Source organism: Deinococcus metalli, from assembly GCF_014201805.1.
Lineage (GTDB): Bacteria > Deinococcota > Deinococci > Deinococcales > Deinococcaceae > Deinococcus > Deinococcus metalli.
The window spans coordinates 112644-167966 of sequence record NZ_JACHFK010000006.1 but is presented as its reverse complement, the minus strand read 5'-3'; the positions used below and the strand labels follow the sequence as shown (position 1 = coordinate 167966).

Genomic DNA, 55323 nt, shown 5'->3' with positions numbered 1-55323 from the left:
TCCATGATCACGGCGGCGGTGTCTTCGGTGACCGCTGCGCGCAGTTCCTCGATATTGCCGTAGGTCACGAAGTCCACGTTCTTGTTGTCCACGGCGTCGCCGAAGGGCTCGCGGTACTTCGGCTCCCACGTGAAGGCCAGCGCGCCCAGGCTGCGGCCCGAGAAGCCGCGCCGGAACGACACGAACCGCTTACGGCCGGTGCCCGTGATGGCAAACTTCTTGGCGGCCTCCATCGCCTCGGTGCCGCTGTTGCACAGGAACACGCGGTCGAGGCCCTGCGGCAGCGCGGCCACGAGTTCGGCCAGGAACTCGGCGCGCTTGTCGTTCGGCAGGGTCTGCGGCATCACGGTCAGGCGCTCGGCCTGCTCCTTGATGGCCCGCACCACGTCGGGGTGGCTGTGCCCGATGTTCGCCACGCCGTAGCCGGCGACGCAGTCGATGTACGACCGGCCGGTCTCGTCCCACACGGTGGCGGCCAGGCCGCGGGTCATGACGACGTGGTGCTTGTTGTACACGCCGCTGTCGTACTTCAGTTCGGCGTCCAGCCACTTGCTCTGCGTTGTTGCGTCTGAGGTTGTCATAGCAAAGCCCTCCTCGGGTCGTGCGCTCAGTGTAGGCGCTGGGGTTGTGGGCGTCATGGCCGGTGTCCAGCCCGCCCGATCTCAGGTCGGGACGGCCGCGCGGGGCTGGCGGGGCGGCGCGTTGATCAGGCCCAGACCCGCGAGCACCACGATGACTCCGGCCAGCGACACCACGCCGACGGGTTCTCCGGCCAGCGCGCCCCAGCCCAGGCCCCACACCGGCAGCGCGTACGTGACGGCCGTGAGCTGTGTGGGCGACACGCGCGCGAGCAGGCCGTAGTACAGCAGGTACGCCAGGCCACTGCCCGCCACGCCGAGCACGACCACCGACAGCACCGCGCGCGACGTGAGTGCGGCCGGGTGCGGGCCGGCCAGCGCGACGGGCAGCAGGATCAGCGCGCTCAGACCGAGTTGCGTGGTCGCCAGCCCCACCGGATCGCAGCCCGCCAGCGTGCGCCCCGCGATGGTCGTGGCGACCGCGTAGCCCGCGCTGGCGATCAGCAGCACGCTCACGCCCAGCACGGTGGCGTGTCCGCCTCCCATTCCACCGGATACGGTCAGGGCCACCCCGCCCAGGCCCAGCAGCACGCCCGCCGCCACCCAGCCGCGCAGCCGCGACTCGCGCAGGCCCAGGCCGATCAGCAGCGCGAACAGCGGCGTGGTCGCGTTGATGATGGCCGCGACGCTGCTGCTCACGGTCTGCTCGCCCCACGCGAAGAACGTCCACGGCAACACGTTGTTGAACAGCGCCACCAGCAGCAGCGGTTTCCACAGCCGCAGCGGCGGCAGCGAGCGGCCGCCCAGCCGCAGCGCGGCGATCAGCACGGTCGCCCCGCACACCGAGCGCAGCAGCGCCACCCACACGGGCGGGAACACCTCGCCCGAGTAGCGGATCAGCAGGAACGACACGCCCCAGAACGCGGACAGCAGGACCATCTGAAACGCGTCCTTGCGGGTCATGCGGTCATTCCAGTTCCGGTCCACCGGTAGTCCATCTGCCGGGCGGTGCGCTCGGCCAGGTCACGCGAGTGCAGGCGCTCGACGAGGTGCAGCGTGAGATCGATGCCGGCACTGATGCCGCCGGAGGTGAGCACGTCTCCCCCGTCCACCCAGGACACGTCCGGGATGACCGTCAGCGCGGGGAACTGCCGGGCGAGGTCCGCCTGGTCCTCCCAGTGGGTCGTGACGCGGCGGCCGTCCAGCAGCCCCGCCTGCGCGAGCACGAAGGCGCCGGTGCAGATCGAGGCGGTGAGTTCCGCGCTGGCCGCCTGTGCCCTGACCCACGCGACCACCTGCGGATCGCCCTGCACGGCGTCCACCACGCCGCCCGGCACCAGCAGCACGTCCAGCGGCGGGTGCGCCGTCAGCGTGGCCTGCGGCAGCACCCGCAGCCCGCCCCGCGCGGATACAGGCTGGAGATCGCGGGCGATCAGCACCGGCGCGAAGGGGGCGTCCTCGCCATTCCGCACGGCCAGGCGCGACGCGACGCTGAGCACCTCGAAAGGCCCCCCAAGGTCAAGCACCTCAATGTCGTCGAAGATCAGGATGCCGACGGTGCGGGTCACGCCGGACCTGCGGCCAGGGCCTTGCTGAAGTGGTGGGCGCTGATGTTGAGGCCGTGAGCGTGGTACAGCCGGTGGGCGGCGCGGCGGTCCTCGCCCGTGCCGGAGTCGAGGTGCAGCGCCGCACAGCCAGAGCGCCGGGCCTCGTCGTCCAGCCACGCCAGCAGCGCTCCGGCGTGTCCTCGGCCACAGGCGTCCGGCACGGTGCTGAGGTCGTCCACGAACAGCACGCGGCCCTGCCACAGCGTCGTGAGGACTCGCCAGCCCGCGACGGCGGCGGCCTCCGGGCGGCCCGGCTCGAAGGCGCCGGTCAGGCAGTAGCCCTCGGGCGCCGCGGCGCGCAGGTGCGCCTGCAATGCCGCGGCGCTCACGGTCGCGGGCGAGGCCGGCCGCAGCTCGCGCAGCGCGGGCAGGGCCAGCGCGGCGTCCTCGGGGAGCAGGAATCGGATGGAGCGGAGCTCGGGCATGGTCGTACACTAGCCGCATGGTGGCCCCCCGCACAGCTCCACTGCCGGCACCCTTCAGCAGTCCACTTCGGGGCGGCCGGGCGGACGACCTGCCCTTCCCCGTGACGCTGAGGAGGGGCAGTGGCGGGCCGCTGCACGCGCAGCTCGCGGGGCAACTGCGCGCGGCGGTGCTGTCCGGGGCGCTGCCCGGCGGCTCGGCGCTGCCCGGCACCCGCACCCTGGCGGCCGCGCTGGGCGTGACGCGCGGCGTGGTCGCCGACGCCTACGCCACGCTGGTCGCGGACGGCACGCTGGAGGCCACGGTGGGGCGCGGCACGCTGGTGCCGGTCGGCGCGGCGCAGGGGCCCCAGGTGCCGGGTTCCAGCGGCCCCGCGTGGCTGCCGGCGTTCCACGCGCCTCCCGTGGACGGCCCAGGCCGGAGGGCGGCATCGTCTTCCGGACCGGCGTCACCGCGACCCGCATGCTGGACGCGCGCGCGTGGCGACAGGCGTGGGCGGCGGCGGCCCGCGCCCCGGTGGGGGGCGACTACGGCGACCCGGCCGGCGAGCCGGAGCTGCGCGCGGCGCTGTCGGCCTTCGTGGCGCGGCAGCGCGGGCTGGCGGTGGGCGCGGAGAACGTGGTCGTCACGGCGGGCGCGCTGCACGCCCTGAACGTGATCGTGCGCGCGCTGCTGCCGCCCGGCTCGGCAGCGCTGTTCGAGGAGCCCGGTTACCGCGCTGCCCGGCAGGTGCTGCTGGACGCCGGGCACACGGTCATTCCCGTGCCGGTGGACGACGGCGGCCTGAGCATCGGCCCCGACTCGCCCCCGGCGCGGCTGGCCTACGTGACGCCCAGCCACCAGTTCCCGCTGGGCGGCCGCATGAGCCTGCCCCGGCGGCTGGCGCTGCTGGAGTGGGCACGCCGCCACGACGCCTTGATCGTCGAGGACGACTACGACGGCGAATTCCGCTACGACGCGCCGCCCCTGCCGACCCTGGCCAGCCTGGACGCGGGGGGCGGGCGGGTCCTGTACCTGGGGACGCTCAGCAAGGTGCTCGCTCCGGCCGTCCGCACGGGTTTCCTGACCGCGCCGCCCGCCCTGGTCCCGGCGCTGGTACGGGCGCGGACCCTGCTGGACTTCGGGCATCCGCTGCCGGTGCAGCGGGCGGTGACGTGGCTGCTCGCGGGCGGACACGTGGACCGGCACGTCCGGCGCGCCCGGCGCTGGCACTCGCAGGTGCGCACGGCCCTGACAGAGGAACTGGCGCCGCTGGCTCCGCGCGCCACGCTGGGCGGCATCGAGGCCGGCCTGCACGTCTGCTTGCACCTGCACGGCGACCTGGACGCCCGTGAGGTGGCGGCCCGTCTGGCAGCGCGGGAAGTGCACGCGGTCACGCTGGACACCTACGCCATGCGGCCGGTCACGTCACAGGCGCTGGTGCTGGGCTTCGGCGGCCTGACGGTCGACGAGGCGCGGCGCGGCGCCCGCGTGATCCGGGGGGTGCTGGCCCCCTGAAGGGCGCGGCAACCCGGACGCCGCTGGCCCCGTACTGAGAAGCATGAGGACGAAGACCTTCCACCTCCCCCTCCTCGCTGCGCTGCCCGCCGTGCTCGCCGCGTGCGGGCCGGGCGGGGTGGACACGGCCGGCTACAACCGCTGGTCGTACACGAGTTACCAGCAGTGCCTCGACGCGAACCGCGCGCTGCTCACGCAGGGCCTGTCCAATCCGTGCCAGCGCAGCGGCAGCACGTATTTCGGGCCCTACATCCGGGTCTTCAATGGCAGCCGGCAGTATCTGGGCTACGACGGCAGCGGCAAGACCGTGGCGGGCGGCGTGACCTACGACCCGGTGAGGGGCAGCTACGGCACGTTCCGCGCGCCCGTGTCGCGCGGCGGGTTCCTCGGCTCGTCGCGCAGCGGCAGTTTCGGCGGATGAGGCGGCTGACCTTCGCGCCGCGCCCCGGGTGGGAGGAGCGGCTGCGCGACGTGGGCTTCACGTGGTACGCGGCCACGCCGGAGCACCCCGTGCCGTACTGGGGCGAGGACGTGGCCTACGCCTTCACGCCCGCCGAGATCGAGGTGATCCGCACGGCGTCGCAGGACCTGACTCGGCTGGTGCTGGACGCGACCGGGCACGCCATCGAGACCGGGCGGCTGGCCGAGCTGGGCATCCCCGCGTTCCTGCACGCCGCCGTGCGCGAGTCGTGGGAGCGCGACGACCCGAGCGTCTACATGCGGCTGGACATCGCCTACGACGGGCAGACCGTGACGCTGCTGGAGGTCAACGCCCAGACGCCCACCAGCCTAGTCGAGGCGGCCGTGTGCCAGTGGCAGTGGCTGGACGACCGCCGGGCGCGGGGCGAGCTGCCCGCCGGGGCCGCCCAGTGGAACACCATCCACGAGGGCCTGGGCGAGCAGTGGGCGCACGTGGTCCGGGCGCGCGGCGTGGGCCACGTGCACTTCAGCGCGGCGGAGGTAGACGAGGACATCGCCACCGTCACGTACCTGCGCGATCTGGCCGAGGCCGCCGGCGCGAGCACCACGTACCTGTCCGTGGCTCAGCTCGGCACCAGCCCCGACGCGGACACGCTGCTGGACACCTTCAGCCTGCCCATCCGGCACCTGCTGTGGCTGTGGCCCTTCGAGTTCGCGTGGGACTCGCCGGACGCGGCGTTCCTGGCCAGCACGCGCACCCGCTTCATCGAGCCGCTGTGGAAGGCCGTGACCGGCAGCAAGGGCTTGCTCGCCCTGCTGCACGAACTGAACCCCGGCCATCCGAATCTGCTGCCCGCCACCCTGGCGCCCGGCGCGCTGGGCGGCGACGTCGTGCGCAAACCCCTGTACTCGCGCGAGGGCCAGAACGTGCAGCTGCCCGGCCAGCCCGTCACGGCCGGCGACTACGCCGGACTGCCCGTGGTCGAGCAGGCGTACACCCACCTGCCCACCTTCGATGCCCCGGACGGCCCCCGGTACCCCGTGCTGGGCGTGTGGATCGCCGGCGACGAGGTCTGCGGCCTGGGCATCCGCGAGGGCCGCGGCCGCGTGACGGACAACCGGGCGACCTTCGCGCCCCACGTGATCCTGAAGGAGTGAGGGGCTAACGGTCGACCAGGCGGACGGTCAGACCGTCGGCGCCCTCACCTCCGGCCCTTCACCAGCCACGCGTGCTCCTCGATCCCGGCCGCCTGGTTCGCGGCGCGGGCCATCACGAACAGCAGGTCCGACAGGCGGTTGAGGTACACCTGCACGTCCGCGTTGGCGTCCTCCTCGTGCAGCAGCCGGATGACCTCGCGCTCGGCGCGGCGGGCCACCGTGCGCGCCACGTGCAGGGCGGCGGCGGCGGGCGTGCCGCCGGGATGCACGAAGCCCGTGAAGGGCGGCGCCGCGTCCTGGTAGCGGTCGATCATCGCCTCGACGAAGGCCACGTCCTGCGCGTCCATGCGGGTGATCTTCGCCTCGTAGGGCGTGCCCGTCCGGGTGGCAAGGTCGGCACCGACGTCGAACAGGGCGTTCTGGAGGTACTCCAGGTCCGCGTCGAGGGCCGGGTCCGGCTTGTGGCTGCGGGTGTTGTGCGCCCGCGCCAGCCCGATGGCAGAGTTCAGTTCGTCCACCGTGCCGTACGCCTCGACGCGGATGTTCGCCTTGCTGACCCGGTCGGCGCCGTACAGGCCCGTGGTGCCGCCGTCGCCGGTCTTGGTGTAGAGCTTCATGAAGCACAGCCTAGAGCAGAGAGCGGCGGGCAGAGAGCACCACTTCTCGCTCTCTGCCCGCCGCTCGCCTGCCCGGTGCGCCTTCAGGCCCGTCCGGTCGCCTCCGTCAGCGCCCTCAGTGTGGTCGCCAGGTCGGGCCGCAGGTCCGCAGCGTTGTAGCGCCACGTCCAGTTGTGGTCGCCGGTCGTGCCGGGCAGGTTCATGCGGGACTCGGTGCCCAGGTTGAAGATGTCCTGGAGCGGCACCACGGCCAGGTTCGCGCGGCTCTCGAAGGCGATTCGCGTCAGCAGCGGGGCGAAGGTCTCCTCGGTGGGGTCCGTGCTGGTGTACGTGCGGAAGTTGTGCTTCTCCTGCTCGTCGGCGTGCACCCACCACCCACGGGTGGTGTCGTTGTCGTGCGTGCCGGTGTACACGACCTGGTTCTCGCGCAGGTTGTGCGGCAGGAAATCGTTCACGCTGAAATCGCCGCCGCCGAACGCGAACTGCAGCACGGCCATCCCGGGGAACTCGAAGTCGTCACGCAGCGCCTCGACGTCCGGCGTGATCACGCCCAGGTCCTCGGCGATGATCGGCAGGACACCCAGGGCGGTGCGGACCGCCTCGAACATCTCGTGGCCGGGCGCGGGCACCCAGCGGCCGTGGATGGCGGTTTCCGCGGGGAAGGGCACCTCCCAGTACGCCGCGAAGCCCCGGAAGTGGTCGATGCGGATCACGTCATACAGCTTCAGGCTGCCCACGAAGCGCTCGATCCACCACGCGTAGCCGTCCTCCCGCATGGCGTCCCAGCGGTACAGTGGATTGCCCCACAGCTGCCCGGTCTCGGAGAAGTAGTCCGGCGGCACGCCCGCCACGACGGTCGGCTGGCCCTGTTCGTCGAAGTAGAACTGCGTGCGGTTCGCCCACGCATCGCTGGAGTCCATCGCCACGAAGATCGGGATGTCTCCGACGACCTGGATGCCACGCTCGCGGGCGTAGGCCCGGATGGCATTCCATTGCCGGAAGAACAGGAACTGCGTGAACTTCACGCGGTCGAGCGCCTGCCCCAGGCTGTCGGCGGCAGCCTTCAGGGCCTGCGGGTCACGGTCGCGCACGCCGGGCTCCCACGCGTTCCACGGCAGGCCGCCGTAGGTGCGTTTGAGGGCCATGAACAGCGCGTAGTCGTCCAGCCACGACGCCTCGGCCGCCTTGAAGGCCTCGAATTCCGAGGCGAGTTCGGGCCGGGCAGCCTCGCCGAACGCGAAGTGCGCGAACGCGCGTTCCAGCATCTGGTTGCGCCAGATGAACTGCAGGCCGAAATCCACCTTCCCCGGGTGGAAGTCCGGCACCGCCTGGAAGTCCGCGTCGTGCAGCAGGCCCTCGGCGCGCAGTTCGGCCAGGTCGATCAGGTAGGGGTTCCCGGCGAAGGCGGAAAACGCCTGATAGGGGCTGTCGCCGTATCCTGTGGGCCCCAGCGGCATGACCTGCCAGTACTTCTGCCCGGCGGCCGCGAGCCAGTCGATGAAGGTGCGCGCCTGAGCGCCGAGTTCCCCGATGCCGTAGGGGCCGGGGAGGCTGGTCGGGTGCAGCAGGACGCCGCTGGAACGGGAAATGGTCATGGGGAACCTCCGGGAACGGGGCGATTGGACGCGGACGGTGGAAGTGATTCCAGACAGCCTGAGGATAGTACACACCTCCGGCCCGGTCGCACAGGCGCGGCCAGCGATCAGAAAACCGTGAGAACCGGCGTGCTACACCGAGCCACGTGCCGCGCCCCGTTCACCTCGTCCTGAGCCTGCTGCTGGGCGGCGGGGTCGTCCACGCCCAGCCCGCGACCCCACCGGCGCTGCTGGACGGCCTGCGGCTGTACGTGGCGTCCTTCGAGCCCCTGCCCGGCGAGACCTCGCTGCTGGCCTACGCCCGCCGCGAGACGCTGGAGTGGACGGCCTTCCAGAACCTGTACTCGGTGCAGGTCACGGACGCCCGCGCCGGCACCCTGGACTGGCGGGGGCACTCGGCCACGGGCGGCGCCAGCGTGTTCACCACCCTGCGCGCGGCCACGTACGCAGCAGGGGGCAAATCGCTGCTGGTCGTGAACCGGGAGTGGTGTATGGCCGGCGCGTGCCAGACCCGCACGGCCTTCGGCTGGCTGGACGGTGGCCGCCTGACGGCCGTGAAAGACACGGCGGTCATTCCCCTGATCCGCGACGCGGACTTCTACGCCGGGCCGGTGCCGCCGTGCCTGCGGGGCGTGACGCTGAACGTGAGTTACCTGCCGGCCCGCCAGGGCGGCGCGCTGTCGGTCATGGCTGTCGCGCCGCGCGCCGCGCAGGTGGCGTGCGCCCAGGCGGGCGTGGCGCCGGAAGCCGTGACCCGGCCGCTCACGCTGACATGGGCGCCGGGCGCGGGCAAGTTCCGGAAGGGGTGGTAGCTCAGCGGGTCGCGATCTTCACGCGCTTTTCCAGCTGATCTGTGAACAGCGTCATCACGCTGGTCAGGGCCAGGTACACCAGGGCCACGGTGGTGAGCACCGGGATCGGCTGGAAGCTCTCCGACGACACCCGCGAGCCCGCCAGCGTCAGTTCCAGCAGCGCGATGCTGGACGCCAGCGACGAATCCTTCAGGAGCGCCACCACGTTGTTCACCAGCGGCGGCACCACGATCCGCAGCGCCTGGGGCAGCACCACGGTCCGCATGGTCTGGGCGCCGCTCAGGCCCAGCGAGCGCGCCGCCTCGGTCTGACCGCGCGGAATGGCCAGGATGCCCGCGCGGATCACCTCGGCGTTGTACGCGCCGACGTTCAGCGCCAGGGCGATCACGGCGGACCAGAACTCGTCGAGCTGCACGTTCAGGCCGATGGCGGCCAGCAGGGGCGGCAGGGCGTTGTACACGAACAGGATCTGCACCAGCAGCGGCGTGCCGCGGATCAGCCACACGAAAAAGTTGGCCGGGGCGCGCACCCACGCGCTGGCGCTGGTCTTCTGGATGCCCGCGACCATTCCCACCAGCAGCCCGATCAGGCCACTCACGACCGTGAGCTTCAGGGTCATCTGTGCGCCCTCGACGAACAGGTCGGCGCGCGGCCCGATGGGGTCCGGCATCTGCCGCAGGATCACCGTGATCACGAAGAACAGCGCCAGGAAGGACAGCACCGCGCCCCCCAGCCACAGCAGCAGCGTGCCCCCGCCGGGCGGCCCGGGCCGGGTGGGTTTCGTGGCGGTCACGCCGCCACCCACGGGCAGCGGAGGCCGGTGACGGACAGTGATCGCGTGGACATTTCGTGGATGATGTCACACCGGCGGCCCGCCCGGCAGGCCGACCCATCAATGGCGGCGGGACGACCCCGCCGGAGCCGTCCCGCCCGCGGTTCACACGCTTACTTGCAGCGCACGTCCTGACCGAAGTACGACGTGCTGAGCTTGGCATAGCTGCCGTCGCTCATGCTCTTGGCCAGAGCGGTGTTGAGTTCCTTCAGCAGGGTGGTGTTGCCCTTCTTCACGGCCATGCCGATGCGCTCGTTGAACAGCAGCGCGCCCTGGACCAGCTTGCCCTTCTGCGCCTTGACCAGGTCGATACCGGTGAACTTGTCGCCCACCCACGCGTCCACCCGGCCCGCCATCAGCGCGGCCTGCGCGTCGGTGTCCTTGGGGAAGGTCTTGACCGCGCCCACGCCCGGCACCTTCTGCACGTTCTCCAGATATGTGGTGCCGACCTGCACGGCCACCGACTTGCCCTTGAGCGCGGCGGCGGTCATGGGGCCGCCGGGTTTGGTCACGATCGCGCCGCCCGTGCAGTAGTGCGGGCTGGCGAAGTCCACGGCCTTCTGGCGCTCGGGCGTGATGCCGTGGCTGGCGATCACGAAGTCGTAGCGGTCCTGACCCAGGCCGATCAGCAGGTTGTCGAAGGGCTGCGTGATCCACTGCACCTTCAGGCCCAGGCCCTTGGCGAGCTGGTTGGCGAGGTCCACCTCAAAGCCCGTGAGTTCTTTGCCCTTGAGCAGGTTGAAGGGCGGGAACGCGCCCTCGGTGGCGATCCGGATGGTGCCCGACTTCTTGATGTCGTCCCAGGTGCGGGCCTGGGCGGTCGTGGCGAGCAGCGTCAGGGCGGTCAGGGTCAGCAGCGCACGGGGGATAACGTTCATGTGGCCTCCTTGTAGCACAGTTGTCCGGATGCCGCGAAGTGTAGCGGGCCCGGACAGCACCGTAAAGGGCCGAACCCACAGCCACATGAAGAGCGCCGCCCCCGTGAAGGAGGCGGCGCCCGGAGTGCTGAAGCTCAGTCGGCGCTGACGGCGCTCTGGGCGTACTCGTAGCCCAGGCCGGGGGTGTCGGCCTGGCCGCGCGTGCCGGCGGGCGTGCCGCGGTCGATGGCGAGTTCAGTTGCCGGGTCGAAGGCGTGCAGGCGCGTCTGGTCGACCAGCACGTCGATGCTGTCGCCGGGCTGCACCAGGGCCTGACCTTCGACCTTCACGGTCATGTCCTGGCCCGCCACGTTGATGATCAGGTCGGTCTGCGCGCCGAGCGGTTCCACCACGACGACCGTGCCGTGCAGGTGGTTGACGCCCTGGGGAATGTCCCCCACTTCCGGCAGCGAGATGTGCTCGGGGCGGATGCCCATGACGACGTCCTTGCCCTCGTAGGCCTTGAGGCTCTGCGCGAGGCGGCCCATCGCCGCGACGTTGTCGTTGCCGATCACGAACTGGCCGTTCTGCACGCGGCCCGTCAGGAAGTTCATGGAGGGGCTGCCGATGAAGCCGGCCACGAACTTGTTCTGCGGGAAGTCGTAGAGGTTCATGGGCGTGTCCACCTGCATGATCACGCCGTCACGCATGACCACGATGCGGTTGCCGAGCGTCATGGCCTCGACCTGGTCGTGCGTCACGTACACGATGGTGGCGCCCAGGCGGCGGTGCAGCTGGGAGATCTGGGAGCGCATCTCGACGCGCAGCTTGGCGTCCAGGTTCGAGAGCGGCTCGTCCATCAGGAAGACCTTCGGCTCGCGCACGATGGCGCGGCCCATCGCCACGCGCTGGCGCTGACCGCCGGACAGTTCCTTGGGCTTGCGGCCCAGCAGGTGCTCAATCTGGAGGATCTTGGCGGCGTCACGCACGCGGCGGTCGATCTCGTCCTTGGGGGTCTTGCGGAGCTTCAGGCCGAAGGCCATGTTCTCGTACACGTTCATGTGCGGGTACAGCGCGTAGTTCTGGAAGACCATCGCGATGTCGCGGTCCTTGGGCGGCACGTCGTTCACGACGCGGTCACCGATCTTCAGGACGCCGTCGCTGATGTCCTCCAGGCCCGCGATCATGCGCAGCGTGGTGGACTTCCCGCAGCCGGACGGCCCGACGAACACCATGAACTCGCGGTCCGCGATGTGGAGGTTGAAGTCCTTCACCGCGTGGTGCTTGGTGCCGTAGCGCTTGTTGATGTGATCCAGAATGACTTCTGCCATGATCTACGCCTGCCTCTTTCGCCCCTACTCTTGCCCGTGAAAGGGTTCCACTGCTGGAACGGGTCGGGCAACCGGGGTACGTGATGAGAAACCCGGACTTCCGCTGATGCCGTGCTGACAATGCGGAGTTTAGCACGGCTGGCAGGGAGCGGGCCGGCGAGCCGTCTAACCGGCAACCAAACGGGGCAGGCTCCGCGTTCAGCCGGTGGACTGCCCGGTATGCAGGTGCATGGCAGCCCTAGTACGCCATGCCGCTGCGCGTGACCATCAGCTTGAGTTCGTGCGGGCTGGTCGCGGAGGCGAGCGCCTCGTCCATGGTGATCAGGTGGTTGCGGTACAGCTGCACGAGGTGCTGGTCGAAGGTGTGCATGCCGCGGATGTTGTCCTCGATCAGCGCGTCCTTGATCAGCGGGGTCTTGTCCTCGTCCTTGATGTACTCCTGCACCAGCGGCGTGTTGAGCATGATCTCCAGCGCCAGCACGCGGCCCACGCCGTCCGATCGCCCCAGCAGGCGCTGGCTGATGATGCCCACCAGCGATTCGGACAGCGCGATCCGGATCTGGTCGCGCTCGTACGGCGGGAAGAAATCGATGATGCGGTTGACACTTCTCACGGCGTCCTGGGTGTGCAGGGTGCTGAGTACCAGATGCCCCGTCTGCGCGGCCGACAGCGCCGCCTCGACCGTCTCCTTGTCGCGCATCTCGCCGATCATGATCACGTCGGGGTCCTGACGCATGGCGTACTTCAGGGCCGAGCGGAAATCGCGCGTGTCGCTGCCCACCTCGCGCTGCACGACGATGCTCTTCTTGTTCTTGTGCAGGATCTCGATGGGGTCCTCGACCGTGATCACGTTGTACGCGAAGGTCCGGTTGATGTGGTCGATCAGGGACGCCAGCGTGGTGCTCTTGCCGCTGCCGGTCGGGCCGGTCACCAGGATCAGGCCGCGCGGCGCGTCGGCCAGCGAGCGCATCAGGTCCGCCGGAAGGCCCAGTGCCTCGAAGCCCGGAATGGCGTCTGAGACGATACGCATCACGATCCCGACCGCGCCGCGCTGCCGGAACACGTTGCAGCGGAAGCGGCCCAGGCCCGACACCGAGTACGCGATGTCCAGCTCGTGGCGGTACTCGAAATCCTCCCACTGCTCGGCCGGCATCAGCGCCTGCGCCAGCGCCTGCGTGTCGGGCGGCATCAGCGCCTGCGACCCGAACGGCACGAGTTGCCCGTCCACGCGGCCCATCGGCGGACTGCCGGCCTGCAGGTGCACGTCCGACGCGCGGCGGGTGACCATCTCGCGCAGCAGTTCGTCCAGGGTCATGCGCCGCCTCCCCGGCCGTCCAGGGGCAGGTTGTCGATCAGGCGCACGCCATACATACGGGCAGCCACGAGCACGCGGGTCATGGCGTCATTGTCCACATCCGCCCTTTCCACACTGTCACTGGGCAGCGTGGCCCCCGGCAGGATGTCGCGGGAGCGCAGGTCGCGGCCCACCACCTCCAGGTACTCCACCTCGGCGTCCGGCTCCTCGGCCAGGACGTCCAGTCCGGCCTGTCGCAGCGCCGCCGTTCGGCGTTCACCCGCCGCGTATGCGTCCTGCACGGCGCGCAGCGACCGCATCAGCACCACGGCCCGCTCCTTCTGCGCGGCCGTGAGATACGAGTTGCGGCTGCTCATGGCCAGCCCGCTCGACTCGCGCACGGTCGGCACGCCGATCACCTCGGTGGGCACGTTCAGGTCCGTGACCATGCGCCGCAGCACCGCCAGCTGCTGCCAGTCCTTCTCGCCCAGGAACACCCGGTCCGGTTGCACCAGGTTCAGCAGCTTCAGGACCACCGTCGCCACGCCCACGAAGTGCCCGGGCCGCGCCGCGCCGTCCAGCGGCTCGCTCACGCCGGACACCACCACGCGGGTGTCGAAGCCCGGCGGGTACATCGTCTCGACCTCCGGGTAGAACACGGCGTCCACGCCCGCCCCGGCGGCCACACGCAGGTCGCGCTCCAGATCGCGCGGGTACTTCGCGAGGTCCTCTTTCGGCCCGAACTGCAGGGGATTGACAAAGATGCTCAGCACGACCACGTCGCATGCCCGGCGCGCCTGACGGATCAGGGTCGCGTGCCCCTCGTGCAGGTAGCCCATGGTCGGCACGAACCCCACCACGCCCCGCCCGGCCACGGCCGCGCGCAGCAGCAGGGGATCGCGGTACAGCGCGGGGGTCGCGTTCCCGGCCGCCGGCACGTCCGGCTGCGGCGCCGCACGCACGCCCGTCACCCGTCCCGACCGTCCAGTCCGACCGCACCCACGATCGCGTCCAGCACCCACGAGATGATCGTCAGGATCAGCGCGCCGATCACGGCCGCGCCGAAGCCGTTGACATTCAGGGCCGTCACTGCCGCCACCAGGTACAGCACCACGCCGTTCACGATCAGCGTGAACAGGCCCAGCGTGAGTACATTGATCGGCAGCGACAGCAGCAGCAGGACCGGCCGGATCAGCGCGTTCACGATCCCCATCACCAGCGCCGCAATCAGGATGCTGACCACGTCGGCGCCGGGCGCGAAGCTCACGCCGCCGTACACCCGCGTGAGCAGGTACAGGGCCAGCGCATTGACCAGCAGCCGGATGATGAATCCCATACGGGCAGTGTAGGGGATGCCGACGCCCAGGCATGAACCGCGCTTTCCTCTCCCTGAAGACGGCCGGGGAACGCCGGGCGCGGGCAGAACGGCTCAACCGTCCAGCAGCGTCCGGGCCATGGTCAGGAATGGCCGCGCCAGCCCGGGCAGGCCGTGGCGGGCCAGATACAGCCCGGTCGTCACCCGTTCCACGTACGCCCACTGCCAGACCGCATCGGCGTCGGTCCCGGTCGCGCGGGCCAGCCGGTCGCACCACCCGCGCAGGTCCGAGTGCGGATCAGTGCTGGACTGCAGCCGGCCGTTCCATCCGCGCGCCGCCACGCCCAGGTCGTACTCCGGTTCGCAGCGGAAGCCCTCGGGATCGACGAAGACGTATCCGGTCTCGGCTCCGGGCCGCGGCGCCGGCACGGGCAGCAGGTTCCCGGTGTGGGCATCGCCGTGGACCACGACCTGCCGGGCCGGATCGCGGGCGTCCAGGCGCGCCGCGGCGCAGCGCAGCGCCCACTCGATCACCGCGTCGAACTCGCCCTGGGGAGCGAATGGGCGGCATTCGTGGATCAGGGCCGTCAGCCCGGCCGCCTTGTGCTCCGCCTGGCCCGGCGCGCTGCCGAGGGTATCGGCGGGCACGGCCCACGCGCGGCGCAGGGTCCGGGCCGTGACGTCCAGAGCTGCATGGACGTCGGCGCTGTCCTCCGGCAATGGTGGCCCCAGCGCCTCCATCAGGAGCGCGCCGCGCGCAGCGTCGTGGGCGTAGACCTGTACGTAGCCCCGGCCCCGCGCCGCGAGCAGGGTGGCCAGCTGCATGCCGAACACCGGTTCGGGCAGCGCGACCTTCAGCACCGCGGCCCCGCCATTCGGAGTGGTGACACGACACACATAGGAGCGGCTGCCGCCGGAGATGGCTGCTTCCCGCCGCAGACCCCAGTCCTGACACACCCGGGCGACGGTATCCGGCAGCGCCGCCAGCCAGTCGTGACCGAACGCCCCTAGGCTCGCGGCGTACGTCTGGACGGCCGCCGGTACCGTGACGCCGTCCGTGTCGGTCATCGCGGTCGGCTACAGCCCGAAGCGCGCGTAGATGTCGTCCACGTGGCGCAGGTACCACTGCAGGTCGAAGGCGGCGTCGAGCTGAGCGTCGTCCAGCGGGTTCTCGGGGTCGGCTTTCAGCAGGTCGCGCAGGCCCTCGCCGGTCTCCCAGCTCCGCAGGGCGTTGCGCTGCACCAGACCGTAGGCGGCCTCGCGGCTCATGCCCTGCTCGTCGATCAGGGCGTGCAGGACGCGCTGGCTGAACACCAGGCCGCCCAGGTCGTTCAGGTTTTTCAGCATGCGCTCGGGGAACACCACCAGGTCCCGCAGCACGCCGGTCAGGCGGCGGGTGGCGTAGCTCGCGGCGCTGGTCGCGTCGGGCAGGATCACGCGCTCGGCGCTGGAGTGGGAGATGTCGCGCTCGTGCCACAGGGCCACGTTCTCCAGTCCGGTGGCCAGGAAGCCGCGCAGCAGGCGGGCAAAGCCCGTGACGTTCTCGGTCAGGATCGGGTTTTTCTTGTGCGGCATGGAGCTGCTGCCGGTCTGGCCCTTGCCGAAGGGTTCCATCGCCTCGCGCACCTCGCTGCGCTGGAGGTGGCGGATCTCCACGGCGATACGTTCCAGGGTGGTGCCCAGGATCGCCAGGGCGGACAGCACCTCGGCGTGGCGGTCGCGGGCGAGGGTCTGATTGGTGATCGGCGCGGCCTGCCAGCCCCACGCGGCGGCGACGTCCTCCTCGACGCGCGGCGACACGTGCGCGTAGGTGCCCACGCTGCCGGACAGCATCACGACCTGCACGCGCCGGCGGGCGGCGTTCAGGCGCTCCAGGTCGCGGTCCAGGGTCGCCATCCAGTTCAGGAACTTCAGGCCGAAGGTCATGGGTTCGGCGTGAATGCCGTGCGTGCGGCCCACGGTGGGCGTGTGCTTGTACGTCACGGCCTGCGAGCAGCACACCGCGTGCAGCGCCTCGACGTCGGTGATGATCACGCGCAGCGCCTCGTCCAGCAGCAGGTTCTGCGCAGTGTCCACGACGTCGGTGCTGGTCAGGCCGTGGTGGATGAAGCGGGCCTCGTCGCCGTAGCGCTCGGTCAGTGCGCGCGTGAAGGCCACGATGTCGTGCCGCGTGACCGCCTCGATCTGTGCGACCTTCTCCGCGAAGGCGTCGTCGAGCGGATCGGCCTCGCTGCGGGCGACCAGCGCCGTGTGGGCCGCGCGGGGCACCTCGCCGTGGGTCGCCTGGGCGTCCATGGCGGCGAGTTCCACCCGCAGCCACGCGCGGTACTTGCTGGCCTCGCTCCACAGGGCCTTCATCTCGGGGGTCAGGTAACGGTCGATCACGCCCCGGAGGGTAGCACCACCCCCGCCGGGGGCCCCGGTCGTGGGGGGCCGCGCGGCTTCCGCCACAGCGCGCCGGGACGGCCCCGCCGCATGCTGGGCACACCCCCACGGAGGTGCCTTTGAACACACGAATCCTGCTGGTCCTGACCGCCCTGAGCGTGAGCGCTGCCGCTGCCCAGACGACGTCCACCGATCCCGCGCCGCCCCCCACGAGCAGCGCCCCGCCGGCCACCCCCCTGCCTGGCATGACCGCGATGGGCGCCGCGTGGACAGCCTTTCTCGGCACCGGCAGCGCCGAACTGCTCGGGACCGACGGCGCCGTGATCGGCACCGTGGACGCGGACGGCAACGTGACGCTTCAGGACGGCGCGACCCTCGCGGACGTGAAGGCCGTGCAGGTCACGGCGGCCGACGGCGGCGCGCCGGTCGTGTACACCTTCACCCGCGACGTGTCGAAGCCCGGCGCGATCAAGGTGGCGCTGACCGCTCCGAACGGCAAGACGCTGTCGCTGCCGCTGCCCGCGCTGGCCCACCGCCGAGACAAGGACGCCACCGCCGACACGCCGGAGCAGGACGAGGACGCCGCCGCGGCGCCGGACAGCGCGACCAGCGCCGGCAAGGGCAGCGGCAAGGACAAGGGGAAGGGCAAGGGCGCGGCCGGCGGCCCCCACTGACACCCCCGACCGTCTTCCCCGCCCCCTGATTCAGATGGGCCCGGACGTGCCCCTCACACCCGCGTGAGGGGCACGTCCACGTCGGTGTGGAGATCCGTGACCGGCACGTGCTGCGTGGTCAGCAGGTCACCGGACGTGACGTGCCCGCGGCCGCCGACGTCCACGTGCACCTGCACCGCCACCTGCCGGCCGGTCAGGTCCGGCACGCCCGGCATGCGGAACGCCACCCGCCGGGCACCCAGCGGCACGTCGTGCCAGTCCACGGCGGCCAGCAGCGGCGCCGGCGCGTCCTGTACGCCCACGTCCCGCAGCTCGATCCGGACCCGCGCGGCCCGCTCCGGCAGCGGCCCGTCCGGCAGCAGCAGGTGACCGCGCAGGTCGGCACTCACCGGCGCACGACCTCGCGCGCGCCCGCGTCGGCCATCACGGCCAGGTGATCTGCGACCGCCTGGCTGATCGGCAAGCCGGTGCGCTCCTGGGCGAACATCCACTGACCGGCAGGATTCACCTCGAAGAACACGTACTCGCCGTCCGGCGTGCGGCGCATGTCGATCGCGCCGTAGACCAGCCCCAGGCGGCGTTGCAGGGCCAGCAGGCGGTCCTCCAGGGCGCGCGGCAATTCGGCGGGCCGCACCTTCGCCTCACCGATCACCATGCGCATGTCCACCGGGTACGAGGTGTCCTGCGCGTCCAGCTCGGCGGTGTACAGCTTGCCGCCCACGGCGATGATCCGCAGGTCCACGCCCGGCACGTACTCCTGGAAGATGACCGGCGCGAAGCGCACCGAGTCGAGCTGCTCCAGGTCCTGCGCCTCGACCAGCCGCGTCTCGCGCCACGCCTCCAGGATGGCGATGAAGGCCTTGAACACCACCTTGCCCACCCCGAGTTCCGCGATGAACGCGCGGGCGTCGTCGGGGCGGGTGGTGACCAGGGTGCGCGGCAGGGTCAGGCCCACCTGCCGGGCCACCGCCCATTGCAGCGGCTTGTGGTGCGCGGCGGCGTCGGCCTCGCGGGGGTTCATCCACGGGCAGCCGAGCGCGTCGAGCATGCCGCTGACCGCCTCGTTCGTCTCCGAGAGCGCGAAGGCCACGGCGTCCGGGTCGCGCACCAGCGGGTCGAGGGTGTGCGCCCGCACGCGGCGCCACCACCCGGCGCGGGCACGCGCGAGGTCCACCTCGCCCTGCGGGGTGTGGACACGGTACGCGTCGGGCGCGCCGGGCTCCCACGTGCAGCTCAGGCCCGACGCCGCCGGGAAGTCCGCGAGGTCGATCCGCACGACCTCCCGACCGGCGCGTTCCAGGCGCGAGACCACGTCGTCGGTGTGTTCCTCGCCGGGGTAGGACACGACCAGGATCATGCGCTCAGCCCTGCCCGAGGGCCTGCACGGTCTGCATGGCCGCCTCGTACGCCTCGAGCACCTGCGCGTAGTGCGCCTCGGCCTCGGCCAGCATCTGCTCGAGGTCCTGGAGCTGCTGCACGGCCATGTCGTAGTCGCTGAGCTGCTGGTCGTAGCCGCCCATGCCGGCGTCCATCCCCAGCTGCCCGTAGTCCGGCACCCGGCTGGGCGTGGCGAGCACGAAGGGCGTCATGCCCAGGCCGGCATCCTGGCCGGGCAGCACGGGGTTCACCACCGGCCCGATCGGCCCCACGGGCGGCCCGATGGGATCGGCGGCCGGGCCCTTCACCGGATCGAGGATCGGATCCTTGACCGGTTCCTTGCGGAAGTCTTTGATCGGATCCTTTCGGATCTCCTTGATGGTGTCCCGGATGGGGTCCTTGCGGATTTCCTTGATGGTGTCGCGGATCGGGTCCTTGACTCCGTCCTTTCGCAGGTCCTTGATCGGGTCTTTGCGGATGTCCTTGATCCCTTCCTTGAGCGGCTCCTTGCGGATGTCCTTGATGGGATCTTTGCGGCCGTCCTTGATGCCGTCCTTGCGCAGGTCCTTGATCGGGTCCTTCGGCCCGTCCTTGACGGTGTCCTTGATGGGCTTGGTGCTGGGGTACATGGCCCGCACGCCCGCGATGTCACCCGCCGACAGCCCGGTGCGCTGGCCCATCACCACGCCGGCCGGCAGCGCCTGACGCGGCACGATGGTGGGCTGCCCGTTGATCGAGAACGCGTCCGGCGGGTAGTGCATGATCGAGCCGTAGTCGTACGCGCCCAGATCGTCGCCGTCCTGGATGTGCTGCGTGAAGTTGTGCTGGGTGCTGGGGTCGATGTTCGCCCAGTTGATGGTGATGAAGCTGTCGCGGTCCTCGCGACTCTGCTCGTGCCACAGGCCCACGGTGTGTCCGATCTCGTGGATGGCGTTCCCGGCCGAGCAGCCGTTGCCGAGCGTGATGTCCTGCCGCCCGCCGCGCATGCCGACCATCGACGAGCATCCGCTGCCGCCGACAAAACGCACGTAGTTCGTGTCGGCGGCGCCCTTTGGCACGAAGCGGATCGAGGTGTGCGCGTGCCAGTGGGCGATGGCGTCGGTCACGCGCTGCTGGTTGGGCATGCCCGGGTCGATCTCGTAGGGAATGCGCCCGCTGGGCCAGCGGAAGCTCTGACCGGTGATGCCGACCGACGCGGCCCGGCCCTCCTCCATGTCGCCCTGCGCGGCGGCGAGATCGGCGGCGCTGCCGAGCACGATGTCGCCCTCGAAGATGGCCTGACCGTCGACCTCGGCCCACGGCAGGCCGCGCTGCGGCACCTTCGGCCCGGTCACGATGGCGGTGCCGGCCAGCGGGCCGGAGCGGAATTCGCCGCGCGTCTCGCCCGGCTGGTCGGCGTTGTTCCTGCGCCTGGAGTTCGTCATGCTGCGCTCCTTGCGGACATGCACAGGGGCACGGGGCCGGGCGCGGGCCGGGCCACGTGGACCTGCGGGTTGATGTGGAGGCGCTGGGCGCGCCCGTGCGTCAGGCGCGGCCGGTCACGGCGGAGGCCGCGCGCGGCGGCTGGCCCGTGACAGGCCCGGGTCTCATGGAGTTCGGCGGATGACCGATAACGTCCCTCCTTCCGGCGCGGCCACTCCCAGGCCCCCCCGGAACGGAGCCGCGTCCTGTGTCCAGTGTCCGCAGCGGGCGTGACCGGGCCATGATCAGCCCGGCCTTAACGCGCCGGGAGCGGCCCGCCGCACCGTTTACACTGGGCGCATGGAGCACACGCGCGCAGTGCCGGGGAGCGGCCGGGCATGCTGATGGGCCTGCTGATCGTGATCCTGGCGAGCGTGAACCTGGGCGGGATCTTCAGCATGGTCATGCAGGTCGGCCGGGGCGACTGGCTGGCGGGGGTGGGGTCGCTGCTGTTTCTGGCGGTGCTGGACGTGGTGGGCTTCTGGATCGTGCGGGCGCTGCGCGAGGAGACCTGAGCGCGGACGGTGGCCGGGCACGCCGTCTTGCCCGCCGCGCGCGCCGACAATTCCGGAGTGATCCCGACCGTCCACGATGCCACCCGCCGCTGTAGGAAGGTCGGCCCGGGGTGTCCTCCCTTCAGAGGGGCAGCCCACGTCGGCGCGCCCCGCTCGGGTTCGTACGCGGCTCACCTGAAGGTTCAATGACTCCGCCCGCCGGCCCGTTCCAGGCGTACACCCCGGCCGCGTACGTGTTTCCGCTGCCCGAGGGCCACCGCTTTCCGGCGTACAAGTACGCGGGGGTGCGCGACCGGCTGTCGCCGCTGCTGCCGGTGCTGGACACGCCAGCGCTGTCGTGGGCGGACGCGGGCCGGGTGCACGATCCGCTGTGGCTGCGCCGCTGGCGGCGGGGCGAGGTGACGCGAGCGGAGGAACGCGCCTTCGGGCTGCCGTGGTCGCCGGGCGTGGTGGAGCGGGCGCGCCGGGCGGCGGGCGGATCGCTGGCCGCGCTGCACGACGCGCTGCGGGTGGGCTGGGGCGCGAACCTGGCGGGCGGCACGCACCACGCCTTCCGTGACCGCGCCGAGGGCTTCTGCCTGGTGAACGACGCCGCGATCCTCACGCGCGTGGCGCTGGACGGCGGCGTGGCGCAGCGGGTGGCGGTGCTCGACCTGGACGTGCACCAGGGCAACGGCACGGCCGCGCTGCTGGACACCGAGCCGCGCGCCCTGACCGTGAGCGTGCACGGCGAGCGCAACTACCCCTTCCGCAAGGAGCGCAGTTCCCTGGACCTCGGCCTCCCCGACGGCGTGACGGACGCCGAGTACCTGACGGCGCTGCGCGGCCACGTGCTGCCGGCGCTGGATGCCTTCCGTCCGGACCTGCTGCTGTACCTCGCGGGGGTGGACGTGCTGGCCGGCGACCGCTTCGGCCGCTTCGCCATGACGCTGGACGGGGTGCGCGAGCGCAACCGGGCGGTGCTGACGTGGGCGCGGGCCGCGGGTGTGCCGGTGGTCACCATGATGGCCGGCGGGTACAACCGCGACCACGCGCTGACCGTCGAAGCGCACGCAAGTGTCGTGCTGGACGGCCTGGACGTGTTCGGCTGATGTCCAGCTCAGCCGTCCTTGAGCGGGCCTTGAGCCTCGCACTCATGGTTTGACCAGGGTTGTACAAAGGTTATACAGTCGCTCGTACAGGCGACGAGCACCCCCGGCGCTGACCGGACGCCGCACCGATGGCCTTCGGCACAGGAGTGGACATGACGTACCCCAGTCAGGCAGCCCCCGCGTATACCCACCCCCCCGAAGCCACCCGCACCATCCGCCGCGGCCAGACCCTCTACTACGCCGGCGACAGCGCGCCCAGCCTGTACCGCCTGGAATCCGGCCTGATGCGCGCCGTCCGCCTGACCCCCCAGGGCCGCAACCTGACCGTGCGCCACATCCGCCCCGGCGACATCTTCGGCGAGGAGACCCTGCATGGCCAGAGCCGCGCGCACCAGGTCGTGGCGCTGACCGACGCCGTGCTCACGCCCATCCACCCCCAGCACCTCGGCCCCGCCGACGTGTGGAACCTCACCCGCAGCCTCTCGGCGCAGCTCCAGCGCATGATGACCGACGGCGTCCACATCCAGGACGGCGACCTGCGCGAGCGCATCGCGCGCTACCTGCTGAACCTCGCGGACTCCACGCTGGGCGGCCAGCACGCCGACGGCGTCCGCTATGTGCGCGCCACGCACGAACTGATCGCCGAGGGCACCGGCGCCACCCGCGAGAGTGTCAGCAAGCTGATCGGTGAAATGCGCGACGACGGCCTGCTCACGCCCGCGTACCGCTGCCTGACCCTGACGGACGAGCCCCGGCTGCGCCTGCTGAGCGGTTACCACGGCTGATCCCTCCCCCACCCCCCCGGGAAGCCCGCCCGCGCGGCGGGTTTTTTGTGGCCGGTGAGCACGGCGCCGGCGGCGGGCACGCCGCACTAGAATGCCGGCGATGAGAATCCGCCTTGATCCCTGGCCCGTGGATTTCGAGGGCGGGCAGTTGGGCCTGAACCCCTTCGGCGGGCAGCTGATCGATATCGAGACCGCCCGCTGGGCTGCCATCGCCCCCCGCGCCATCCCCGAACGCCTGAGCACCGTGTACGTGGTGGACGGCAAGCCGCGCATGGAGTCGCGGGTGTTCATCGAGGACACGCACGGCGAGGCCGGCATGGGCGGCTTCGGCGCCTTCGTGGTGGGCGCCGTGAAGCTGTGCCCGCACGGCTCCCGGCCCGCCGAGCTGAGCGATGTCGTGGCGTCGCGGGTGCTGGCGCACGCGCCGGGCCTGCGGCTCGACCCCTGCGAGCTCTCGCCGCGCGACCCTCACACCGGGCGGCTGCACTACCCGCCGGTCGCGGCGGCGTCGGGCGATCCGCTGGCGCCGCAGCACAAGGTGCAGGCCCTGATGCTGGACGCCGAGCAGGAGCTGTCTCACCGCTACGCCTCGGCCGTGCCGCTCGACGAGCACGACGACCGCGAGCCGCTGAGCACCCTGACCCTGCAGGACGGCACCCTGCGCCGCAGTGGCGTGAGCCTGGGCGGCGCGGTGGTGGGCTACGTGAAGACCATGCAGACGCAGTACCTCCCGCCGGACCGCGTGGGCCTGCTGGGCACCCTGAAGCCCGGCGAGCGCACGCCGATCATGCACCTGACGTCGGAGACGGGCAAGAGCACGCGCTTCACGTGGTACGTGCGGCTGTGCGACGCGGCGTTCTACCAGCACCCCATGAGCGGCGTGATGCGGCTGGAGATGTACGCGCCGGACGACCCGGACTTCCTGCCGCCCGCCGTCCGGGCGGTGGCGAACGCGTCCGGCGCGCTGCTGCTGCGGCTGGGCAGCAAGGCCCACAAGGACCCGCGCGCGCCGCAGAACCTGATTCCGACCGCGGCGCTGGAGCACGCCATGACCCGCGCCATGGGCAGCCCGGAACTGGTCACCCGCCGCATCCGCGCGCACATCGCGCAGACCTTCGGGCCGGAGGCGGTGGCGTGACGACGCTGAATCGAACGGGCAGGGCATTTCCCCAGCACCCAGCACCGAGCCCCCGTCCCCACGCAGCGGTGCGCCCATGACCTCCTCCCGCATCGGCATGGTGCTGGGCACCGAGGACGTGACGCCCACGGTGTTCTGGTTCGCGGTCACGAACGGCGCGAGCGTGCAGCTCGACGATCTGGTGACGGTGCAGACGACGCGGCCGGACGGGCGGGCCGTGACCTTCTACGGGCTGGTGGACAACGTCCGCAAGCGGCACGAGGGCGTGACCTTCGAGTCGGATGTGGAGGACGTCGTGTCGGGCGTGTTGCCCGCCAGCGTGAGCTACGCCGCGCGGGTGCTGGTCACGCGGGTCGATCCCGAGCACTTCATTCCGCCGCAGCCGGGCGACGCCGTGCGGCACGCCACCGGGGACGCGCTGCACATGGCCCTGAGCGCCGACAAGATGAAGGAGGCCGCGTTCCCCGCCGGGCTGCTGGCCGACGGGCAGGCGTTGCCGCTGAACTTCCGCTTCGTGAATGGCGAGAGCGGCGGGCACATCAACATCTCCGGGATCTCCGGCGTGGCGACCAAGACGAGTTACGCGCTGTTCCTGCTGCACTCGATCTTCCGCAGCGGCGTGATGGACCGCGTGTCGGCCGCGAGCGGCGGGCAGATGGCCGGGTCGGCGGGCGGCCGGGCGATCATCTTCAACGTCAAGGGCGAGGACCTGCTGTTCCTCGACCAGCCCAACCGCCGTCTGGACGAGAAGGAGCGGGCTGCCCAGGCCGACAAGGGCCTGACGGCTGACCGCTACACCCTGATGAACCTGCCGCGCACGCCGTTCCGCGACACGCAGTTTCTCGCGCCGCCGCGTCCGGGCTCGGTCAGCGGGCAGATCACGCCGCACACGGACCAGCGCGCACAGGGCGTCACGCCGTTCGTGTTCACGCTGCGCGAGTTCTGCGAGCGCCGCATGCTGCCCTTCGTGTTCAGCGACGCGGGCAGCAGCCTGAACCTGGGCTTCGTGATCGGCAACGTCGAGGAGAAACTCGCGCGGCTGGCGCAGGGGCAGACCGGCCCCGGCCTGACGGTCGAGGACTGGACGCCCGAGGAAGGCGACGTCCCGCTGGAGGAGCTGAGCTTCACGGAGGTCGGGGGCATCACGCTGCGGACCTTCGAGCAGCTCGTCAGCTACCTGGAATTCAAGCTGCTGGAGGAACGCGAGGGCGAGGGCGATCCGAAGTGGGTGCTGAAGCAGTCGCCGGGCACGCTGCGGGCCTTCACGCGGCGGCTGCGCGGCGTGCAGAAACACCTCGGCCCCCTGATCCGCGGCGACCTGACCCCGACCGAGGCCGACCGCTACCGCCCGAACCTGCTGCGGGGCGCGCAGCTGTCCGTGGTGGACATCCACAACCTGTCCGGCCCCGCGCAGATGTTCGTGGTGGGCGTGCTGCTGCGCGAGGTCTTCGAGCACAAGGAGAGACACGGCCGCCAGGACACGGTCTTCGTGGTGCTGGACGAGCTGAACAAGTACGCCCCGCGCGACGAGGGCAGTCCCATCAAGGACATCCTGCTGGAGATCGCGGAGCGTGGGCGCAGCCTGGGCATCATCCTGATCGGCGCGCAGCAGACCGCCAGCGAGGTCGAGCGGCGCATCGTCTCGAACGCCGCGATCCGGGTGGTCGGACGGCTCGACCTGGCGGAGGCCGAGCGGCCCGAGTACCGCTTCCTGCCGCAGAGTTTCCGCGCCCGCGCCGGCATCCTGCAACCCGGCACCATGCTGGTGTCGCAGCCGGACGTGCCCAATCCCGTGCTGGTGAACTATCCCTTCCCCGCGTGGGCAACCCGCAAGGACGAGGTGGACGACCTGGGCGGCAAGACGGCGGTCGAAGCCGGCGAGGACTGGCTGCGGTGAGCACCCCGCCGCGCGTGCTGATCACCGGCATGTCCGGCACCGGCAAGTCCTCGGTGCTGGAGGCGCTGCGCTCACGCGGGTGCGAGGTCGTCGAGACGGATGTGGACGGCTGGAGCGTGTGGGGCGCGCTGCCTGGCTCGGCAGACGAGGGCTGGCTGTGGGACGGGGATCGCATGGCCGAACTGCTGGCCCGCCCGCGCCCCCGGCCGCTGGTCGTGAGCGGCTGCGTGGCAAACCAGGGCAGGTTCTACCCGCACTTCGAGAAGGTCGTGCTGCTGAGCGCTCCGGCGGAGGTGATCCTGGCGCGAGTGGCGGCCAGAACCACCAATCCGTATGGCAAGTCGGCCGAGGAGCAGGCGGAGATCATCGCCAATCTGCGCGAGGTGGAGCCGCTGCTGCGCCGGGGGGCCGACGTGGAGTTCGACACCTCGCGGATGACAGTGGCCGAGGTGGCGGACACCCTGCTGGCGTTGATCGGCACGACGGGATAAAGGCCCGCTCAAGACGCCGCCCCGGAGTTCTCTCACGGCGCTCATGGACGATGGACTGGTCAGTCCAGATCCAACATCCCGTTTCTGCCGTTCAGGACGCCCGTTGTGGACGTCCCAGGAGGCCGCATGGATCACACCCAACTGCTGGACTCCCTCCGCCACCTCTACCCGGACGCCGAGTTTCTGGAGCGCGCCGGCACCGTGTTCGTGATGTACGACCCGGATCATCGCCTGACGCCCGAGTGGCGGCGGCCCTTCGTGACGGTGGTGCCGGACGACGCGCACGACCACGCCTCGAACCTGGGGCGGGAGGGCGTGTACCGCCTGAACGTGGAACTCAGCGCGGACGCCTACCGCGAGCGGTTCGGGCCGCATCCGCGCGCCGGAGCGGACGGTCTGGTGCACACCGGGCACGACTTCACGGCGCTGGACGTGGTGATGCCCCACCCGGTCTATGCGCCGATGTCGTGGGCGTGCGTGCTGTGCCCCAGCGCCGCGACCGTGGAGGCCCTGCGCCCCCTGCTGGTCGAGGCGTACACCCGGGCCGTGCGGCGGCACGCACAGGAGGGCAGACCGGGCGGAGCAGCGGGTACACTGCCCGGATGACTCCGCCCTCTCCGCCGCTGACCTTCACGGCCACGCCGGGCCGACTGGACGCCGTGCTGTCGGCCCTGAGCGGACAGAGCCGCTCGCAGGTGGCCGGGTGGATCGCCGGGGGCTTCGTGCGGGTGGAGGGCAGCTTGGCCCTGAAGGCCAGCGTGAAACTGCGCGGCGGCGAGACCGTGAGCGTGGACGTGCCGGCCCCGCCCGACGCGACCGTCCCGCCCGAGGACGTGCCCCTGGACGTCCTGTTCGAGGACGAGCACCTGATCGCCGTGAACAAGCCGGCGGGCATGGTCACGCACCCGGCGCCGGGCGTGACGCGCGGCACGCTGGTGAACGCGCTGCTGGGCCGCACGACCCTGCCCGAACAGGAGGGCTTCGACGGCCCGGACGGCTTCCGGCCCGGCATCGTCCACCGGCTCGACAAGGACACCAGCGGCGTGATCGTGGTCGCCAAGACCGTGCAGGCGCACGCGCGGCTGGCCGCCGCCTTCAAGAACCGCGACACGCGCAAGACCTACCTGGCGATTGCCGCGGGCACGTGGAAGGCGGACGCGCCGGTGCAGGTGGACGTTCCCATCGGCCGGCACCCGGTGCAGCGCCAGCGCATGACCGTAGGCGGGGCGGGCGCGCGCGACGCGCAGACGCTGTTCACGCCCCTCGCCGCGCACCGGGACGGCCACGGCCGCACGCTGGCGCTGGTGCGCGCCCAGCCCCGCACCGGCCGCACGCACCAGATCCGCGTGCACCTGCTGCACCTCGGCTCGCCGCTGCTGGGCGACCCGGTGTACGGCCGCCCCAGCGAACTGATGTCCCGGCACGCGCTGCACGCGCAGTTCCTCGACATCCCGCACCCGGTCACACGCGACATGCTGCACCTGCACGCGCCCGCTCCGGACGACCTGCTGGAAGCGTGGGTGGCGCTGGGCGGCGGGGTGCCGGCGGGGCTGGAAGAGCTGTAACCCACCATGAAGCCGCGTCTTTCCGGCGCGGCCCATACAGCGCCTACCCTCGGGACATGACGGACAAACGTGACGAGCAGGGCGGACTGCCGCAAGACGCCGGGAACGACATGAGCGAGCGCGCCGGGTATGACGACGAGTCCGAGACCGGCATGACGGACACGCCGGTCGGCTCGTCCACGGCGGGCGACGGGAACGCGGTACCGGGCGTGGACGGCGACCGCCCGGTCATGGACACCGGTACCAGCTTCGGCGCCGATCCGAACGACGACGACCGTCAGGACTGAGCGGGCGCGCTACACTGGCGGGCTGATGGCGCCGTCTTCCCTGCCCCCACACACCCTGTCCGTCGCGCCGATGATGGACTGGACGGATCGGCACTGCCGCGCGTTCCACCGCACGCTGACCCGCCGGGCGCTGCTATACACGGAGATGGTCACGACCGGCGCCATCATCCACGGCGACCGCGAGCGGCACCTGGGCTTCGGGGCCGCGGAACACCCCGTGGCCCTGCAACTCGGCGGCAGCGACGCACCCGCGCTGGCCGAGTGCGCCCGCATCGCTCAGGACTGGGGCTACGACGAGGTGAACCTGAACTGCGGCTGTCCGTCGGACCGGGTGAGCAGCGGCTCCTTCGGCGCGTGCCTGATGGGCACGCCGGACGTGGTGGCCCGCGCGGTCGAGGCGATGCGGAGCGCGACCACGCTGCCCGTCACGGTCAAGCACCGCATCGGTATCGACGACCTGGACAGCTACGACCACCTGACGGCCTTCGTGCGGACGGTCGCGGACGCGGGCTGCGGGACCTTCATCGTGCATGCGCGTAAGGCATGGCTGTCGGGCCTGTCGCCCAAGCAGAACCGCGAGATCCCGCCGCTGCGCCACGACGTGGTGCAGCAGCTGAAGGCCGATTTCCCGCACCTGACGGTCGTGCTCAACGGCGGCGTCCTGAGCCTGGACGCCGCCCAGGACGCGCTGGGGTGGGCAGACGGCGTGATGATCGGCCGCGCCGCTTACCAGGAGCCGTTCATCCTGGCACGTGCCGATCAGGACATCTTTGGCGAGGACACGGCGCCGGTCACGCGGCGGGACGCCATCGAGGCCTTCATGCCGTACGTGGCTGCTCAGCTGGAGCGCGGCCAGCCCCTGCCCAGGATGATGAAACACACCCTGGGCCTGTTCGCCGGTCAGCCCGGCGCGCGGCACTGGAAACGCACCCTCAGCGAGCAGGGACACCGGCCCGGCGCCGGCCTGGATGTCGTGCGCGAGGCCCTGGCGGGCGTGCCGGACAGCGTGCTGGACGCCCGGTCCGGTGTGGGTGAAGTGCAGCCCGTGTAGGTCGACCCACAAGGAGCGGCGGGGACTCTCCGTCCCCGCCGCTCCTTCCCGTTCGTCAGTCCCGGCGGGTGAAGTCCGGCTCCGCCTCCAGACCCCTGACCCACGCCGCGATGATGTCGATGCAGGCCTGCACGTCGCGGGCGTCCACCATCTCGTTCGGGCTGTGCATGTAGCGGTTGGGAATGCTGACCACGGCGGCCGGCACGCCCGCGCCCGACAGGATCATGGTGTCGGCGTCGGTGTACGTCAGGCGGGGGTTGGCGCTCACGCTGTAGGGAATGCCTTCCTTCTGCGCGGCGGCCTGCATCTGCCGGAAGATCACCGGGCTGGTCATGGCGCCCACGCTGAGGTTCGCGCCGCTGCCGAAGGGCGCCACGCCGTACTTCTCGGGCTTCACGCCGGGCTGGTCGGTCTCGTGCGTGACGTCCACCGCGACGCCCGCGATGGGCCTGACGCGGGCCGTGGCCACCTTGCTGCCGTACGATCCGATCTCCTCCTGGCTGGTGCCGACCGCCACGACGCGGTGGTGCAGGGCCGTGTCCTTCAGGGCGCGCAGCGCCTCCAGCACCACGAAGCCGCCCACGCGGTTGTCCAGCGCGCGGCTGACGATCCGGTGGCCGACCTTCACGGTGGGCTGCTCGATCACGCCGACCGTGCCGATCGGAAGGCGCGCCCTGACCTCATCGGCGCCCAGGCCCACGTCGATCCACAGGTCCTCGAGTTTGCTGGCCTTGCGCCTGTCGTCGTCGTCCATCACGTGGATGGCCTTCTTGCCGATCACGCCGATCATGTCGCCGTCCGGGGCGAGCAGGCGGATGCGCTGCCCGACGAGCACCTGCGGGTCCCAGCCGCCCAGGTTCATGACGTGCACGAAGCCCTGGTCACCGATGTGGCTGACGATCACGCCGATCTCGTCCAGGTGCCCGGTGAGCAGGATGGCGGGCGCGTCCTCGGGGCCGAGTTCGGCGTACACGTTGCCGTAGTGGTCCTCGCTGGTGCGGGCGAAGGTCGCCGCCTCGCGCAGCCACACGTCGGCGGCGCGGCGCTCGAAACCGCTGGGCGCGGCCTGGGCGAGCAGGTCGTACAGAAAGGGTTCATTGATGACGGAAGGATTGGCGCTCACGCGGGCGAGTCTATGCCAGCCCCGGCTATGCTGACGGCATGAGTCGTCCGCCCCCTCCGGACAGCGCCGGGCCGGACATTGCCGTGGGTGTCGAGGTGCAGCACCTGCCGGCGCACAGCCGTCCAGACCGGCAGCTGTTCACGTACGTGATCACCGTCCACAACCGCAGCGACCAGACGTGGCAACTGCTCGCCCGGCACTGGGAGATCGAGGACGCCACGGGCCGCGTGACGGTCGTGGACGGCGAGGGCGTGGTGGGCGAGCAGCCGGTGCTGCCGCCGGGCGGGTCGTTCACGTACGACTCGTTCGTGACGCTGGAGGCCACCCCGGGCCGTATGCACGGCCATTACGTCGTGCAGGACGCGTGGGGCGTGCGGGCACAGGTGCCCATCGCGGCCTTCGTGCTAGACGTGCCGCGCGAGCGCGTCCTGAACTGAGGCGCCGGCCGCTCCGCCCTCAGCCCTGGGGCATCTCGGCCTCGATGACCGTGCCGTGGCCGGGCGCAGACAGGATGCGGTACTGCCCGCCGCGCGCCTCGATGCGCTCGCGCATCTGCATCAGGCCCAGCCCGCCGGCCGAGCTGACCCGGCCGCTCACCTGTTCGGGGTCGAAGCCCTGGCCGTCGTCCTGCACGCGCAGCGTCACGCGCGCCCCGCCGCGCAGCGTCACGCTGACCTCACGGGCGCGGGCGTGCTTGGCGACGTTGTTCAGGCTCTCTTGCAGGATGCGGAAGATCACGGCCTCGTCGCCGGGCGACAGGTGAATCTCGCCGCTGACGTCCAGCGAGGCGCGCACGCCGTTCTGCTCACCGAAGTCCAGCACGTAGCGCCGCGCGGTCTCCAGCAGGCCGTAGCGTTCCAGATCGATGGGCCGCAGCGCGAAGATGCTGCGCCGCACCTCGCGGATCTGCTCGCGCAGCAGGGCGCTGGCGCCCTTCACCTCGGCCTCGGCCTGCACGGGATCGGTGTGGAGCTGCCGGGCCACCACGTCCAGCTTCAGGGCGGCGAAGGCCAGCGACTGCGCCACGCCGTCGTGGATCTCGCGCGCAATCCGGGCGCGCTCGTCCCCGATGGCGAGTTCCTCGGAGTACAGGTACGCGCGGGCGTTGCGGACCGCCAGCGTGGCCTGGCCGGCCATCAGGGCCAGCAGCGGCAGCCGCGCGTCGTCGAAGGCTCCGGCATCGTGGTGACCGAAGACCAGCACCCCCACCAGGCCGTCCTCGTCGCGCATGGACAGGCCCAGCACGCTGCGCACGCCCGGGAAGACCTCGCCGGCGGCCGGACCATCGGTGATCAGCGGCAGCATGGACGCGGCGACGTGGGCCGCAAAGGCGGGCGCGGGCATGCCGCCGGGCGCCTCGCCCAGCCGGTCCTGCGCGTATTCCAGCCGCAACACGCCGTCCTGATCGCTGAGGTACGCGGCGCGGGCGTCCGCCCCGACGCGCTCGGCCATGGTGCGGGTGATGCGGGCCAGCAGGCGGCGCATGTTGCGTTCCGCGCGGATGCTCTGGTCCACCGAGTACAGCGTCATCAGGTCCAGGGTGCGCTGCCGCGCGGCCTCGATGCCGGTCGTGACCTCGGCTGCCAGCGCCTGCGCCAGGGCCAGCGCGTCGGCGCTGGGCGGCGTCTCGAAGTGCAGCAGCAGTTCGCCGCCCCCGGGCAGGCGGACGGCCAGGGGGTGCAGGGCAGCGCTGGGCGCGGACAGCAGCGTGTCGCCCCGCGCGCTGCCGCCCAGGCCGCCGGGCAGGCTCAGGGTGGCGTGCGTGGCCCCCGTGACGCGCACCGCGCCGCGCGCGGCGACTTCCAGCACCGCGCCCATGTCCGGCGCGCCGCCCAGGTCGCGCATGAGTTCCTGCACCGCCTGAAGGCGCGCATGCGACGTGCTCAGCTGACCGTACAGGTCGCGCAGTTCCCGCTCGGCGCGCTCGCGGGCGCGGGTGCCCTCGGCGATCCACTCCACGCTGAAGTACGTCACGGCCGGGCCGACCAGGCCGTAGAACAGCAGGTGTGCCCACAGCTCGGCCTGCGTGTTGGGCAGCCGCGAGATCATGAACTCGACCAGGGCCACCACCAGGATGATCAGCGGCGGCAGGACGTTGCGGACCAGCCGCACACGGTCCGACAGCCGCACGCGCGGCGGCGCGGTGGGCGGACGGGACGGCGTGGGAAGGGACACGGGAACCTGCATGGCCGTCCTCAGTCTAGGTGGTCCGCCTCTCCAGCACAGGAAGGCCGGACGCCGTTGGTCGCCGGCCGGAGCACCGCCACGCTCCAGCGGGTGCGGCCACGGGGCGGGGAGTCAGGACTCGCTCTGGGCGTCCGGCACGGCCTTCGCCGCCTGCTCGACCCTCCAGTGCACCTGGCGCAGGAACCCGCGGAACAGCCGGCTCTCGGCGGGGCTCATCAGGGCGCGGTCGAGCATGGCGCGCCACAGGCGCAGGGTGTGCCGCGCGCGCACGGCGTCGGTGTAGCCGATCAGCTGCATGGTCTCGCGCAGGTGGCCGTACATGGCCTCCATGTCCTCACGGGTGGCGGTCTTGCGCCCCGGGGCGGGCAGGGTGGTCGGGGCCTCGCCAGGCGGCGGCGCGTCCTCCACGCCCTGCAGGAACTCGTAGCACACCAGCAGCACGGCCTGCGCGAGGTTCAGGCTAGCGTAGTCGCCGGTGGGAATCCGCACCGTGACCTGACACTGCTCGAGGTCCGAGTTGATCAGCCCGGTCTCCTCCGGCCCGAAGACCAGGGCGGGCGCGGCGGCGGCGCGCACCAGGGGCCGCAGTGTGGCGGGGTGCCGACCCGGGGGCAGGTCCGCGCGGACGCGGGCGCTGGTGCCCACGCTCAGGTCACGGTCGGCCAGCGCCTCGCGCAGCGTGGCGTACACGCGGGCCGAGCGCAGCAGGTCCTCCGCGTGGACCGCCATGGCGATCGCCTGCGGGTCCAGGGGATTGCAGCGGGGCGCGACCAGGCGCAGGTCACCGGCCCCCATGTTCAGCATGGCCCGCGCCGCCGCGCCGATGTTGCCGGGGGTTTTGGGAGACACGAGGACGACGGCGAGGTTCACGCGCCGGATGCTATAGCAGAACCCGGACCCGCCGGGTGGTCTGCGCCCGCTTGGACACCGGCGTGCGTGGGCAGCACGGCCCGCCGGGGGAACCGGTCGAGGGCGGCCGGGGCGCGCCACCGTCCCACCTACCCCAGCGCGAGGATCGGCGTCTCGTCCACCACGCTCAGGCCCAGCGCGAGGTCGTGCGCGAGTTCGGCGGGCGTGTCGCCCCACGAGTCCACGCTGACGCGCGTGACGCCCTGGTGACGCAGGCGGGCGTTCACGGCGTTCAGCAGCGCCGAGCGCAGGGCGGTGTGTCGCCAGCGGGGATGCACGCCGGGCGAGTCCATCCGGCCGACCCCGCCCTCCACAGCCACGCGGCAGATCCCGATGCCGCGCCCCTCCCGGTCAAAGGCGATGGCGCTCAGATGCGAGTCGAAGCCCCCAGCGCCGTCCAGCGCCGCGCTCGGCTGCACCGCGTGATGCCCGACGCGGTCCTCGTGGGTGCCCAGGGCCTCCAGCCGCACGGCCACATCCGGCACGTCCGCCAGCACGCGCAGGGTCACGTCGTCCGGCGGGCTCACGTGCCGGTAGGGCACGCGGCCCTCCAGGCGCCGGTACGAGCCGACCTCGCGGAAGCCGGCGGCCACCAACTCTGCCGGCGGGAAGAGTGTGCCGTCCGCGAAGACGTATACCGCGCCCACGTCGGCGTGTGCCGCCCGCGCGACCGCCAGCGCGGCGGGCACCCCCGCTTCTCCCGGAAACGCGCCGCCCAGCAGTTCCGCGCCGTGCTGCGGGCTGGGCCGCGCGCCCACCGCGGCGCGCAGCGTGTCCTCGCGGTCCACGGCGACCCACCCGGCCGTGCAGGCCGACACCATCCACGCCATGTCCTCCTCGGGCGCTCCGTACAGGGCGGCAAACGCGGGAAGCAGCGCGTCCGGCGCGACCCGCGTCACGGCCAGCAGCGCGTCACTCACGGAGCACTCGGCCGTACAGGTCGAGGTACTCTCCGGCCGGCCCCGCCCAGCTGAAATCCAGCTGCATGGCCCGCCCGATCCGCGCGGCCCACGCGTCCGGACGGCCGTACTCCGCGGTGGCCTCGCGGCACGCGCCCAGCAGCGCGGCCGGCGTGGCGTCCTGAAAGCGGAAGCCGATGTCATGCGGGACGGTATCGACCAGACCGCCGGTCTCGCGCACGACCGGCAGGGTGCCGTAGCGCATGGCGATCATCTGCGACAGCCCGCACGGCTCGAAGCGGCTGGGCATCGCGAAGGCGTCCGCCCCGGCGTAGATGCGGTGCGCGAGGGCCTCGTTCAGGCCCTGCCGGAAGGCCACGCGCGCGTGCTGCGACCACCCGATCAGCGCACCGGTCAGCAGCGGATCGCCGCCGCCCAGCACGACCACGTTCCAGTCCCTGACCAGCTCCGGCAGCGCCTCCACCAGCAGGTCAATCCCCTTCTGGTCGGCCAGACGGCTCACGGTCGCCAGGATCGGCGCGCCGTCCAGACCGAACTCCTCCCGCAGGGTTGCGGTGGCCGCCGCCTTGCCCACCGCGTCCGCGAAGGCCGGGACATCCGGATCGGTCCGCGGGTTCCAGCGCTCCTGGTCCAGACCGTTGATGATGCCGCTCACGCGCCCCTCGCGGGTCAGGCGCACCAGCAGGCCGTCCAGGCCCTCGCCGTACTGCGGCGTGGTGATCTCCAGCGCGTAGGTGGGGCTCACGGTCGTCACGTGATCCGCAAAGGTCAGGCCGCCCTTCATCAGGCTCACGTCGCCGTGAAACTCCAGCGCGTCCGGCCCCAGCGTCCAGTCCGGCAGGCCCGTCCACCGCGACGCCTCCGCGAGATTCCAGCGGCCCTGGTACTGCAGGTTGTGCACCGAGAACACCGTGCGGATCCCGGCCAGGTGCGCGTACGCGACCACCAGGCCCGCCTGCCAGTCGTGCCCGTGCAGCACGTCCGGCACCACCCCCACCGCGCGCAGCGCCGGCAGCACCGCCCGCCCGAACAGCGAGTACCGCCAGACGTCATCGTCGTGGTACAGGCCGGGGCGGTCGAACACGCCCATGCCCACGAACAGGTACCGCACGCCCCCGTCAAGCAGCTCGCCCACGCGCACCTGCGGATTTCCGAGCGCGCCGGAGACCTCCGGCAGCGGCCCCTCCCAGATCAGGGCCGGTGTGCCTGCCAGTCCCTCATACCACGGCGACACCACGCTCACCTGCGCCCCCAGCCGCGCCTGCTCGGCCGGCAGCGCGCCCAGGACGTCACCCAGCCCGCCGGACCTCGAGTAGGGAAAGACCTCCGAGCCCACGTGTACAACTTGCATGCCGCACTCTACCTTTCCGCTCTTCTCGGCCGCACGTTTGACAAGCGCCGTACGCACTCGCTACACTTCCCCTCGCCTTGAAGGCGGGCACTCGGCAGTCCGGGCTCTTAGCTCAACGGTCAGAGCAGTCGGCTCATAACCGATTGGTTGCCGGTTCAAATCCGGCAGGGCCCACCATCACGCAGGCAGCGCATCCGGGCGGTTAGCTCAGTGGTAGAGCATTCGCTTCACACGCGAAGGGTCGTAGGTTCAAGTCCTATACCGCCCACCAACGGAAACCTCGACTCGGTCGGGGTTTTTTCTCTTTGGCACCGCCGCAGGCGCGAGAGTCTCGTCCGACAACGTGCCGAAATCCAAACTGCTATCTAGGGAATGCATACCGCAGCACCATACCCGCACGGTGGCTGATGCCGCATCAAAGCGGCCGCCGACGGTCGCACCGTGCCAGCACAGCACCTGGGACCGCGGTGACCGCGCACAGCGGCAGCATGACCCACGTCACCACTCACAGCGCGTTCTCCACCAGTGCCGAGACCAGTGACGGCAACTCGCGTCCTGTGGTTGTCAGGTACGACAGCAGCCAGGGTTGGCCTCGTCGATGTTCAGGGCGAGGCCGACAGCAGTACGCTCGGGCTTCTGCGGGAGGAGCTCGCCTGGTCTCGTCGTCGTTCAGAAGCCAGTTCCATATCCAAACAGCAGCCACGGCTCGGTCGGGTCGGTCATGGGCAGTAACGAGGGCCGCGACAACCGTGCATGGTATGGGAGCAACGTCGGATCAAGCCGATTTAGAGTTGAATATCGCGGCTGGGCTCACGGCGATCCAACTGGCGGACACCTTCGACGGCGTCTGGGATCACGAGCGTCGTCGCCAGCGTGCCGTGAGATTCCTTACCTGAAGTGTCGTGGACGTCAGTAATGGGCCGAAGGGCACCCTGGACCTGGCAGGGGAAACCGCGATTAAAGCGCTGGGGTACGTCGTCGACGCTATCAGCAGTTCGCCGAACGACACCAAGATGCCCTCTGCGGCCTCATCCCGATCTGCAGACGAGGAAACCGCACACCGTGGCGACTTCGAGCCTCTCACGCACCACTTCGACGATGTCGAGGTCACTTCATGGTTTTCAGCAATGCAGGGGCCACCTGCTTGCGTCGCAGCCAAGCACGGTCCGTGCCTACCGTTGGCTCTCCCCTGCATCCCGCTTCCAGCTGGAGGGTGGTAAGTATCACGCCACTAGCGAGCGTAGATACGCCGTGTTCGGTGCAGGCACAGCATGTTCACCCCTGAGTTCCGCACCCTCTCTCGTCACGCCACGTACGAGCCAGGCTCGAGCCCTCAGTAGATGTTCCGTGCTGTGGCAATCGTGACGATGGCTCCCGCGGTCACTGTCTTCCCCGGAATGTTCTGCGACGGCGTGAGCGAGATGGTGACCTGACGGTACTTGAGGGTGGCGGACGCCTTGTACACGAACGACCCGGCACCGAGGTAGTCACTGACGACGCGCAGCCGTTCCTTACTGGTCACGGCTGTGGCGGGGTCCAGGACGTTCACGCACGCGCTGAACTGCATCAGCACCTTCTGGCTGGCGTTGAGCTGATCGGCGGGCACGGTCGACCACTCAGACCCGCTAGTGGCACTGCTCCGGGTCGCCAGGTAATAGACCACGTACTCGTAGTCCTCTCCCGACGCCGTACAGCGCGTGCCAACGGACTTGGCCGTGTACATGGCCAGCACGTCCGCTCCCGCCTTGGTCACGGCCGGCGAGCCGCTGGTCGGCACGCCGACGGCGACGGTGCTGAGGTATGGGGTGGCGCCGGGGGCGACGATGTACAGGGCGCGGCGCACGTCGTCGGCGAGCACGTTGGCGCCCTGCTGGACGTGATTGATACCCCCGGAAGTCGCCACGGAGGAGGTGGAGATCTTGTTGGTGTTCAGCAGCAGCTGAGAGGCAACCAGCAGGATCATGGTGGCCAGCACCGCCACGATCAGCAGTTCGATCAACGTGAAGCCGCTGGCCTTCATCGCTTGTAGATCTCCGTTCCGTTGACGAAACTCGATCCGCTTGCCGTGGGCGTGTATGTCAGAGACAGGTCCATCAGGGTGGCCGACGCCGAGGCCGTGTAAGCCGTCTTCGACGATTTGGTCCACGTCACCGACGTCTTCGGGGCGAAGGTCGCCGAGGTCATGTCGATATCCGAAATGGTCAGGCTCCAGTTGTAGCCATTGATCTCTGCAGGTACCGGGAACGGTGTGGGCGAGGCGGCGGGGTCGGCGTTGCCGAAGGCAGTGGAGGTGCGCCAGTATTCGGTCACGGACTCGAAAAACGCCTGTGCCGCCTGATTGGCCGCCAGACGGTCGGCCGAGACCTTGTTGGTAGACAGGGACGCGGTGACGGCAGACGAGATCACGACGACCACGGCGAAGATGGCGATGCCGATGAGCACTTCGATAAGGGTCATGCCCTGGGCCGTTTTCATACCTTAGTTCCGGACGACCTTGAGGAGAGCGGCTGGTCCGAGCACGTACACGGACCGGGACAGGCCGTTGCGGCTGATCACGATCTTGATATCAGCCGCCACAGGCGTTGTTGCGTCGTTGGCAAACCCGCCGAACGGGGCCTGCGCCGTGACTGCCGTCGCGGTGCCGGTGCACGCGGGGCTACACGTCAGGCTGGAAATCGTCGCGTCCAGCGTGGCCTTTGAGAACGAGACGCCACCCTGCGACAGGTCGATGGTGTTGGCCGTGGTGTTGACCGTGACAGTGACATCCTTGTTGGTGGTTCTCACCCGGCTGGACGCTCGGTCCAGCAACCGTCCGACTTCTGCGGCCGCGGCGTCCGCCCGGGTCGTGTTGATCCACTTCAGGTAGTTCGCGGTTCCGATGCCCGCGAGAATCCCGACGATGGCCAGCACCACGAGCAGTTCCATCAGGGTGAATCCGGCTGCCTTCATCAGTTGCCCTGCGCTTCCTTCCAGGAGTTGGCCAGGTCACCCATGGTCGGGAGGGCCGAGGAATCCAGGGCCGTCTTCACGTCGTTGTAGAGGCCTGACAGGATGCTGGCGCTGTAACAGATCTTGGCGTCGGTCGTGCCGCAGTACCCCGTCTTGGCATTTCCGGCAATGCTCGTCGGGGGGTTCGAGTCGGAGTTCGTGCCGGTCTCGATGACCACACCCCCGGCGAAGGAGCCAGCGTTGCCGTCGATCTTGACAGACTGATTGTTGCCGATGACGTACAGCAGGCCCTTGAAGCCGCCGTTGTTCAGGTTCAGGGTGATGCAGCTCTGGTTGTTCGTGTTGCAGCCGATGGTGGGCAGGTTGATCACCAGCACCCGCGGCGTGTCGCACGGGGTCAGGCTCAGCTGTCCGCCGTTCAGACTGGTGGGCTCGAGCCACTGGACCCGGCTGTCGGTCGAGAGCGAGGGGCACGAGTCGGCCGTGGTCAGCGCCTTGGTCAGGGTGCTGTCCGCGAGATCACTCCTGAACTTGGTCTTGGTCACCCCGAAGGTGGCCTCGAACATCTTGGCCGGGTCGGTGGAGAGGTAGCCGCAGGTGTAGGTCGTGCAGCTACCGGCCGCGTTGCCCTTGGCATCGGGCGACGACTTGTAACTCAGGATGGCCGCCACCTCCGTGGTGGTGGCCAGCTTGGAGGCGTTGGACAGGGGCACCGTTTTCGACGTCACCGTGGTCTTGTTGCCGTTCGTGGTCGCGACGTTGACGATCTCGTTGACAGCGGTCAGCTCGACGGCGCCAGTCGAGGTGTTCACCTTGGTGACCTTGTACATGGCGTCACCCATGTAGTAGTTCGGGTCGTTCGCCGGGTCGGGCGCGTAGGTCACGTTGTCGTTCAGGGCAGGGAGTGTCGCCGTGGGCCACGTCACCTGATAGACCGCCGGGCTCGAAGTGGACGTGCAGGTCGTGCCGGCCGAGATGGTGCAGGAGATCGTGGATCCCGCCCCCACCGTGCCGGACGCGCCGACCACGTTCGCGCTCCCGCTCACCCCGCCCGGCCCCGTGGTCGCCAGCGCGCCAGCTGCCGCGTCCTTGAGCGTGGTCGCGGTGATCAGGTACGACAGCAGCACCGTCCGTTTCCCGCCCGTCGTCCCGGTGCCCACCGAGGTCAACTCCACACTCGAGCCGCCCTTGGCCACGGCCGTCACCTTGAACGTGCCGCCAGACACCGAACCGCTCGAGTTGGCGAGGTTGTTCGTCGTGTTCAGGCGGTTGGCCAGGTCAATGGCAACGTCGTTGGTGAGCGAATCCCGGTAGAGCTTGCCGGTCGAGGCGAGATTGGTGGTGGTCACGGTCTGGGTCGGCGTAATCAGCGCGGAGATCTTCGCCATGGCGCGTTCGAGGCCGGCGTTCGCAGCGTAGAACGCCGGGATCTTCTGGGCTTCGGCGGTCACGGTCTGCCGCGCCGAGAGCGCGAAGGTCGAGGCCACGACGAGGATCACGCCGATCAGCACGGCCATCGCGAGCACCGTTACCAAAACAAAACCCTCAGAATTCCGTCGACCCGTCGTCATGACCCTCCTCCTTCTGCCTGTCCAACCACCATGCGCGGTTTTTCACGTCTTCACTAGCACCCGAACAGGGTGACAAAGTTGTAAGAACCGAAATGCTTTGTCCGATCCCGGCTCGACGACGGACGCAGCCGAAACGAGGCCGTGCCGCACCGACCGCGGACCGTGGGAAGGGAGGAATTCGGCCGCGAGCGAAACGCCACAGCGACTTCGGAAGCATGATCCCTACTCAGGGTACACCTCAGCTTGCCGACCATCGCTGTGGTCCGTCATAGGCGCGCACAGCGCTTTATCTGGTTGGCGAACGCTGAACGATTTTGAAACGCCCAGTCGGGCATGATGGCGACGGCTGAGCGGAACAACTCACGATAATCAAGTGCGGAACGCACACTATCAATCAGCAGCTAGATCAGCACCGACCTACTAAACCATTTGCATCGCAGATTCCCCGGAACGGGAGCAAAGGCGATATGGCAACAAATATCGCTATAAATTGCGCCCCCAGAGATGGTAGATCGAAGAAAATATTCGTGGATTCAAATGATTCCCGTAATAAAACTATTCGGCGATGTCCTATGATCTGCCTCGTCTCCGCCTTTCTGAGAGTGTAGAGGCCGTGCTTGGTCGAGGTTTTCTGCGTTCACGGGCCGATCACGCCAGCGATTGCACAATGCGTCCATGACGATGATCTCGCTGTTCCGGAAATGGTGTGCGCGGCGGCACTGGTCGGTCTGGAGAGGTCTCGCGACCCTGGCCGAGGCCGAGGGCTCCGAGTAGCTGCCAGGCGACCCACCGCGCTCAGGTGGCCGAGTCGGCGGCTGGCCTGATCCGGGCGCGCACGCGGTCGAGGAACGAGGGGCTGCCGAGCATCTGCAGTTCGTCGCCGGCCTCCAGAACCGTGGAGCCGCTGGGCACGATGTATTCGCCGTTCCGGTGGATCAGCAGGATCAGGGCTTCGGGGGGAAAGTCCAGGCTCACGATGCGCTGGCCGACCACGCGGGAGTCCGGCGGCACCACCACCTCCACCAGGTCGTTCTTGCCGGCGCCCGTGGGCGTGAACTGCAGGCGCTGGGTGTTCTGCCGGGCCGCCTTGGCCTCGTCCACGCCCAGCCAGCGGGCCACGACAGGCAGGGTGGTGCCCTGGATCAGCAGGCTGGTCAGCATGATGAAGAAGGCGACGTTGAAGATGGTATCGGCACCGGGCACGTGCTCGAGCAGCGGGAAAGTGGCGAGGATGATCGGCACGGCTCCGCGCAGGCCCACCCACGCCACCATGCCCTTGTGGGCGGTGGGCACGCGGGCCAGAGAGAGGCTGACGAAGACCGCGACCGGCCGGGCGACGAACATCAGGAACAGCGAGATCAGCAAGCTCGGCACGGCGAGCTGCACCACCTTCGACGGGAAGACCAGCAGCCCGAGCAGCAGGAACATGCCGATCTCGAGCAGGTACGTCAGGCCCTCGTGCCACTGGCGCAGCGAGCGCCTGTGCACGAAAGCGCTGTTGCCCAGCACCACGCCCGCGATGTACACCGCCAGGAAGCCGCTGCCGCCCACCAGAGCGGTAGAGGCGTATACCAGGCCCACCAGGGCGACGGACAGCACGGTGTACAGTCCATCCGAGGGCAGGTTGATGCGGTTGAAGACCCGCACGGCCAGCCGGCCCATGCCGAGCCCGATCACGCCGCCCAGGACCATCTGCTTGAGGAACAGCGGAACCACGCCGGTCCACGGCGTGCCGGGGTGGGCAATCAGCGACGTCAGCCCGATGACCAGGAACACAGCCATGGGATCGTTCACGCCGGACTCGAATTCCAGCATGGGCCTGATGCGGCCCTTGAGGCCCAGCGCGCGTTCCTTGAGCACCGAGAATACCGCGCTGGCATCGGTGCTGGACACAACGGCGCCCAGCAGGATGCTGGTCAGCCACGGCAGCGCGAGCAGGGCGTGGGCGACCACCGCCACCAGACCGGTCGTGAGCACCACGCCGAGGGTGGCGAGCAGCAGGCCGTCGCGCAGCACCGGCCGGGTGTACCGCCAGTCGGTTTCCAGGCCACCGGAGTACAGGATGAACGCCAGGGTCAGGATGCCCACCGCCTGTGTCAGCGGATAGTTCTCGAAGTCGATCCCGCCAGGGCCCTCGCTCCCGGCGAGCATCCCGATCCCCAGGAACAGCACCAGGCCCGGGATACCCAGCCGACCGCCGAGCTTGCTGGCCACCAGTCCCAGAAGCAGCAGGACCGAGATCAGGAAGACCGGGAGGTCGATGGGATTGACGTGATTCATCGCCTCCACCTTAGCGGTGACGGCTGGCCGGGAGACGCCGCGCCAGCGCATGCTTGAGGTGCCCGCGCGGCGCCTGACATCCACGATCCTGGACGCTGACCGCGTTCGGCAACTCCGAGCACCTCGCCCTTCAGACCGTTCCCGACACCGGGCAGGTACGGGTCCGGATAGAGGCCGCCGGCACCAGGTCCGCCGAAGACACCATCCCCGAGGGCGTGATTCAGCGGGTGATGCCCGTCACGCTGCCCACCGTTTCCGTACGCCTTCTGGACTGCCTGAACTTCCCGCGGCGACCGGTGGTGGCAGAGCGGTCACGGTGCGGCTGCGCACGCGGCGAGGCCAGGCTATGCTCGTGGGGATGCCTGCACCCGTTCTCGACACGCTGCGCGGGGGGCTGGTGGTGTCCTGCCAGGCCAACCCCGGCAGTCCCCTGCGCGATCCATTTATCATCGGCCAGCTGGCCCTGGCGGCTGTCATGGGCGGCGCGCGGGGCGTCCGCATCCAGGGGTTCGCGGACGTGGAGGCCGTCCGGGCGGTGACGGACGTCCCCATCATCGGCCTGACGAAGACCGACCGGGACGACACGGACGTGTACATCACGCCCACGGCGGCCGAGGGCGTGCGGCTGGCCGAGCTGGGCGCGCAGATCGTCGCGCTGGACGCCACCCGTCGGCCGCGGCCGGAACCGCTGGCGGAGATGATCGGGACGATCCACGCGGCCGGCGCGCAGGTGATGGCCGACATCAGTACGCTGGATGAGGCCCTGGCCGCCATGGACGCCGGAGCGGACATTGTGGGCACCACCCTGAGCGGCTACACGCCCTACAGCCGCCCTGGCCCGGACCCCGACTGGACGCTGCTGGACGAGTTGCGTGTGGCCGGTGTGCCCTTCGTCGCCGAGGGCCGCCTGAACACCCCCGCCGACGCGGCGCGGGCCCTGACAGCCGGCGCGGCCTTCGTGGTGGTGGGCAGCGCCATCACCCGGCCAGACGTGGTGACCGGGTGGTTCGCGCGGGCCGTGCAGGACGCCACGCAGTCTTCCTGAAGACGCCGGCCAGAGTGGTGAACTATGGCCCATAACCGCGCGCCCGGGCGCGGCTCCCGGGTTGATGGACTCAGAGCGGTGCCCGGATGAAGTGAAAGGGAATCCCGTCCATTCATCCGGTACGAGCAGTGCGAAGAACCGCGACGAACAGCGGCCGGCGTGGCGTCACTGCGGGGATAGCATCCCCATGGGCGGAACGGCCTAACGCTATCAGCCCGGCGAGACCGTGTGCCCGACATTGCGGAGGCGCTGCGTGATTTCGTCGGGCCGCTCCGGGCGACCCATCAGGTAGCCCTGGACCGTGCGGAAGCCGAGGGACCGCAGGGCGGCCAGTTGCGCCTCGGTTTCCACCCCCTCGACAATCACCGGGATCTTCAATCCCCTGGCCAGGGCAAGCAGCGCTCTCAGCACCTGCCACGACGCCGGGTCCTCCGTGACGCCGGCCAGGAGGCCCCGGTCGAGCTTGACCTCCTGCAGGGGCAAGGTCATCAGGGACGCGACCGCCGACTGCACGGCCCCGAAGTCATCGAGCGACAGCTGCACGCCCAGCGCCCGCAGTCGCCGGAGCTGCTCGGCCGCCAACACGGGGTCCCGGACAGGAAGGCGCTCGGTGACCTCAAGCTTCAGGAGCTGCGGCAGCAGACCGTGCCGGCGCAGCGTGGCCTGCACGGTCTCCGGGAACTCTGCCCGCATCAGCTGACTCGGGGACACGTTGACCGCCACCGGCACGCGCAGATTCCACTCGGCCGCCTGCCGGCACGCCTCGTCGAGCGCCCACGCGCCCAGCGGCACGATCAGACCCGTCTCCTCGGCCACCGGTATGAATTCGGAGGGACTGACCACGCCCAGTTCCACGTCCGTCCAGCGGGCCAGGGCCTCCAGTCCCATCAGGTGCCCGCTCAGGGCGTCCACCTGCGGCTGGTAATGCAGGGTGAGGCTCTCCTCCAGGATGGCCGCGCGCAGCCGCGTCTCCATATGCAGCCGCGCGCCGGCCGCGGCGTCCATATCGGCCCCAAAAAACCGGACGGCATCCTTGCCCGCCTTCTTGATCTCGTACACGGCGAGGTCGGCGCGCTTCAGCAGATCCTCGGCGGTCACGGCGTCCTGCGGAAACAGACTGATCCCGACACTGCACTGGATCGTCACGGCCTGGCCACCCACAAAGATGGGGGTCAGGACGGTCTCCCTCACGCGCCGGGCAATGCGCGCGGCATGGTGCGCGCCGCTCAGGTCCGGCAGGACCGCCACAAACTCGTCCCCGCCGACCCGGGCCACCGTGTCTCCGGGCCGCATGACTCCCGCCAGGCGCCGCGCCACTTCCCGCAGCAGGTCGTCGCCCGCCGCGTGCCCAAGCGAGTCGTTCACACGTTTGAAGTGGTCTAGGTCCACGAACATGACGGCCAGCTGCGTCCCGTTCTCCAGGGCGCGGCTTCGTTCCTGGTTCAACCGGCTCAGCAGCAGCAGCCGGTTGGGCAGCCCGGTCAGGGCGTCATGGTGGGCATCATGTGCGAGCCGGTCGTTCAGCAGCCGCAGCTCCCGCTCGGTGCGTTTGCGCTCGGTGACGTCCCGGTCGATGCCCAGCACCAGCTCGTGCCCGCTCAGGGTGATCACGCTCGAACTGCTCTCGATGGAAAACACGGTGCCGTCCCGGCGGCGGTGCGTGCCCTCGCCGTGCGCTTCCTCACCTCGGTCGCGCAGCCACTGCAACTGGACGGCGCCCTCGCGGGCCATCAGGTCGTCCTCGTGCAGCACGTCGATGGACTGCCCGATCAGTTCGTGGCGCCCGTACCCGTTCATCCGCGCGAACGCCGCGTTGCAGTCCACGATCCGCCACGGCGTGCCCGGATCGTGAGGATCGATCAGCACGACACCGTCCCCGGACCGCTCGAACAGCGCCCGGAACCGCAGCTCACTCTCCTGTTGTTCCAGACGACTGCGGCGCTCCTCGGTCACGTCCACACCGGTGGCCACGACCAGCTCGATCTCGCCGTCCGCATCGAGCAGGTGGGTCGTCGCCCACGCGATGTGCCGCTGTTCGCCCTGCGTGTTCAACCAGTAGTTGTCGTACCGGCTCGTCGGCTGGCCGGGCGTCATGGCGGCGTACACGGCCGTCGCCCGGGCCACCTCGGGGGCGTCCAGCACCAGTGGCCACAGCACCTGGCCGGTCACGTCCGCTTCCCGGTACCCGGTCATGCGTTCGCACGCGGCATTGAACCGCAGAATCCGCCCGGCCCGGTCGAGCACCACGATGAGGGCCGCGGTGATGTCGAACGCAGCGGCCGTGACGTCATGGGTGGGACGCGGCGACCCGGGCCTCCTCTCCTCCGCCTGTGGTCGCGTCCCGGTCATGCCCCCACGATAGGGAGAGCCCCTGACAGTCATCTCACTGGCCGGCCGCCCTGCTGGATGGAGACGCCGGGACCACCCGTCGCAGCGGCCAAACCCGGCATGAGCGCAGTTCACCTGCCGCACCGCAACGGGGGCTGGTGACTCGGAAGCCAGCCTTCGGCAGCGGCCGATTCCTGTGGACCAGCTTCGGCCGGTCAGTCCCCGGCGTGCTGGTCCAGAACGCCATCACCTTCAGATTTCATGGACAGTCTCTGTCAGACCAACTCATCAAAAGAATGGCAAATTGCCAGCATACGCAGTCATGATGATGGCAGGAGGACAGATGCCAACCAAAGGTTCGACCCGTGTTCAGGCCCTCATCGAGGGCGTCCTTGAAGAGCGCGCAGCCCGGGGTGTCGGCGGCGATCTGCCAGAGAGCAAGGTCACCGTCCGCCTCAGCGCCCCCGACGCGTTCTGGCTCGCGCAACTGGCCGAACTCATGGACGCCAGCCGGACCCGCGCGGCGGCCCAGCTGCTCTCCGCCGCGATCCGCGACGCCGCCCATACCGCCCACCTGCCGACCGAGGGCGACGCCTTCCGTGACGCACTGCGCGCCTTCATGGAACACGAACTGCACCCCGACACGGATAAATCCCCGCCCTGACCCCGGCGCGCCCGTGACCCATATCACGGCGCCGGTCCTCACCCACACCGAAGGAGACGATTCCCCTGAACACCGGACTGATACTGCTCGTGGGCGGCGGTCTCCTGCTGCTCAGTCTGCTGGCCAGCAAGGTCGGCGGCCGCCTCGGTCTGCCCGGCCTGCTGCTCTTCGTCATCATCGGCATGCTGGCCGGTACGGACGGCCTCGGCGGCATCGCCTTCGAGAATTACGAGATCACGCAGTTCGTCGGCATCGTGGCCCTCGCGTTCATCCTCTTCACGGGCGGTCTGGAGACGTCGTGGCGGACCACCCGGCCCGTGCTGTGGACCGGCATCTCCCTGGCGACCCTCGGGGTCGTCCTGACCACCGGACTCGTCGGCGTGGCCGCCCACTACCTCTTCGGCCTGCCCTGGGTCGTCGCCTTCCTGCTGGGCGCCATCGTGGCCCCGACGGATGCCAGCGCCGTGTTCTCCGTGCTCAAGGAGCGGGCGCTGGGCCTCAAGGGCCACATCCGCCCCGTGCTGGAATTCGAGTCCGGCATCAACGATCCGACCGCCGTGGTGCTGGTGATCGGCCTTACCGAGATCGCCACGCACCCGGACACGCCCCTGCTGTCCGTCCTGGGCGAGTTCGCGACCGAGATGGTACTCGGCGGCGTGTTCGGCATTGTGCTCGGACGACTCGCCGTGCGGCTGATCAACCGCATCAACCTCCCGCTGGACGGTCTGTACTCGGTCCTGACCGTCGCCATCGTGGCGGCCATCTACGGCGTCACGTCGGCCGTGCACGGCAGCGGCCTGCTGGCGATCTACATCGCAGGCGTCGTGCTGGGCAACAGCGAGTTCGTCCACAAGCGCTCGCTCCGGCATTTCCACGAGGGCCTGACCTACCTGCTGGAAGTGGGCATGTTCCTGCTGCTGGGCCTGCTCGTGTTTCCCCGCCAGCTTCCCGAGGTCGCCGTCCCGGCCCTGCTGCTTGCCGCAGTTCTGGTGCTCATCGCGCGTCCTGCCGCGGTCTTCGTGAGCCTGCTCGCCACGCGGATGCCCGCCGCGCACAAGGCCATGATCGCGTGGGTGGGTCTGCGGGGGGCGGTGCCGGTGGTGCTCGCCACGTTTCCCCTGCTGGCCGGCGTTCCCGGGGCGTCCCTGCTGTTCAACGTGGCGTTCTTCCTAGTGCTGGTGTCCATCCTCGTCCAGGGCACGTCGCTGCCCTTCGTGGCCCGCTGGCTGAAGGTGAACGCCCCGCTGAGCGCCCACACCGTGATGCCGCTCGAGTACACGCCGACCGGTGCCGGGAAGAACGACCTGATCGAGGTGACGGTGCCGACCGCGTCGGGGGTGGTCGGGACGCGGATCATGGACCTGGGCCTGCCGCCCGACGCGCTGATCGTCCTGATCTACCGCGAGCAGCAGTACGTCATCCCCCGCGGAACGACGCCCCTGCACGCCGGCGACGTGCTACAGATCCTGGCCGCCCGTCCCGCCGCGGAGATGGTGCAGGCCCGCGTGAACGCCTCCGGCCCATTGCCGTCCGGAAGCAGCTAGGCCGCCGGCGCCCGCTCCGAGGTCGGCCCAGACCAAAGGAGCCCAGGGCGCTGCAGTGGCGAATCCGTCCTTCACGACGCCTTCGGCAGTTCACCTCCGCAGCGGGGCCATCCATGCAAGGATCCAGCGGGCCACCTGGTCGCTGCGCGCGGCGACGATGTCCAGGTGGGTCGCGCCGGGCACGGTGTGGGTGGTCAGGGTGGCGCGCGTGCCCGCCGCGTACTCGCGGTAGTCGGCTTCACGGGTCACGCCGTCCTGCGCGGCGATGCCCAGGATGGGCAGGGCCAGCGACGCCGCGTGCCACACCGGCAGGGTCGTCTCGAAGGGCGTGCCGCGCGTGCCGCGCCGGGCGGCGGCCACGTCCAGCGTCAGGCGGGTGGGAAAGTACCACTCCGAATAGTCGGCCAGGGGCGTCCAGTACCGGCGCACGAAATCCACGCCGTCGGTGGGGGCGGCCGGGTCGTCCTGCCAGCCGACCGGGCGGCCCAGGTCCTGCGGCCCGAGCAGCCAGTGGCTGTCGCGGCCGCCTAGGGCGAGGGCCGCGAGGCTGGGCGCCTCGACAGCGTTGGTGGGGTGGCCGGTATGGAGGGTCAGGAAGGGCAGCAGCGCGTAGCGGTCTTCGAGCTGCACCAGCGCCGCAGCGAGGTTCGTGGCGGGATAGCGCGTCAGGGCGCCGGCCGGTGCGGGGGCGTCGGGATGGGCGGCCGCGAGTCGCGCCTGCGCGTCTGCCTGGGCGGCGAGTTTCGGGCCGAAGATCGCGGAGTCCACGTAGGGCTGCCGGCCCAGTTGCGTCAGACCGGGCAGCGGACCCAGGGCGTTCAGGCCGCCCTGCTGGTACTGGTCGGGGGTGAAGGGGCGGTCCGCGAGGACACCCGGCAGGCCGTCCAGCATGACCAGGCCGCGCAGGTCCGTGGCGCCCACGTACCCGGAAAAGTCGTACGCGGCGTACAGGCCGCTCAGGCTGGCGCCCAGCGAGTGCCCGCCCAGGAACACGTTGGGCGTCACGCGCCGGGCCTCGCGCACGGCCACGCGCCAGTCGCGCAGCGTGACGTCCAGGCCCCACTCGCGCATGAACGCCACGCTGTCCGCCGTCCGCACCGGCAGGCCGTCACGGGCGATCCGGGCGAGGTCCGCCGGCGTCGCGCGGGCGAGGTCCGCCTGGGGTTCCAGGGCGTTGCTGCGCCGGTCGACCGCCCACACAGCGAGCTGCGGGTCGAGCGCCACGAGCTGCCGGGCCAGCCGGTCGAAGCTGCCCGCGCCGCCCAGGTACCCCGGCATCAGCAGCAGCACGGCGCGCGGCTGGGCCGGGCCGTAGCGCACGGTGATACTCACGTTGTACTCGGCGGGCGTGCCGGGCACGCTCTCGCCCACCCGCTGAACGCGCACGGCGGGCACCCGCGCCAGGGCAGAGTCGGTCGGGGTGGGAGGCAGCCGGGGCGTGGTGGTCTGCGTCAGCGCTGCCTGGACGGCGTCGGTCGCGGTGAGGTCGGGTTCGTCTGCTCCCGCGGCGCATCCCAGCGCGAGCCCCAGGGCGGCGAGGAAGGGGGCGACACGGCGCCGGGCGGCAGGCATCCATTCATGGTGGAGGTCCGGACGGACCGGATGGTGCGCCGGGCACCATGATCCCTTGGAGCACCCTGCACCTGCGCTTCATGTGCCGGGGGCACCCGCCGGGTTCAGGGCGTGCGGTCGTCCTCCCGGCCGTACTTGTCGTCCACGTAACGGCCGTGGGCGTGCAGGTCGAGGGCCTGCTGCGCGGCGCGCCCCCGCACGATGGCGTGCATGCGGGTCTCGATCACGGAGAGTTGCCGCGCGAACTCGCGCTGCGCGTCCGGGGTGGGCGGCGCGGCGCGGTACGCGGCCAGCAGGGTGGGCAGGTCCTCCCGGGCGGCCTGCCGGGCATCGAAGGTGTCGCGGCCCAGGGTGGTGTCGGCGGCGCACGCGCGCAGGGCGCCCTCGGTGGCGGCCAGCGTGCGGCGGAACGCGGCGCGGCCCGGGGCGGGCAGAGCGCGGGCCTGCCGGTTCAGCGCGGCCAGCGAGACGCGCCCGGCCCCAGGCATCGCCGGCGTGTCCTCCCCGGCCGGGCGCAGGAGCAGCCGCGCCCGGCGCACGAGCCACACGGCGCCCAACGCGCCCAGCAGCAGCACGAGGCCCAGCATCCAGCCGGCCACGTCGCTGCCGGACGCGGCGCCCATGCCCAGGAAGATGGCGCTGATGCTCAGGATGGACGCGCCCAGCAGCCCGATCAGCCCGAGCACGCCCAGGCCCGCCGCCCGCCGCGCGGTCTGCCCGGCATGGCGCAGCGCCAGCGCCGGGGGCACGCGGTCGAGCCCCCAGCCGTCTGGCTGGAGACCCTGGGCGGGCGGGACAGGGGGACGGATCAGGAACCGCGCGATCCGGGTGCCGGTGCGCGCCACGCTGAGGACTCGGGTGACGGGCGGAGCCATACGTCAGGGTACGCGCCCCGCGCGGCGCGCGTTCCGCTCCGGGCCACGATCTGCCTGCCCTCAGCCGGCCGGCGGGCGGGGCAGATCCCCCAGGGCCAGGGTGCGGTCCAGGCGCCGCGCGTGGTACTCCGTGCCGTTGCGCTCGTCAAACCGCTGCGCCAGGGCGGCAGCCTCCTGCGCGTGGTGGCGCTGGCGTTCGCGCACGGCGTAGCGGCCATCCGGACGGTGGCCCGGCACGTCCTGCGGGAGGGACAACGTGACGTGCTCGTGCCCGGCACGTTCCACCTGCTGGAAGAGCAGCGCGCCCGCCAGATGCAGGTCGAGGCGGTCGTCGAGTTCGGCGGTGCGCTCCGCCCAGCCCAGGTGGCGGGCGTACCACGCCAGGGCGGCGTCCAGGTCCGTCACGCTCAGGTACTCCAGGTGCCGGGCCTGCGGGGTCAGGTGGTCCGGGTCGCCGGCGATCAGGTCGCGGCCCTGCTCGTGGTGCCGTCTGGCGTCGTCCCAGCGGCCCAGGCGCAGCAGGGCGGGCAGCACCATGCCGTGCGTGGCGTGCGGGATGTGCGCGCAGGTCATGCCGCGCTGCAGGATGCGGTCCACCTGCGCCGCGCAGCCCGCGTCGTCCCCGATGGCCTCGTGGTAGTCGGCGACGGCCTGGGCCTCGCACGCGGCGCAGTCGCTCAGGCTGTCGCGGCGCGCGAACTGCCACAGGTTGAAGGCCACGCGGGCGTCCGCGAGGTCGCCGCGGTGCAGCGCGAGCGCCATGCGGAAGTACGGCACGGTGCCGGCCCCCACCCCGAGCGCCTGCACGCGCCGCGCGTAGTCCGCATGCAGTTCCAGGACGCGCGGCAGCGGAATCTGCGGGAAGTGGTGCACCGCGCTCAGGACCCACTTGTGGTACCACGCGAGTTCGCGCTGCTCCCATTCGCCGAACTCGTCGGGGTGGGTATCCGCGTACGTGCGGCACCACGCGAAGGCGACCAGCATCTTCTCGCTCTGCCCGGCGTACGTGGCGGCCTCGATCAGGTCCTTGCGCGCCGCGTACCCGGCCGCGCCGTCCTGGGCGAGGTCGGCCTCGCGCACGGCCTCCTCGGTCAGGGCGAGGCGTTCGGGGCCGTACGGCAGGTCCTGGGCGCGGTCGAGCAGGTCATGGGCAGCACTCATGGGCACATCCTCCGTCAGTTCAGGTGGGCGGCCGAGGCGGGGGCGGTGTCCGGGCCGCCCAGCGCCGCGCCGATCAGGTCGAGCAGCCCGCCGTTCAGCAGGCCCAGTTCGCGCGCCGTCAGCGGGTGGTGCCCCAGCAGCAGCGCCTGCACGTACAGCATGCCGATCACCCGGCGCAGCAGTGGCCCGTCCGGCAGCCTCGCGGCGCGCTCCAGCAGCGGGTGGTTGAGGTTGAAGTGCACCTCGGTGGCGTAGTCGGCGCCGGCCTGGAGGTCGCCCAGCAGGTCGCCCCACAGGCCGCCGCTGCCCACGGTCTCGCGCGTGCGGTGCAGGTCCCGGCCCGCGCGCGGGAAGGCCAGGGCGCACAGCGCGGCCGGCTCGAAGCGGCTCAGGCGCGCGTCGGCGTCCAGGGGCACCAGCGTGTCGCGGGCGGCGGCGAGCAGCGTGGCCGCTCCCTGCCGCTCGGCCGGGGTCAGCGGCGTCAGCTCCTGCACGAGGTCGCCGGCGTCCAGGCGCGACACGCGCACCTCCGGGTGCAGCGCGCCGTAGCGTTCCAGCAGCGTGGCGTCGTAGGTGTACACGGCGTGGATGACGGGCGGCCCGCCCGGCGCGGCCAGCTGCGCCGCCTGCCGGTACAGGTTCAGGTCCGCGACGTAGCGCACCTCGGCGCTCCCGGCGTGGGCCAGCACCTCGGGCAACGTCAGGCGCCCGGCGCTGGACTCGAAGGGCAGCCACGGCAGGAACAGCTCCAGAAAGGCGTCGTCCTCGGCGGCCAGCGCCTTGATGCTCAGGTAGTGCAGCGCGATGAGTTCCCGCAGCCGGGCCGGAGCACGCTCCGACAGCCCCACCAGCCAGCGCCGCAGCGTCTGCGCGATCTCGGCGCGGGCGGCGTGCAGGGTCGGGTCGTCGCGCAGGGCGTCGCGCGCCGCGTTCGGGCGCAGGGCGCCGGCGTCCAGCACGGCCTTCACGAAGAACGCCCACTTCGGCACGAGCTGCGTCTCCTCCTCGGAGAGCAGCATGTGGCGCACGTACACGCGGTGCTGTCCGCGGGCGTCCAGCGTGGGCGTCCACGGCAGGACGAAGGCCACGCCGCGCACGTCGCCGGCCTCGGTGTGGATGTCGACGAAGTCCAGCGGGGCCGTGCCCAGCAGCGCCTCGCCGTACGCGAGCACCGCCGCGCGCCGGGCGTCCTCGCCCGCGGCGTGGTCCAGCCACGGCGCGCCACCGACGTTGACCACCGTGCGCCGGCCCGGCTCGCTCACCACGACCGGGTAGGGCAGCAGCGCCCCGAACGCGCCCGCCCACGACGCCACGCGGTCCGGCAGCAGGTACTGCGCGCGGTCCGCGCGGGCCCGCAGGATCACGCGCGTGCCGACGGGAGTGTCGGCGGGTCCGTCCTCCAGCGTGTACGAGCCGTCCGCCGAGCCCACCCAGCGCAGGGGCGGCGTGCCGCTCGCCGAGCGCGACACGACCTCGATGCGCTCGCTGACCAGGAAGCACGACAGCAGGCCGATCCCGAACTGCCCGATGAACTCCACGCTGCCGCGCTTGGACGAGCGCCCGATGGTCGCCAGGAAGGCATGGATGTCGTCCGGCGTGAGGCCCACGCCGTTGTCTGTGAAGGTCAGCGTGTCGTCCTGCACCGCGAACGCCAGTTCCGGGTCAAAGGGGGCGCCGCCCGCGTCCTGGCGTGCCCGTATGGCGTCCACGCCGTTTTGCATCAGCTCGCGCACGTACACCTCGGGTCCGGCGTACAGGTGCTCGCTGAGCAGGTCGATCAGGCCGCCCAGGTCCACGGCGAAGGCGTGCGTCATACTTCACATTCTTTCAGATGGCCGGCCTCCCCCACTGGCGGGAGCCCGGCGGGGGGTGGCCTGCCTAGCCCGCGGCGCGCAGGGTCGCCACACGCGCTGCCAGCGCCCGCCACGGCTCCAGCTGGAAGTGCGTGTGCCCCAGCGGGCTGGTGCTGGGCAGCACCCACACCTCCGCGCCCTCCAGCGGCTCCGGCTGCGGGCCGTACGGCAGGCGGCCGGTGGCCACGCCCAGCACCTCTGACGCGCCGCGCTTGCTGGTGAAGGCCACCAGCCGGGGAGCGTAGCGGGCGACCTTGGCGCGCAGTTCCAGGGGCCGCCATGCTCCGGACGGTAGCGCCGCGTCCACGCCGCTGTGCCGCTTGGCCACGTCCGTCAGGCCGATGCCGAAGCCCGGCAGCAGCGGGTACTCGCGCGGTTCGAGCTGCCGGGGCGTCAGGCCGACCTCGTGCAGCACCCACCAGAACTTGTTGGTGGGGTTGGCGTAGTACGCCCGCGCCGCCGCGCTGATGCGGCTGGGCGCGGTGCCCACGAGCACCACGGTCAGGCCGGGCTCCAGCACGTCCGGCACGAGGTACTCGCCGCGTCCGGAGAGGTCTTCCGTTCCCGCTGCCCCGCCCCCGGCGTCCGGCACCGGCTTACGGGTCGTCGTCGTAGCGCTGCTCCTTGAAGGGATCGCCGCGCATGTGGTAGCCGTTGACCTCCCAGAAGCCGGGCTTGTCGGCGGCCATGAATTCCAGGCCGGTCAGCCACTTGGCGCTCTTCCAGAAGTACAGGTGCGGCACGACCAGCCGCAGCGGCCCGCCGTGCTCGGCGTCCAGCGGCTCGCCGTTGAAGGTGTGCGCCAGCAGGTTCTCCGGCCGGGTGAAATCCTCCAGGCTCAGGTTGGTGGTGTACCCCCCGACCGAGTGCTGCATCACGTGCGTGGCCGCCGGGTCGAGCTGCAGGTGCTCCATCAGGTCGGTCACGCGCACGCCGGTCCAAGTGGTGTCCAGCTTGCTCCAGTGCGTCACACAGTGGATGTCGTACGTCAGCGTGGTCTGCGGCAGCGCCAGCAGGTCGGCCCACGTGAAGGTCTGCTCGCGCGCCAGGCCCGTGATACGGATCACGGTATCTTCGGGGCGGTAGTGCTGCGTGGGGCCGTAGGTCAGGACCGGAAAGCGGGTGGTGAGCGTCTGGCCGGGCGGAATGCGGCCGTCCATATCGTCGGCCGGTTTCTTGAAGAAGTTCCCGAGCATGCTTCATTGGACGATGACGAATGCCCCGGCGTCCGTGGCCGGGCTAGTGGTTTCTTTCATACTGCGGAACTTGTCTGTGCGTGACTCTAAACTGACGCAAACAGTCAGAATCATGCAAGGGGATTGGTGTAGGATGAACACCAAGACCGGGGTGATCACCTTTCCCCAGTCCGCACATGCCCCGGCCCCACCCGCGCCCCTGGCCCCCCGCCAGAACCCGGCGCAAGGAGTACGCCGCATGTCCTCACTTCACCACCGCACCGCAGCAAGGCATGAAGTGGAACGCGCCCGCTTCATGAGCGACATCCGTGACATGGTCGCCGTGCTGCGCCGCCAACCGAACGAACTGCTGCCCTTCGACTGGGTCCGGCATCTCGCCCCCGAAGGCGAGCACCAGCGGGGGCTCCAGACGATTCCCGTGGATCACATCATCGGCAGCGTTGACCGCTACCGTGAATTCGACCGTCACTACCTGCCCAAAGAACCCCACCTCGACGAACGCTGGATCGGCGTGCGCAGCGCCCAGATGGAAGGCAAGGAACTGCCGCCCATTCAGGTCTACAAGGTCGGTGAGCTGTACTTTGTCAAGGACGGCAACCACCGCGTGTCGGTCGCCCGGCGCCAGGGTCAGAAGTACATCGACGCGTACGTCATCGAACTGAACGTCACCGTGCCCCCGGACGAGGACGACACGCTCAAGGACCTGATCATCAAGGGCGAGTACGCGCAGTTCCTGAAGGCC

At 70.6% G+C, this 55323-nt stretch carries 54 protein-coding genes, 2 tRNA genes and 1 pseudogene (2 of these 57 running past the window's edge); 23 read left to right on the top strand and 34 right to left on the bottom strand.

From position 1 onward, the window contains the following. The 4 genes from HNQ07_RS13190 to HNQ07_RS13175 all read right to left on the bottom strand — a co-directional run. Window positions 1-581: the beginning of an aspartate aminotransferase family protein gene (locus tag HNQ07_RS13190; protein WP_184112486.1), read on the bottom strand. The gene continues 679 nt to the left of window position 1, outside the view; 581 of the gene's 1260 nt are visible here — the first part of the coding sequence; the start codon lies at window positions 579-581; its stop codon lies off the left edge, out of view. Between the two features lie 81 nt (window positions 582-662). Next, a complete protein-coding gene (locus HNQ07_RS13185) occupies window positions 663-1541 on the bottom strand; it encodes a DMT family transporter (RefSeq protein ID WP_184112484.1) in 879 nt (292 codons plus the stop codon). Further along, complete coding sequence (locus HNQ07_RS13180; RefSeq protein ID WP_184112482.1) at window positions 1538-2146, bottom strand: DJ-1/PfpI family protein; 609 nt, start codon at window positions 2144-2146, stop codon at window positions 1538-1540. Before HNQ07_RS13180 ends, HNQ07_RS13185 begins: the two co-directional genes overlap by 4 nt. Further along, a complete protein-coding gene (locus HNQ07_RS13175; RefSeq protein ID WP_184112480.1) occupies window positions 2143-2610 on the bottom strand; it encodes a GNAT family N-acetyltransferase in 468 nt (155 codons plus the stop codon). Before HNQ07_RS13175 ends, HNQ07_RS13180 begins: the two co-directional genes overlap by 4 nt. On the opposite strand from HNQ07_RS13175, the pseudogene HNQ07_RS24085 reads away from it, so the two are divergent. The 4 genes and pseudogenes from HNQ07_RS24085 to HNQ07_RS13160 form a co-directional block, all read left to right on the top strand. Then, a pseudogene (locus tag HNQ07_RS24085) lies at window positions 2499-2873 on the top strand (GntR family transcriptional regulator); the annotation flags it as partial. The gene HNQ07_RS13175 and the pseudogene HNQ07_RS24085 overlap by 112 nt on opposite strands. A 197-nt stretch (window positions 2874-3070) precedes the next feature. Further along, window positions 3071-4105, top strand: a complete 1035-nt coding sequence (locus tag HNQ07_RS13170) for an aminotransferase-like domain-containing protein (RefSeq protein WP_229831977.1) — start codon at window positions 3071-3073, stop codon at window positions 4103-4105. A gap of 43 nt (window positions 4106-4148) precedes the next feature. Next, window positions 4149-4526, top strand: a complete 378-nt coding sequence (locus HNQ07_RS13165) for a hypothetical protein (protein ID WP_184112478.1) — start codon at window positions 4149-4151, stop codon at window positions 4524-4526. Continuing rightward, window positions 4523-5683, top strand: a complete 1161-nt coding sequence (locus tag HNQ07_RS13160) for a glutathionylspermidine synthase family protein (RefSeq protein WP_184112476.1) — start codon at window positions 4523-4525, stop codon at window positions 5681-5683. The genes HNQ07_RS13165 and HNQ07_RS13160 overlap by 4 nt, the downstream gene beginning before the upstream one ends. A gap of 44 nt (window positions 5684-5727) precedes the next feature. On the opposite strand, the gene HNQ07_RS13155 is transcribed toward HNQ07_RS13160, so the two are convergent. Continuing rightward, the gene (locus tag HNQ07_RS13155; RefSeq protein ID WP_184112474.1) at window positions 5728-6300 is read right to left on the bottom strand and encodes a cob(I)yrinic acid a,c-diamide adenosyltransferase; all 573 of its coding nucleotides are present in this window, start codon (window positions 6298-6300) and stop codon (window positions 5728-5730) included. An 83-nt stretch (window positions 6301-6383) separates the two neighbouring features. Then, window positions 6384-7895 (bottom strand): 4-alpha-glucanotransferase, encoded by a 1512-nt coding sequence (gene malQ, locus HNQ07_RS13150; protein ID WP_184112472.1) that lies wholly within the window; start codon window positions 7893-7895, stop codon window positions 6384-6386. Window positions 7896-8041: 146 nt separating this feature from the next. Here malQ and HNQ07_RS13145 point away from each other — a divergent pair, with 146 nt between their 5' ends. Further along, window positions 8042-8707, top strand: a complete 666-nt coding sequence (locus tag HNQ07_RS13145) for a hypothetical protein (protein ID WP_184112470.1) — start codon at window positions 8042-8044, stop codon at window positions 8705-8707. Between the two features lies 1 nt (window position 8708). On the opposite strand, the gene HNQ07_RS13140 is transcribed toward HNQ07_RS13145, so the two are convergent. The 8 genes from HNQ07_RS13140 to purB all read right to left on the bottom strand — a co-directional run bounded on the left by HNQ07_RS13140 (window position 8709) and on the right by purB (window position 16721). Further along, on the bottom strand, window positions 8709-9500 hold the full coding sequence (locus HNQ07_RS13140) for an amino acid ABC transporter permease (RefSeq protein WP_184112468.1): 792 nt from the start codon (window positions 9498-9500) through the stop codon (window positions 8709-8711). Between the two features lie 152 nt (window positions 9501-9652). Continuing rightward, entirely contained in the window at window positions 9653-10417 is a 765-nt protein-coding gene (locus HNQ07_RS13135) for an ABC transporter substrate-binding protein (RefSeq protein ID WP_184112466.1), read from the bottom strand. 134 nt (window positions 10418-10551) lie between these two features. Further along, window positions 10552-11727, bottom strand: a complete 1176-nt coding sequence (locus tag HNQ07_RS13130) for an ABC transporter ATP-binding protein (protein WP_184112464.1) — start codon at window positions 11725-11727, stop codon at window positions 10552-10554. A gap of 238 nt (window positions 11728-11965) precedes the next feature. Then, window positions 11966-13042 carry a type IV pilus twitching motility protein PilT gene (locus HNQ07_RS13125; RefSeq protein ID WP_184112462.1) on the bottom strand — a complete coding sequence of 359 codons (1077 nt, stop codon included), beginning with the start codon at window positions 13040-13042 and terminating at the stop codon, window positions 11966-11968. Further along, the gene (gene panC / locus HNQ07_RS13120) at window positions 13039-13860 is read right to left on the bottom strand and encodes a pantoate--beta-alanine ligase (RefSeq protein ID WP_229832001.1); all 822 of its coding nucleotides are present in this window, start codon (window positions 13858-13860) and stop codon (window positions 13039-13041) included. Before panC ends, HNQ07_RS13125 begins: the two co-directional genes overlap by 4 nt. Before the next feature lie 128 nt (window positions 13861-13988). Then, window positions 13989-14357 (bottom strand): phage holin family protein, encoded by a 369-nt coding sequence (locus tag HNQ07_RS13115; protein WP_184112460.1) that lies wholly within the window; start codon window positions 14355-14357, stop codon window positions 13989-13991. 93 nt (window positions 14358-14450) lie between these two features. After that, window positions 14451-15404 (bottom strand): aminoglycoside phosphotransferase family protein, encoded by a 954-nt coding sequence (locus HNQ07_RS13110; RefSeq protein WP_184112458.1) that lies wholly within the window; start codon window positions 15402-15404, stop codon window positions 14451-14453. A 9-nt stretch (window positions 15405-15413) separates the two neighbouring features. Beyond that, window positions 15414-16721: an adenylosuccinate lyase gene (purB, locus tag HNQ07_RS13105; RefSeq protein ID WP_184112456.1), complete on the bottom strand. Its 1308-nt coding sequence runs from the start codon at window positions 16719-16721 to the stop codon at window positions 15414-15416. Between the two features lie 119 nt (window positions 16722-16840). On the opposite strand from purB, the gene HNQ07_RS13100 reads away from it, so the two are divergent. Continuing rightward, the gene (locus HNQ07_RS13100; protein ID WP_184112454.1) at window positions 16841-17395 is read left to right on the top strand and encodes a hypothetical protein; all 555 of its coding nucleotides are present in this window, start codon (window positions 16841-16843) and stop codon (window positions 17393-17395) included. A gap of 53 nt (window positions 17396-17448) precedes the next feature. Here the strand turns inward: HNQ07_RS13100 and HNQ07_RS13095 are convergent, their stop codons facing one another. From HNQ07_RS13095 to HNQ07_RS13085, 3 genes are read right to left on the bottom strand one after another with little or no spacing between them, the layout of a single operon-like run. Next, window positions 17449-17784 carry a hypothetical protein gene (locus HNQ07_RS13095; RefSeq protein WP_184112452.1) on the bottom strand — a complete coding sequence of 112 codons (336 nt, stop codon included), beginning with the start codon at window positions 17782-17784 and terminating at the stop codon, window positions 17449-17451. Next, on the bottom strand, window positions 17781-18752 hold the full coding sequence (locus tag HNQ07_RS13090; protein ID WP_184112450.1) for an MvdC/MvdD family ATP grasp protein: 972 nt from the start codon (window positions 18750-18752) through the stop codon (window positions 17781-17783). Before HNQ07_RS13090 ends, HNQ07_RS13095 begins: the two co-directional genes overlap by 4 nt. Before the next feature lie 4 nt (window positions 18753-18756). Then, window positions 18757-20196 carry a M12 family metallopeptidase gene (locus HNQ07_RS13085; protein ID WP_184112448.1) on the bottom strand — a complete coding sequence of 480 codons (1440 nt, stop codon included), beginning with the start codon at window positions 20194-20196 and terminating at the stop codon, window positions 18757-18759. A 375-nt stretch (window positions 20197-20571) separates the two neighbouring features. On the opposite strand from HNQ07_RS13085, the gene HNQ07_RS13080 reads away from it, so the two are divergent. The 10 genes from HNQ07_RS13080 (at window position 20572) to dusA (ending at window position 29053) form a co-directional block, all read left to right on the top strand. Further along, window positions 20572-20748, top strand: coding sequence for a hypothetical protein (locus HNQ07_RS13080; protein WP_184112446.1), 177 nt, complete (start codon window positions 20572-20574; stop codon window positions 20746-20748). 185 nt (window positions 20749-20933) lie between these two features. Further along, complete coding sequence (locus HNQ07_RS13075) at window positions 20934-21839, top strand: histone deacetylase family protein (protein ID WP_184112444.1); 906 nt, start codon at window positions 20934-20936, stop codon at window positions 21837-21839. Window positions 21840-21991: 152 nt separating this feature from the next. After that, window positions 21992-22624 (top strand): Crp/Fnr family transcriptional regulator, encoded by a 633-nt coding sequence (locus tag HNQ07_RS13070; protein ID WP_184112442.1) that lies wholly within the window; start codon window positions 21992-21994, stop codon window positions 22622-22624. Window positions 22625-22715: 91 nt separating this feature from the next. Then, window positions 22716-23762, top strand: coding sequence for a DNA double-strand break repair nuclease NurA (locus HNQ07_RS13065; protein ID WP_184112440.1), 1047 nt, complete (start codon window positions 22716-22718; stop codon window positions 23760-23762). 76 nt (window positions 23763-23838) lie between these two features. Then, window positions 23839-25659: an ATP-binding protein gene (locus HNQ07_RS13060; RefSeq protein WP_184112438.1), complete on the top strand. Its 1821-nt coding sequence runs from the start codon at window positions 23839-23841 to the stop codon at window positions 25657-25659. Then, window positions 25656-26150: an ATP-binding protein gene (locus HNQ07_RS13055; protein WP_229831978.1), complete on the top strand. Its 495-nt coding sequence runs from the start codon at window positions 25656-25658 to the stop codon at window positions 26148-26150. The genes HNQ07_RS13060 and HNQ07_RS13055 overlap by 4 nt, the downstream gene beginning before the upstream one ends. Window positions 26151-26276: 126 nt before the next feature. Next, window positions 26277-26756, top strand: coding sequence for a DUF6194 family protein (locus HNQ07_RS13050; protein ID WP_184112436.1), 480 nt, complete (start codon window positions 26277-26279; stop codon window positions 26754-26756). Further along, a complete protein-coding gene (locus HNQ07_RS13045) occupies window positions 26753-27715 on the top strand; it encodes an RluA family pseudouridine synthase (RefSeq protein WP_184112434.1) in 963 nt (320 codons plus the stop codon). The genes HNQ07_RS13050 and HNQ07_RS13045 overlap by 4 nt, the downstream gene beginning before the upstream one ends. 56 nt (window positions 27716-27771) lie before the next feature. Next, window positions 27772-28002, top strand: a complete 231-nt coding sequence (locus tag HNQ07_RS13040; RefSeq protein ID WP_184112432.1) for a hypothetical protein — start codon at window positions 27772-27774, stop codon at window positions 28000-28002. Window positions 28003-28027: 25 nt separating this feature from the next. Beyond that, the gene (gene dusA, locus HNQ07_RS13035) at window positions 28028-29053 is read left to right on the top strand and encodes a tRNA dihydrouridine(20/20a) synthase DusA (protein WP_184112431.1); all 1026 of its coding nucleotides are present in this window, start codon (window positions 28028-28030) and stop codon (window positions 29051-29053) included. 55 nt (window positions 29054-29108) lie between these two features. Here the strand turns inward: dusA and HNQ07_RS13030 are convergent, their stop codons facing one another. Then, window positions 29109-30176: a M20/M25/M40 family metallo-hydrolase gene (locus HNQ07_RS13030; protein WP_184112430.1), complete on the bottom strand. Its 1068-nt coding sequence runs from the start codon at window positions 30174-30176 to the stop codon at window positions 29109-29111. A gap of 38 nt (window positions 30177-30214) precedes the next feature. Between HNQ07_RS13030 and apaG the strand changes: the two genes are divergently transcribed. Next, window positions 30215-30613, top strand: a complete 399-nt coding sequence (gene apaG, locus HNQ07_RS13025) for a Co2+/Mg2+ efflux facilitator ApaG/CorD (RefSeq protein WP_184112429.1) — start codon at window positions 30215-30217, stop codon at window positions 30611-30613. A 19-nt stretch (window positions 30614-30632) separates the two neighbouring features. On the opposite strand, the gene HNQ07_RS13020 is transcribed toward apaG, so the two are convergent. The 4 genes from HNQ07_RS13020 to HNQ07_RS13005 form a co-directional block, all read right to left on the bottom strand. Then, a complete protein-coding gene (locus HNQ07_RS13020; RefSeq protein WP_184112428.1) occupies window positions 30633-32363 on the bottom strand; it encodes a GAF domain-containing sensor histidine kinase in 1731 nt (576 codons plus the stop codon). A gap of 111 nt (window positions 32364-32474) precedes the next feature. Next, window positions 32475-33233 (bottom strand): RNA methyltransferase, encoded by a 759-nt coding sequence (locus HNQ07_RS13015; protein WP_184112427.1) that lies wholly within the window; start codon window positions 33231-33233, stop codon window positions 32475-32477. A gap of 128 nt (window positions 33234-33361) precedes the next feature. Continuing rightward, window positions 33362-34192 carry a hypothetical protein gene (locus HNQ07_RS13010; protein WP_229831979.1) on the bottom strand — a complete coding sequence of 277 codons (831 nt, stop codon included), beginning with the start codon at window positions 34190-34192 and terminating at the stop codon, window positions 33362-33364. Further along, window positions 34185-35543, bottom strand: a complete 1359-nt coding sequence (locus HNQ07_RS13005; RefSeq protein WP_184112426.1) for a glycogen synthase — start codon at window positions 35541-35543, stop codon at window positions 34185-34187. The genes HNQ07_RS13010 and HNQ07_RS13005 overlap by 8 nt, the downstream gene beginning before the upstream one ends. Window positions 35544-35644: 101 nt before the next feature. Here HNQ07_RS13005 and HNQ07_RS13000 point away from each other — a divergent pair. Further along, window positions 35645-35720: transfer RNA gene (locus tag HNQ07_RS13000), tRNA-Ile, on the top strand. A gap of 19 nt (window positions 35721-35739) precedes the next feature. Continuing rightward, a tRNA-Val gene (locus HNQ07_RS12995) sits at window positions 35740-35814 on the top strand. A gap of 1062 nt (window positions 35815-36876) precedes the next feature. Here the strand turns inward: HNQ07_RS12995 and HNQ07_RS12990 are convergent. The 5 genes from HNQ07_RS12990 to HNQ07_RS12970 form a co-directional block, all read right to left on the bottom strand. Further along, window positions 36877-37563 carry a prepilin-type N-terminal cleavage/methylation domain-containing protein gene (locus HNQ07_RS12990; RefSeq protein ID WP_184112425.1) on the bottom strand — a complete coding sequence of 229 codons (687 nt, stop codon included), beginning with the start codon at window positions 37561-37563 and terminating at the stop codon, window positions 36877-36879. After that, window positions 37560-38018, bottom strand: a complete 459-nt coding sequence (locus tag HNQ07_RS12985; protein ID WP_184112424.1) for a PulJ/GspJ family protein — start codon at window positions 38016-38018, stop codon at window positions 37560-37562. The genes HNQ07_RS12990 and HNQ07_RS12985 overlap by 4 nt, the downstream gene beginning before the upstream one ends. Before the next feature lie 3 nt (window positions 38019-38021). Then, entirely contained in the window at window positions 38022-38492 is a 471-nt protein-coding gene (locus HNQ07_RS12980; RefSeq protein ID WP_260322917.1) for a pilus assembly FimT family protein, read from the bottom strand. Continuing rightward, window positions 38492-40063, bottom strand: coding sequence for a hypothetical protein (locus HNQ07_RS12975; RefSeq protein ID WP_184112422.1), 1572 nt, complete (start codon window positions 40061-40063; stop codon window positions 38492-38494). Before HNQ07_RS12975 ends, HNQ07_RS12980 begins: the two co-directional genes overlap by 1 nt. Window positions 40064-40858: 795 nt before the next feature. Continuing rightward, window positions 40859-42343: a potassium/proton antiporter gene (locus HNQ07_RS12970; RefSeq protein WP_184112421.1), complete on the bottom strand. Its 1485-nt coding sequence runs from the start codon at window positions 42341-42343 to the stop codon at window positions 40859-40861. 358 nt (window positions 42344-42701) lie between these two features. Between HNQ07_RS12970 and HNQ07_RS12965 the strand changes: the two genes are divergently transcribed. Continuing rightward, on the top strand, window positions 42702-43388 hold the full coding sequence (locus HNQ07_RS12965; protein ID WP_184112420.1) for an N-acetylmannosamine-6-phosphate 2-epimerase: 687 nt from the start codon (window positions 42702-42704) through the stop codon (window positions 43386-43388). A 210-nt stretch (window positions 43389-43598) separates the two neighbouring features. Here HNQ07_RS12965 and HNQ07_RS12960 read toward each other — a convergent pair whose 3' ends face one another. Then, on the bottom strand, window positions 43599-45737 hold the full coding sequence (locus tag HNQ07_RS12960; protein WP_184112419.1) for a putative bifunctional diguanylate cyclase/phosphodiesterase: 2139 nt from the start codon (window positions 45735-45737) through the stop codon (window positions 43599-43601). A gap of 322 nt (window positions 45738-46059) precedes the next feature. On the opposite strand from HNQ07_RS12960, the gene HNQ07_RS12955 reads away from it, so the two are divergent. Both HNQ07_RS12955 and HNQ07_RS12950 read left to right on the top strand, forming a co-directional pair. Beyond that, the gene (locus HNQ07_RS12955; RefSeq protein ID WP_184112792.1) at window positions 46060-46380 is read left to right on the top strand and encodes a hypothetical protein; all 321 of its coding nucleotides are present in this window, start codon (window positions 46060-46062) and stop codon (window positions 46378-46380) included. Window positions 46381-46400: 20 nt separating this feature from the next. Then, window positions 46401-47924, top strand: coding sequence for a potassium/proton antiporter (locus HNQ07_RS12950; protein WP_311733225.1), 1524 nt, complete (start codon window positions 46401-46403; stop codon window positions 47922-47924). Window positions 47925-48014: 90 nt separating this feature from the next. Here the strand turns inward: HNQ07_RS12950 and HNQ07_RS12945 are convergent, their stop codons facing one another. The 6 genes from HNQ07_RS12945 to HNQ07_RS12920 all read right to left on the bottom strand — a co-directional run bounded on the left by HNQ07_RS12945 (window position 48015) and on the right by HNQ07_RS12920 (window position 54581). Further along, complete coding sequence (locus tag HNQ07_RS12945; protein WP_184112418.1) at window positions 48015-49496, bottom strand: alpha/beta fold hydrolase; 1482 nt, start codon at window positions 49494-49496, stop codon at window positions 48015-48017. 104 nt (window positions 49497-49600) lie between these two features. After that, the gene (locus tag HNQ07_RS12940) at window positions 49601-50371 is read right to left on the bottom strand and encodes a hypothetical protein (protein WP_184112416.1); all 771 of its coding nucleotides are present in this window, start codon (window positions 50369-50371) and stop codon (window positions 49601-49603) included. A 60-nt stretch (window positions 50372-50431) separates the two neighbouring features. Next, window positions 50432-51532 (bottom strand): hypothetical protein, encoded by a 1101-nt coding sequence (locus tag HNQ07_RS12935; protein ID WP_184112414.1) that lies wholly within the window; start codon window positions 51530-51532, stop codon window positions 50432-50434. 14 nt (window positions 51533-51546) lie between these two features. Next, on the bottom strand, window positions 51547-53346 hold the full coding sequence (locus HNQ07_RS12930; protein WP_184112412.1) for an HSP90 family protein: 1800 nt from the start codon (window positions 53344-53346) through the stop codon (window positions 51547-51549). Window positions 53347-53410: 64 nt separating this feature from the next. Next, on the bottom strand, window positions 53411-53914 hold the full coding sequence (locus tag HNQ07_RS12925; RefSeq protein WP_184112759.1) for a mismatch-specific DNA-glycosylase: 504 nt from the start codon (window positions 53912-53914) through the stop codon (window positions 53411-53413). Between the two features lie 67 nt (window positions 53915-53981). Next, window positions 53982-54581, bottom strand: coding sequence for a sulfite oxidase-like oxidoreductase (locus HNQ07_RS12920; protein ID WP_184112410.1), 600 nt, complete (start codon window positions 54579-54581; stop codon window positions 53982-53984). 238 nt (window positions 54582-54819) lie between these two features. Here HNQ07_RS12920 and HNQ07_RS12915 point away from each other — a divergent pair, with 238 nt between their 5' ends. Then, window positions 54820-55323 carry the 5' portion of a DUF4032 domain-containing protein gene (locus tag HNQ07_RS12915; protein WP_184112408.1) on the top strand. Its footprint extends 426 nt past the window's final position, so 504 of the gene's 930 nt are visible here — the first part of the coding sequence; its start codon is at window positions 54820-54822; its stop codon lies beyond the right edge, outside the window.

Excerpts from the sequence above, each read along its gene's own strand:
- HNQ07_RS13065 (WP_184112440.1), top strand. The coding sequence starts at position 22,716 with ATGCCGGCGATGAGAATCCGCCTTGATCCCTGGCCCGTGGATTTCGAG.
- HNQ07_RS13050 (WP_184112436.1), top strand. The coding sequence starts at position 26,277 with ATGGATCACACCCAACTGCTGGACTCCCTCCGCCACCTCTACCCGGAC.
- HNQ07_RS13165 (WP_184112478.1), top strand. The coding sequence starts at position 4,149 with ATGAGGACGAAGACCTTCCACCTCCCCCTCCTCGCTGCGCTGCCCGCC.
- HNQ07_RS13085 (WP_184112448.1), bottom strand. The coding sequence starts at position 20,196 with ATGACGAACTCCAGGCGCAGGAACAACGCCGACCAGCCGGGCGAGACG.
- apaG (WP_184112429.1), top strand. The coding sequence starts at position 30,215 with ATGAGTCGTCCGCCCCCTCCGGACAGCGCCGGGCCGGACATTGCCGTG.
- HNQ07_RS12945 (WP_184112418.1), bottom strand. The coding sequence starts at position 49,496 with ATGCCTGCCGCCCGGCGCCGTGTCGCCCCCTTCCTCGCCGCCCTGGGG.
- HNQ07_RS13040 (WP_184112432.1), top strand. The coding sequence starts at position 27,772 with ATGACGGACAAACGTGACGAGCAGGGCGGACTGCCGCAAGACGCCGGG.
- HNQ07_RS13020 (WP_184112428.1), bottom strand. The coding sequence starts at position 32,363 with ATGCAGGTTCCCGTGTCCCTTCCCACGCCGTCCCGTCCGCCCACCGCG.
- HNQ07_RS13075 (WP_184112444.1), top strand. The coding sequence starts at position 20,934 with ATGACTCCGCCCGCCGGCCCGTTCCAGGCGTACACCCCGGCCGCGTAC.
- HNQ07_RS13125 (WP_184112462.1), bottom strand. The coding sequence starts at position 13,042 with ATGACCCTGGACGAACTGCTGCGCGAGATGGTCACCCGCCGCGCGTCG.
- HNQ07_RS12980 (WP_260322917.1), bottom strand. The coding sequence starts at position 38,492 with ATGAAGGCAGCCGGATTCACCCTGATGGAACTGCTCGTGGTGCTGGCC.
- panC (WP_229832001.1), bottom strand. The coding sequence starts at position 13,860 with ATGGGCTACCTGCACGAGGGGCACGCGACCCTGATCCGTCAGGCGCGC.
- HNQ07_RS13135 (WP_184112466.1), bottom strand. The coding sequence starts at position 10,417 with ATGAACGTTATCCCCCGTGCGCTGCTGACCCTGACCGCCCTGACGCTG.
- HNQ07_RS12985 (WP_184112424.1), bottom strand. The coding sequence starts at position 38,018 with ATGAAAACGGCCCAGGGCATGACCCTTATCGAAGTGCTCATCGGCATC.
- HNQ07_RS13130 (WP_184112464.1), bottom strand. The coding sequence starts at position 11,727 with ATGGCAGAAGTCATTCTGGATCACATCAACAAGCGCTACGGCACCAAG.
- dusA (WP_184112431.1), top strand. The coding sequence starts at position 28,028 with ATGGCGCCGTCTTCCCTGCCCCCACACACCCTGTCCGTCGCGCCGATG.
- HNQ07_RS13160 (WP_184112476.1), top strand. The coding sequence starts at position 4,523 with ATGAGGCGGCTGACCTTCGCGCCGCGCCCCGGGTGGGAGGAGCGGCTG.
- HNQ07_RS13005 (WP_184112426.1), bottom strand. The coding sequence starts at position 35,543 with ATGCAAGTTGTACACGTGGGCTCGGAGGTCTTTCCCTACTCGAGGTCC.
- HNQ07_RS12970 (WP_184112421.1), bottom strand. The coding sequence starts at position 42,343 with ATGAATCACGTCAATCCCATCGACCTCCCGGTCTTCCTGATCTCGGTC.
- HNQ07_RS13170 (WP_229831977.1), top strand. The coding sequence starts at position 3,071 with ATGCTGGACGCGCGCGCGTGGCGACAGGCGTGGGCGGCGGCGGCCCGC.
- HNQ07_RS13060 (WP_184112438.1), top strand. The coding sequence starts at position 23,839 with ATGACCTCCTCCCGCATCGGCATGGTGCTGGGCACCGAGGACGTGACG.
- HNQ07_RS13045 (WP_184112434.1), top strand. The coding sequence starts at position 26,753 with ATGACTCCGCCCTCTCCGCCGCTGACCTTCACGGCCACGCCGGGCCGA.
- HNQ07_RS13090 (WP_184112450.1), bottom strand. The coding sequence starts at position 18,752 with ATGATCCTGGTCGTGTCCTACCCCGGCGAGGAACACACCGACGACGTG.
- HNQ07_RS12935 (WP_184112414.1), bottom strand. The coding sequence starts at position 51,532 with ATGAGTGCTGCCCATGACCTGCTCGACCGCGCCCAGGACCTGCCGTAC.
- HNQ07_RS12960 (WP_184112419.1), bottom strand. The coding sequence starts at position 45,737 with ATGACCGGGACGCGACCACAGGCGGAGGAGAGGAGGCCCGGGTCGCCG.
- HNQ07_RS12990 (WP_184112425.1), bottom strand. The coding sequence starts at position 37,563 with ATGAAGGCCAGCGGCTTCACGTTGATCGAACTGCTGATCGTGGCGGTG.
- HNQ07_RS12920 (WP_184112410.1), bottom strand. The coding sequence starts at position 54,581 with ATGCTCGGGAACTTCTTCAAGAAACCGGCCGACGATATGGACGGCCGC.
- HNQ07_RS13155 (WP_184112474.1), bottom strand. The coding sequence starts at position 6,300 with ATGAAGCTCTACACCAAGACCGGCGACGGCGGCACCACGGGCCTGTAC.
- HNQ07_RS12955 (WP_184112792.1), top strand. The coding sequence starts at position 46,060 with ATGCCAACCAAAGGTTCGACCCGTGTTCAGGCCCTCATCGAGGGCGTC.
- HNQ07_RS12975 (WP_184112422.1), bottom strand. The coding sequence starts at position 40,063 with ATGACGACGGGTCGACGGAATTCTGAGGGTTTTGTTTTGGTAACGGTG.
- HNQ07_RS13185 (WP_184112484.1), bottom strand. The coding sequence starts at position 1,541 with ATGACCCGCAAGGACGCGTTTCAGATGGTCCTGCTGTCCGCGTTCTGG.
- HNQ07_RS12930 (WP_184112412.1), bottom strand. The coding sequence starts at position 53,346 with ATGACGCACGCCTTCGCCGTGGACCTGGGCGGCCTGATCGACCTGCTC.
- HNQ07_RS13080 (WP_184112446.1), top strand. The coding sequence starts at position 20,572 with ATGCTGATGGGCCTGCTGATCGTGATCCTGGCGAGCGTGAACCTGGGC.
- HNQ07_RS13175 (WP_184112480.1), bottom strand. The coding sequence starts at position 2,610 with ATGCCCGAGCTCCGCTCCATCCGATTCCTGCTCCCCGAGGACGCCGCG.
- HNQ07_RS12965 (WP_184112420.1), top strand. The coding sequence starts at position 42,702 with ATGCCTGCACCCGTTCTCGACACGCTGCGCGGGGGGCTGGTGGTGTCC.
- HNQ07_RS12940 (WP_184112416.1), bottom strand. The coding sequence starts at position 50,371 with ATGGCTCCGCCCGTCACCCGAGTCCTCAGCGTGGCGCGCACCGGCACC.
- HNQ07_RS13110 (WP_184112458.1), bottom strand. The coding sequence starts at position 15,404 with ATGACCGACACGGACGGCGTCACGGTACCGGCGGCCGTCCAGACGTAC.
- HNQ07_RS13115 (WP_184112460.1), bottom strand. The coding sequence starts at position 14,357 with ATGGGATTCATCATCCGGCTGCTGGTCAATGCGCTGGCCCTGTACCTG.
- HNQ07_RS13070 (WP_184112442.1), top strand. The coding sequence starts at position 21,992 with ATGACGTACCCCAGTCAGGCAGCCCCCGCGTATACCCACCCCCCCGAA.
- malQ (WP_184112472.1), bottom strand. The coding sequence starts at position 7,895 with ATGACCATTTCCCGTTCCAGCGGCGTCCTGCTGCACCCGACCAGCCTC.